Genomic DNA, 56,383 nt, shown 5'->3' on the forward strand with positions numbered 1-56,383 from the left:
CAGGATGGCGTAATCGATCCAGTGGGCTTGCACGAGACAATCTCCAGATGAAGGGCGCAGCGTCATGATGAAGAGAGGGCCACCCACATGGCCAGCGCACGCTTGTTCGTGTCTGTGCGCCCGACAAGCGTCTTGGGAGGCGCTTCTTGGCGATCAGCTGCGCCATTTGCCCCCCGCTTATATAACCATTGCTTAATTTATTCTTAGGCTTTTCTTTCTCTCGGACCCTTTGCTGCCCCCCCCCGTCTCGCCGAGGACCCTGGCTTCAGGTATGATGAAGCTGTCATCATTGTTTCGAGGTTCCTTTTCCCGATGCCCTCTCATAGCCTGACTTCTGCCTCACGCCCGCCGCTGGTCAGCATGGTCGACCTGGGTCTGCTCTGCGTCCGGCTTGGCCTGGCCGCCGTGTTTATGTTTCACGGTGCGCAGAAGCTGTTCGGCTGGTTCGATGGTGCGGGCATGGCCCAGCTGATCGGCGGCTTTGGGCCCGTGCTGGGCTACCTGATCGCGATCGGGGAGTTTTTCGGCGGGCTCGGTCTGCTGGTCGGATTCCTGAGCCGTTTCTCCGCGGGGAGCCTGGTGGTCATCATGGGCGGGGCGATCGCCCTGGTCCACGGCCAGAATGGCTTTTCGATGGCCAACAAGGGCTATGAATACAACTTCACCTTGCTGATGATGGCCCTGGCGATTCTGCTGGCGGGACCGGGGCGCCTGGCGCTCACGGAACTGCTGCCGCCCGGCCTGCGCAAGTACCTGACCTGAACGCCCGGGTGCGGCTCGCAGGCCTCTGCGAGCTGCTGGGTATCCGGCGGGAGAGGTCAGGCGGGTCGCAGGTCTGGTTGCAGCAGCAGGCCTGACCAGGCTTCCTGTAATTCCTCGCGCGTGGTGACGCTCGTCCCGAAACGGCGCACCACGATGCTGGCGGCCACGTTCGCCATCACGATCGCCTCCTTGAAGCTGGCCCCGGCGGCCAAGGCCAGCGTCAGGGTGCCCACCACCGTGTCGCCCGCGCCGGTCACGTCGAACACCTCCGAGCGGTTGAAGGCCGGAATGGTCGTCACCGAGCCGTCGGCCTCGAACAGGGCCATGCCGTTGCCGCCGCGCGTGATCAGCATGCTGCGGGAGGCGGCCGCCGCCAGCAGGTCACGGCCGGCCCGCATCAGGCTGTCGGCATCGGTGATCGGAAAGCCGACCACGTTCTCGGCTTCGGGTTGATTGGGCGTCAGGATCCAGGAGCCCGGGAAGCGCGCCAGGTCGCCCTGAGAGTCGACCGTGACGATCGTGCCGTGCTGCTCGGCCAGGGCCAGCACGCCCGCGATCACGCGCGGCGTGAGGACGCCGTTGCCGTAATCCGAAAGCAGCAAGGCATCCAGCTGCGGCAGGCGAGCTTCGATCGCCGCCAGCAAGGCCGATTCCAGTTCCGGGGTCATCGGGCCCCGTTCCTCGCGGTCGATGCGCACGATCTGCTGCGTCACGCTTTGCTGGGAGGAGGCCGAGATGCGGGTCTTGGTGGTGGTCGGGCGGGCCGGGTCAACCAGGGTCGCCACCGTGCCGACGCCTCGTCCTTCCAGCACGGCGCGTAACTTCGGCCCCATGGTGTCGTCGCCGACCAGTCCGGCCATCTGCACCTGGCCGTCGAGGCTCGCGATGTTGGCCGCGGCATTGGCCGCACCTCCGGGATAGACCACGCTCTCCCGGTGTTTCAGGATCAGGACCGGGGCCTCGCGGGAGATGCGCGCCACCTCGCCGCTGAGGTATTCGTCGGCGAACAGGTCGCCCACCACCATGACCCGCGCGCGTGGGAAGGCCGAGAGCAAGGCATCGAAGCGGGCGGTGGAAAGGTTGAAAAGCATGACCGGATTCTCGTGGCGAGGCCTCGTCGAGGTCGGCGGGGCAGGGAACACCTCCGCACCATAGCAAGGCGCCTTTGGCGCTGGCAAGGGGGTCGTGCGCGTCGGCCACCTCGTCCGGCTCACTTCGGCACTCCGTGCGTTGGCTGGCCGTGCAGGCCGCTGACTTTAGATGCCTTCCGTGTCACGGGAGCGAATGGCTCGGGTATGAAGCGTCTCGTGGCGGCAAGCGCCCGTCACGTGGCTTCGACATGGTATCGGGTTCTGTGCAGAAGGGGCTGTTGGATGTCGCTTTCCCGCGCGTGGCTTCCTAGAGGGCTGTATCGGGGGGGGGCCGCACTGGCCCTGATGCTGCTCCTGGCTGGGGGGGTATTGCCCCCTGCTCGGGCGGCTGACCTGCCCACGGCCGCCACCCAACCGACGCCGGAGGTCCCGGCGTTCGACCCCAACGCGATGGCGATTCGCGGGCAACAGCTGCAGTTACACCAGGGCCTGGCGCTTGGCACGCTGGGCGCCATGGCGGCCACCGCTGGCCTGGGGTGGTGGCGCGCGCGTGGTGGCGCCGCCGGCGAATGGCGGGATGTACATCTGGCCATGGCGGGTCTGACCACGGGGCTTTACCTGGCCACCGGCACGCTGGCTTTCACCACGCCGCCGCAGACCCTCTACCCGGAAGATAACCCCTGGAGCTCGGCCAATCTTCATCGCAACCTGGCCTGGGTCCACGGCGCCGGGATGCTGACCACCGTGGGGCTGGGCTTGACCAGCGCGATCGTCGGTGGCGACGTGGTGGCGCGCCATGGGGTAGCGGCCTGGTCGACCCTCAGCCTGATGGCCCTGTCGGCTGGGCTGGTGGCGTTCGGTCAGTAACCGGAAGGAGCTCGCTCGTGTTCAAACGCTCGATGGTTTTGTGTGCCCTGTCGGCCTGGTTGGCCGCAGCGACCAGCGTGCAGGCGACCAGTCTGGATGCCAGCTATGCCTTCGGGGCGGACAGCACGATCGACTACCACCTGGTGCATCCACTGCATCGGGTCAAGGGCGTCTCACACGGCCTGAAGGGGCGGATCGTGGTCCTCAAGGACCGTCTGCAGACGCCCATGACCCTGGAGTTGCCGCTGATCAGCTTTCGCAGCGGCAATGCCAACCGGGACGGCAACGCGGCAGCCACCCTTGAGGTGCAGAAGTTTCCCCTGGCGACCCTGCTGGTGCAGCGCTTCGAAGAGAAGGAACGCGCGTCGGTGGGCGATGCCCTGCGCGTGGCCGGCGTCGCCCACGGCCAGCTGAGCTTGCACGGGGTGAGTCTTCCCGTGGCGATTCCGCTCACGGCCCTGGCGCGCCCCGGCGGCGTGACGGTGGAGGCCGAATTCGACGTCTCGCTGACGGCGCACGCCATCCCGCGCCCCTCCTTGCTGTTCAATCCGGTGGAGGACAACGTGAAAGTCGTCGTCCACGGCGTGGCCCATCCGGCCGCGGCCAACCCGTCACCCTGATCCGAGAAGAGGACTTGCCCTTGTTCACCCGCACCTGGCTTCTTTCCGCCGTCGGCCTGTTGACGCTGTGGGCCTGCACCCCCTCCCCCTCGACGCCTGCCGCGTCTGCTGACAAGCCCGCTGCAGCGCCGGTGGCGACGCCCACGGCACCACCCGCCCAGGGAGCGGCCCCGGCCACCCCCTCCGCAGCCTCCGGGACGGCCCCGGTGGCGGTCTCGTTCAAGGCGGATGTGGCCCCGGTGCTCAGCCGCTCATGCGCCGGATGCCACTCGGCTGGTGGCTCCGCTGCCGGCAGCTGGACGGCGTTCGATGCCGCGGGGCAGGCCAGTCACGCGGGGGTCACGGGTCAGCTGGCGCGGGTGATCAGCAACGTCTCGACCGGTCGCATGCCCAAGGGGGCTGCGCCGAAGCTCTCCCCCGCAGAGGTGGACACGCTCAAGCGTTGGGAAGCCGCCGGCGCCCCGAACAATTGAGCGCATCGTGATGAGGTCACGCGGTCTGGCGATCGCCGGCTGGACGGCGGCCCTGCTGGCGGCCGGGCTGCACGGCGTCAGCCTGTCTCGCCGCATGCCGCTGGATGGGCTCCAGCTGGGCCTGCTCGCGCTGGCGTTCGCGCTGACGGCGCTGGCTTTTGTCGGGCTGGTGCTGGCCTTGCAGCGCGAGGTGCTGGCGGGCGAGGCCCTGAGCGTGGCGATCGGCGATCGCCTGCCGCGCTGGGGCCGCTGGCTGCTCGGGCTGGGCTTCGTCTACGTGGCGCTGCACCTGCTGGATGGCGTGCGCGGCAGTGGCGAGGGCTTCTCGTTCGACCGCACCTTCACGGCCGTGCTGGCCTGGCAGGCCCTGGCCACGGCGCTCTTCCACACCGGCGTGCGGGGTCGCTAGCGCGCGCTCCAGAGGTACTTGCCCATCCGCAGCGGCAGGCTCCAGGCGCGCGGCAGGCGGTCGAGGCGCTGCTGCAGCGCCTGCCGCAGGCGCAGCCCGGGCGCGGCCGCCAGTCGCTCTCGTTCGGCCTCGGCATAGGCTTGCCAGGCCTGGTCCGACCATTCGGTCAGTGCCGCGCGATCCGGGCTCGGCTGGTGCGCCAGCCGGCTGAACAGCCCCTGCCAGAAGGTCTGCGAGGCCTCGGGCCAATCCGGCCAGCGCGCGGCCGTTTCCAGCGCCCCCTGTTGCAGGCGGCCCAGCAGGGCGGGGTCTTCCTGCAGGCGCCGCACGGCGGCCACCACGCCCGCCTCGTCGTGGCAGGGCAGCACCAGGGCGTTGTGCTCGGGCACGATGTATTCCTCGTGGCCGGTCACCTGGTAGACGACGGCCGTGCCGCCGCAGTGGAACATCTCCAGCGGCGGGCCGAACATGCCCTCCACCAGGCTCAGTTTCACGAGCACGTCGCAGGCCCGGTAAATGGGCGCGACCGCCGCGATCGGCACGCGCGAAAACAGGCGCGCCACGCCCGGGAAGGCGGGCAGGTCGCTGGCGGTGAGCAGCCAGGTTTCCGCGACCCTGGCCTGGCGCATGAGCGCCAGCGTGCGCCCGACGTTCTTGAAGGGCACGCCGAAGGGGCCTTCCACCAGCACGCGCAGCCGGCCGGGCGGCAGGCGCGGCGCGGCGCTCGGCCCCTCGGGCCGGTACAGGTCCTTGCGCACCCCGTTCGGCGCCAGGGCCAGCGGCTGGTTGTGCTGCCTGGCCAGGTGGGCTTGGATCCAGCTGGCTTCGGTGATGCCGGGCAGGCCCCAGTCGTAAGTGGCCTCCACCAGCCGGCGCAGCGGCCGCTCCTCCGGGGGGTAGAAGCGCGACTCGATCGACTGGACGAAATAGGCATAGCGCTTGGCCGGGATGCGATGCAGCTCCAGCGCGGTCTTCCACCAGGTGGCGATCGCCAGGTCGAACTGGGTCTCGGCCAGCGCCGCGAGCGGGAACAGCGGCAATTGCCGCAAGGCCGGGTGCCAGTCGCGCATGGCCGGCGTGTAGGGCAGCAGCGCCACCAGCGTCACGCTGTGGCCCTCCGCCACGGCGGCCAGCGCGTGCTGCAGGATCACGTAGGTGCCGCCACTGATATCGATGGAGCCGATGAAAAAGGCGATCCTCACCGGCGCAGGACCTCCGGGCGCAGGCGGTACCAGCGATAGAGGGTTGCCAGCCAGGCCCCGCCGCGCTCCCGACAGCGCAGCCAGGGCCAGAAGCCCAGCTCGCCGCGGGGGCGTGTCCGCAGCAGCTGCCAGGCGAATCGCGCTTGCGCGAGCAGCGTGTGGCCCGTTTCGCCCTGATCGAAATGGCTCCGTTCGAAGACGCCGAAATTTTCGAGGTGAAAGATCGTCTGGAACCAGTGACGCTCCGCGGGCGTGGCCGCAAACACCATGCGGGCGTGGTGGCGCGTGGTTTCGGCGTACAACCAGTCCGGGGCGTAGATCTGGCGTTGCAGGTCCTCGTCCAGCCGGTTGAAACGGCTCACGAGCTGCGCTTGCAGGGGGGCTACCCGTTGCTGGTACAGTGCGGCCTCCTCGAAGGGGCTGCGCCGCACCAGGCCACGACCGTCCTCGCCCCGCGCGTAGCCGCTGGCTGCACCGTGATCGGCGCCGAGCGCCACCTCGAAGAGGGCACGATTCTCATTGAACACGGCCGCTTGGGGCGCGCTCCCCTGGTTCAGATCGAACAGCAAGCCGTGCTTCTCGTTGCCCGGGCCGGCCGCGCCCGGGGCCACCAGGCCGAGGTAGTAGCCCGTGACCTGGCGGAAACCCAGCTCGGGTGCCTGGGCCAGGAAGCGGCTCAGATGATCCTGGATCGTGCCCTTCCAGCCGACGTCCACCAGCACCAGCCGCTCGTCGGCTTGCTGCCGGGCAAAGCCGGCCAGGTAGGCGCTCAGGCCGGCCTGGCTGGCTGCCCGGGCCCGGGCATAGGCCGCCTGGAAGGCCGGCAGCGCCCGCAGGCGCGCCCAGGCCTCGCTGCTGGGGAAATCCGCCTCGCGCCGCGTCCAGTCCAGGCCTGGCGGGTCGCCCCAGTCGGGCCATTCCGCCTCCAGCCCCAGGCTCTGCAGAAATTCCAGCGGGGAGATGCGGCGATACTGGCGGAACAGGGTCTCGAAGGTCTCGTGTTCGAGCGGCCCGAGCGAGGGCAGGAAGGTGGCGCGCCGCGAGGCCTCCAGGTAGTGGCTGCGGATCGCGAAGGGCGCCTGCGGGTAACGGCGGGCCTGATAGGCGTCGAACAGGCGCTTGAGCAGCTGCCCCTCGCGTGCCAGAAAGAAGACGTCCCGCACGCCGTCGCGCAGCAAGCGGTCCGCGAGCGCCTCGGTGAAGCAGAACAGCGACAGGGCCAGTTCCGGGAAGACCGAGCCCTCGGTCGGGGCCAGCGCCTCGGCGATCAGGGCGGCACCGGCGCGCGGGGCCCGCGCGGCCCGGGACCAGGCGGCGTAGTCGGCCTGGCGCGCGCGCCGATCCAGATGCACGGCCTGCAGGCCGTGGGCGCGGGCGTTCTCGAAATCGGCCTCGGCGTTGTCGCCCACCATCACCAGCTGCGCCGGGGGGGCTTGCAAGGCCGCGATCACCCCCGGCCACTGGCGTCCGCTGCGCTTGGTCAAGCCGGTATCGGCGGAGACGATGACGTGGTGGAAATGCCGCTCGAGGTCGTGGAAGCCCAGCAGCTGCCGCAGCCAGGGGGCCGGCATGTAAAAGTCGCTGACCAGGCAGCAGGGCAGCCCTTCCTGGCGGGCCTGCTGCAGCAGCGCCAGGCCTTCCGGGTCGGGGATGGTCAGGGCGCACTCCGTCGTCACTTCCAGCGCCTCGCCCCAGGCCAGAAACTGCGCCTGCGACACGCCGGCCCCCGGCGGCAGGGCCTCCCAGAGCGCCCGCAGCGCCTCCGGCAGGCTGAACTCCAAGTCGAGCCCGCGTGCCTGGTTGGCCTCGCACAGCCGGCGCTCCAGCGCGGCGCGCCGGGCATAGAGGGCCCCCCCATCGAGGCCCAGCGGCAGGATCCGGCTCAACCGCTCGCACACGAGCCGCTTCACGTCCTCCGGATGGACCCGGCGCGCCAGCAGCGTGTCGAACAGGTCCAGGCAGAGCCACTCCGGGCGCGCCTCGGGCAGCTGGGTCGCCAGGGGCTGCCCTGCTGGCTGGTCGGCCGACCGGTTCACGCGTGCCCCCCCGGGGAAGGCCCCAGGCGCCGCGCAGCCAGGGCCGCGTCGCGCTCCTGGATCAGGGCCTCCAGCTGCTGCATGATGGCCCAGCGTTCCTCCAGCAGGCGTGCCTGGCTGGCGATCGCCCCGTCGCGGTCCTGGATCATGGCCTCCATCCGCTGCATGACCCCCCAGCGCTCCTCCAGCAGGCGCGCCTGGGAGGCGATCGCCGCGTCGCGGTCCTGGATCATGGCCTCCATCCGCTGCATGATCCCCCAGCGCGCCTCCAGCTGGTGTGCCTGATCCTGCACCTGCCGGCCCAGCAGGGCGGCCTCGGCCTGATGCCGGTAGTATTCGAGCCAGTCGGCAGCGCCGGTTTGGATGAAGTCGCGCAGCCGGCGATCGCCCTTGGGGAACAGCAGCCCGAGCCCGTAGCTGTGCTGTAGAAATTCCAGATGCGGATGCTGCGCGCGCAGCTCGGCCCAGTAGCGGGCCGAGCCGTAGCCGCAGTCGGGCGCCACGTCGTGGAACAGGATCACCCCGTCCGGCGCGAGGGCGTCGCGCCAGGCCTCGTCATCCGCCCGCGTGGCCGCGTAGTCGTGGCACCCATCCAGATGCAGCAGGTCCACACTGCCGGGCGGCACGCCGGCCCGAGCCGCGGCGAAGCTTTCGCGGCGTAGCTGCAGCGACAGGTCGGCAAAGTGAGCCTGGCGGGTGCGTTCGACCAGCGCGAAAACGGACGCGTCGTAGGGGCCCGTGTGGGCATCGCCAGCCCAGGTGTCGACGGCCGTGATCGCCAGGTCGAGGCGGTGGTCCTTGGCGGCCTGGGCGAAGGTGAACAGCGAGCAGCCGTAATGGCTGCCCAGTTCCACCAGCGTGCGCGGGCGCATCCAGACGACCCAGTCGTACACGAAGGCGCGATGGCCGGCCCAGGGCGAGACGGCCAGCATGGGGTTGAGCTGGTCGGCCTCGAAGCAGGCGGCGTGGCAGCGCCAGGGACGTTCGCTCATGCGGGGTACTCCGCCTCGGTCAGGGCTTCCAAGGGCACGTTGAACAGGCCGTGAACCGGCACGCCCGGGTCATTCTCCAGCACGACCACATTGTGGGCCCAACATTCGATCTGGTGGTGGAGCGCGTCCTGACCGTCGCCCAGGCCGAAGGTCAGGCCGACCCGATCGGGCGCGATGGTCGGCCAGCGCAGGCTGAAAGCCAGTTCGTGCTGGCCGGCGGGCAGAGGCGCCAGCGGCTGGGGCCATGAGGCCGTGTTGTCGCCGAACAGCACGGTACCGAAGCGGTCTTGCGCCTGGTAGCCGAGGATGGGGGCTGTCAGCGGTGCGTCGAGTTCCAGCCGCACCCGCCAGCTGACGCGCTCGCCCGGGGCCACGCGGCGGCGGGTCGGATCCCCGCCCACCGCACAGGCAAAGGCCGTGATGCGGGCCTGCTGTCGGCCGCTGCGGCGGGACTCGGGAATGGCCTCCCAGCTCTCGCTCAGGGCGGTCGGAGCAGGCGCGGGGGGCATCGCGGGGGAGGCTGGCCGGCTCAGCCCGCGGCACCGTCGCTGGTAGGCCGTGATGGCATCCGAGGGGCCGCCCGCGAACACCACGCGGCCCCCTTCCAGCACCAGCGCCCGGTCGGCCAGGCGCGCCACGGCCGCCATGTCGTGCGTGACCAGCAGCTTGGTGCAGCCGGCCAGGACCGTCTCCAGGTGATGAAAGCATTTCTGCTGGAACAGGAAGTCGCCCACGGCCAGCGCCTCATCGATGATCAGCACCTCGGGACGGGTGTGCACGGCCACCGCGAAGGCCAACCGGACCAGCATGCCGCTGGAGTAGGTGCGCACGGGCTGGTCGAGGAAGTCCCCGATCTCGGCGAAGGCCGCGATCGCCTCGAATTCGGCCGCCAGTTCATCCGGCCCGAGCCCGAGCAGGGCCGCATTCAACTGAACGTTTTCCCGCCCCGTGAAGTCCGGGTTGAAACCGGCACCGAGTTCCAGCAAGGCGGCCACCCGCCCGCCGACCTCGGCGGTGCCTTCCGAGGGCGCCAGCGTGCCCACCAAGAGCTGCAACAGGGTGCTCTTGCCGCTGCCGTTGCGTCCGATCAGCGCCAGCGTCTCGCCCCGCTGCGCCGAAAAACTCACGTCACGCAGGGCCCAGAAATCGTGCGGCGAGGCTCCGCCGTCCCCCCACAGCACCTCCTTGAGCCGCGCGAGGCCGGGCGCTTGCAGGCGGTAACGTTTGCCTAGCCCGTGGACGCGGATCACGGGGGGGCTGGCCGCGCCGGCTGGTTCACAGGACATCCGCGAACCCTCGCCGGGTGCGTTCAAAAAAGGCGTAACCGGCCGCGGCGATCAGGCCGGACCCCAGCCAGAGCGCCCCGACGCTGCCGGGATCCGGCCATTGCTGCCACAGGACGATCGCCCGCGTCTGTTCGATCAGCGCGGTGAGCGGGTTGAGCGCCAGCCAATCGCGATAGGGCACGGGCACGGCCGCGAGCGGATAGAAGACCGGGGAGAGGAACAGCAGCAGGGTGGTCCCCAGCCCCACCACCTGACCCACGTCGCGCAGGTAGATGCCGAGGGCCGAAAGCCCCCAGCCGCAGCCGAGGCACAGGCCCGCCAAGGGCACGAGCAGCAGGGGCAGCGTCAGCAACGCGGGTCCCAGGCCCGCCCGGGTCAGGCTCAGATAGGCGAGCAGCAGCAGCAAGCCAAGCCCCGCGTGGTACAGGGCCGTGCCCAGCGGCACCCAGGCCAGGAGCGCCAGCGGAAAGACCACCTTTTTCACATAGTTCGGATGGTTCAGCACGAGTCCTGGCGCGCGCGCCAGGCACTCGGCCAGCACGCTAAACGGCAGCAGGCCGCAATACAGCGCGGCGGCAAAACCCGCCTGCCCCGGCATGGCCTGGGGCCAGCGGGACGGAAAGACCATCCCGAAGACGAAGGTGTAGACCGCCAGCAGCAGCAGCGGCTGCAGCAGGGACCAGCCCAGCCCCAGCCAGCTGCCGCGATAGCGAGCCGCCACATCGCGGCGAACCAGCTGGGCGAGCAGGGGCAGGTGCCGCCAGGGGGGCGGCGGGCGATCGCGCCGGGCGGTCATGGCCGGGCGCCTGCGCCAGCGGTGGCGCCTGGAGAATCGAAAGCCATCTGCATCGGGCAGCCAGACATGCGACAGGAGGTCCGTGCGGTGCCGAGAAGCTCGGCGGGCGTTTCACGATCCCACGTTTGATCCAGCAGGGCAAGCACCGCTGGCGCCGCGCTTGCGGCCTCTCCCCCCAGCCCGCATCATGGCCGCATGGCGGCGACAGACACGGTGCGGGTGGCGATCATCGGGGGCGGCTTCAGCGGCACGGCGGTGGCGTGGCAGTTGCTCCGCCTTGCCGCGCCCGAGCACGCGCTCGAGCTGACCCTGATCGAACGTCAGCCGGCGGCGCTCGGACGCGGCGTGGCTTATGCCACGCGCGACCCGTTGCATCTGCTGAACACGCCGGCCGGCGAGATGAGCCTGGACCCGCAGGACCCTCAGGACCTGCTTCGCTGGTGGGCAGCCGCCGGCGGGGAGGCTGACGCCCGGGCGTTTCTGCCGCGCGGCACCTACGGCGACTACCTGGTTTCGCGTCTGAACGAAGCGGTCGAGGCCTCGCCGGCCCGCTTCCGAGTCGTACCGGGGGAAGTGGTGGGCCTCTTGCCCGAGCCGGGCGGGTTTCGCCTGCGCCTGGCGGATGGGGCCTGCCTGAATGTCGAGCAGGTGGTGCTCGCGCTGGGCTTGCGACCGCCCGGGTCCGGAGCCTGGGGGCTGACGTGGCCGGAACAGGCGCCCTGGTTCGAGCCGGATCCCTGGGCGCCCTCGGCCACGCGGCCCCTGCCCGCCGGGGAGGAGGCGTTGCTGCTCGGCACGGGCCTGACGGCTATCGACGTGGCGCTCCGCTTGCTGGGTCGTTCGGAGGCGGGACGGGTCACCTTGCTATCTCGGCGCGGTCAGGTGCCGCCCGCCTGGCAGGTGGTGGGGGTGGGGGGCGGCCTGGATGTGGCGGCGTTGCCCACCCGGATGTCGCAGCTGTGTCGCCAGCTGCGCGCCCAGGTGGCCTGGGAGGCGCAGCGCGGAGCCAGCTGGCAGGCCGTGCTGGACAGCTGGCGCCCTGACCTGAACGCGCTCTGGCAGCGCTTGCCGCTGGTCGAGCGGCGGCGCTTCCTGCGCCACGCCAAGGGCTGGTGGGAGCAGCATCGGCAGCGCCTGGCGCCGCCGGTGGCGGCGGCCTTTGAACGCGCCCGCGCCGAGGGGCGCCTGGTGGTGCAACCGGCGCGCGTGCAGCGCTTGCGCCCGAGCGGTGAGGCGGTCACGGTGGAATGGCGATCGCCCCACGGCCTGGAATCCCGGCAGGTCTCGCGGGTGGTGGTCTGCACGGGGCCGGATGGCAACCACCGACGTAACCGTCACCCGCTGGTGCTCGACCTGCTGGGCACCGGCCTGGCGCGCCTCGACCCGTTGCATCTCGGGCTCGACGTGGATGAGGTGGGCTGTCTGCGGGACGAGGACGGCTTACCATCTCGGGGACTGTGGGCCCTGGGCCCGCTGCGCAAGGGGGGCGCGTGGGAGTCGACCGCGGTGCCGGAACTGGCCCGACAGGCCGCGGCGATCGCCCACGCGCTGCTGCCTGGCTAGCCCCTCAGGGGGGCCGGCGTCAGGCCCACCGCTTCCAGCGGGAAGGCCTGCGGCACCAGGCTCCTCAGTTCAGCCAGTTCCAGTTCCCAGAAAAAGGCCGCGCGGGCATCGCGCGGATCGCTGCACGGGGACGGGGCCGCCTGGGCAGGAACGGCATAAGACAGATATTCGTTGGTCATGGCGCATACCTCCTGCAGTGACGCGCGGGGGGACGGTTTTGACGATAGGCGGGCTTCATGGCTTGGCCATCATGCAAACCGACGAAGCTGCCTGGCTGAAATGGCCAAGGGTGCGCGAGTGAATTCTGGGGGGCCGTCCCGAGCGAGTGGATTGAAGCGCGATGTTTCAGGGTAAGCGACCAGCAGAGGGACCTTCGGGCTTGCGAACGAGGCGTTTGCCAGCTGCTTGGCCCGATTGTCGGGAGGAGATGCAATGGACCCCGTGGCTCCGGTTGGCTCCGTGACCGCTCCGTTGATGAATCTTCCACCATCGCCGGTGGGAACGCGCCCGCTCGATCCTGCCGTGTTGGAACGTCTCCCGCCTCCGCCGCCGCGCCCCCGTCCATCCGCCGGGCCGGCCCTTCGCAGGACCCGCCAGGGGATGGTGGCGGTGGATGGCAATTCGATCTGGGACGGCCTGAATGCGGCAGTGGCCGGTGCCGATGAAACCACCGATTGGCGCCGCGGCACCGATTCGCTGTCTGAGACCGATCCCACCGAGTCCGCTGCCCGGGCGGAGCGAGCCCGTGCCGCCTGGCGGCGCAAGAACCGAATTGAGACCTTGAGGCAACTCATCGCCAAGCTGAAAGTCAAGATGGCGACCCTCGGTCTGCGCCTGCAGAAACTGGGCAAGCAATTGGGCGTACTGCAAGGGAAGCTGGCGGTGATGCGGGGCAAGCTGAGCGCAGCGATTAATGCCAAGGCATCGCCTGAACTGATCGCCAGTCTCAAAGCCAGGATCAAGGGGTTGGAAGACCAGGTGGTGCGCATGACCCAGGACATCTCGACGGGGGAATATCAGATGGCGCAGTTCACAGAGGCGATGGGGGCCGCCACCACCGAACTGGACGCCCTTCTCGCCGCTGGTTAGCGACTCGCTTGGCTGCCTCGCATCCGGTATCGCTTGCGCTGCAACAGGCCGCCGCGGAACTGTCCCACGCGGTGCAGGGCTTGTCTTTCGCGCCCCCTGTCACCCACGTCTACAACCCCTTGGAATACGCCCGCTCCTGCCACCTGGCCTACCTTGAACGCTACGGGCAGGGTCGCAAGCGGGTGCTTTTTTGGGGGATGAACCCGGGCCCCTACGGAATGGCACAGACGGGTGTGCCTTTCGGGGAAATCGCCTCCGTGCGAGACTTTCTGGGGCTCGAACAGCCGGTCGGAGCGCCCCTCAGCCCCCATCCGGCGCGTCCGGTGCTGGGCTTTGCCTGTCCCCGCAGCGAGGTCTCGGGGCGGCGCTGGTGGGGGGCGATCGCCCGTGCCTTCGGAGACGCCGATGCCTTCTTCGAGGACCATCTGGTGCTCAACTACTGTCCCCTGATGTTCCTGGAGGCGAGCGGCCGCAACCGTACGCCGGATCAGTTACCGGTTCGCGAACGCGCCCCCTTGCTGGCCGTCTGCGATCGCCATATGCGGCGGGTCGTGGAATTGCTGGAACCGGCCTGGGTGATTGGCGTGGGCCATTTCGCCGAAGCCCGGGCGCGCCATGCCCTGGCGGGCATGGCGCTTGGCATCGGCCGCGTCAGCCATCCGAGCCCGGCCAGTCCGGCCGCCAACCGTGGCTGGGAGGCCTTGTTTCTGGAGGAGCTGGCCGCGCTTGGCCTGAGCCCTGCGGCGGCCGCTCACCAGCCGGTGCGGAAGCTCTCGAGCGGCCCGACCACCTCCTGACCAGCCGGGCTCACGGCGTGGACGCGATACTGGTAGATCGTCCAGGGCTTGAGGCCGGCCAGGCGCACCTGCTGCTGACGCCTCGGTTGGCCCCCCTCCGTGGGGCTGCGTTGCTCCAGCTCTGCGCCTTCGCCGTACCGGACCTCACCTCGGGCGGGCAGGTTGGTGCGCCAGCGAATGCGGGCCCGCGTGCCGGAAGCCATGGCGCGGATCGCTTCGAGCCGAAGATCGGGTTCGGGCGGGGCGGTGGGGCGGACCACGGGGGTGGGCCGAGGGGCCACCGGGCTGGGCGAGGGCGCTGGTTCCTGCGCGGGGGGGGTCGGCCGGGGGCTCTCAGGCGTCGGCAGCGGGCTGGGGGAGGGTTCCGTCGTGGGGAGCGGCGTCGGACTGCCCGAGGCGGCCTGCACGGCGGCCCAGGCGTCGAGGCGGCGCAGCGCGGGGTTGGCTTCGAAACCCCGGACCGGCTGCCCGGTGCTCAGCAGGGTTGAGCGAACCTGTGCCAGGCCCCAGTCTGGTCGCAGGGCGCGCACCTGAGCCGCCACGGCGGCGACGTGCGGGCTGGCCATGCTGGTGCCGCTCAGCGACACGTAACCGCCGCCGAGCTGGGTGCTGAGGATGCGATCGCCGGGGGCGGCGATCTGGACCCAGCGACCGAAATTGGAAAAGCTGGCGCGCGTGTCTTTGGCCGTGCTGGCGCCGACGGACACCACGCCGGGGTAGGCTGCCGGGTAGCTGAGGCTCTCACTGCCCTCGTTGCCGGCCGCCGCCACCACCAGCACACCGGCCTGCTGGGCCCGTTCGATGGCGGCTCGCAGGGTCTGGCCATCGGACGAACCGCCCAGGCTCAGGTTGATGACCCGAGCGCCCGCGTCGACGGCGGCGAGCACGCCATCGGCAATGTCGGACATGGCGCCTGAACCCTGGGCATCCAGCACTCGGATGGCCAGGATCTTGGCCTGTGGCGCGACGCCGGCCACGCCGACGCCATTGTTCAGGCGGGCCGCGATCGTCCCGGCGACGTGGGTGCCGTGCCCCTGCTGGTCTTGCGGGTCGCGGTCACCATCGACGAGGTCGCTGCCGGCCACGATCTGACCCTGCAGGTCGGGATGACGCTGGTCCACCCCGGTATCCAGCACCGCCACGGTGACGCCGCTGGCCTGGGCCTGGGGCCAGGCCTGTTCAGCGCGGATCGTCGGAATGGCCCACTGCTTGGGCAATTGCGGGTCGTTGCTCTCGCTCATGGCAAAGCGGTAGTCGGGTTCGGCCCAGGCCACGGCGGGGTCCTGGCGAAGCGCCCTCAGCAGGGCATCGCGCTGGGTGAGGCTGCCACTGCGCAGGATTTCGGCCCGGGCCAGGCGCAGTTGGCGCACCTGCTGGGCCAGGGCCCGTGCCCGCGCCTGGCGATCGGCCCGGTAACGCACGACCACATCGAGCGGCTCGTCCAACGCTTGCAGGCGATACTGGCCCGCCAGGGGGGGCGTCTTGGTGTCGCTGGCCTGGGCGGGGGGGCGGGCGGCCGGCAGCTGACCGGGGGCCTGGCAGGCCGTCAATGCCAGCGCGAGGAGCACGGGCAGGCGGTCTCGAAGGAGGGAAACGTGTCGTTGCATCGGGGACGGATTTCCTTTGCTCGAATGCCAGATCTGGCAGGTGGTTCGGGTCGAGGTGGGGCAGGCCGGAGAATGACGTGGCCCGCTCAGGACTCGCTAACCCGGCGTGACGTCCTGCCCCACGCGGCAGCCGAGCCTTGGGGCTCTCGCTGGCGCGTCCGGGGAACCTGGTTCTGTACGCTTGAAACCATTGGTTTTGACCGCTTTTCTGGCTTTATCAGGACTTGAGTCCTGTAAAATTTAAACAATTATTAACCATTGCTTACGTGCTTCTTAATAGGGTTCAGGCCAGGGTTGGGCCACATACCCATCGGGTGGGATGGAGCGTGATCGTGGAGGTGGGCGCGATGGTGCGTGCGTTGGATGCTGGGGCTGTTCGCGCGGAGGGGGGCGGACGGGGCCCTGAGGGGCCGAGTCGGCCGGCTGCACCCGAGGCGCCAGCCCAGGCACTCCTTCCCGGCGATGTGCGGGTGCGCACGCGGGAGGAGCGGGACGCCCAGCCGACCTACCGGCCCCCGTCGTTGCGCGAGCAGATCGCGATCGCCGAACGCCTCATGGGCAAGCCGGCCCGCTTCAAGACGGAGGAGGCGCGCCAGGCCTATCTGGCCTCCCTGGAAAATGGCCTTCCCCAGGAGGCTTTCGACCCACAGGGGTTCCTGGCCCAGCTGGGGCTGGTCGGGGTTCGTTCCGGAGGCCGGACTGACCGGGGGTTTCTCCAGACGCTCCAGGCCATGCCCGAGTATCGACCGACCACGACCTATCAGGGCGAAGAGATCTGGGCTCAGCAGCGGGCCTTCGACCTGGCGAGGGCCCAGCCTGATCTGTTCCTGGGGCTGACCAGTCTGACCAATGCCATCGTGGAAGCCCCGGCAGCCTTGCGCGAAGCGTGGCGCCAGCCCCTGCCGGTACGGCAGACCCCGCGTCCCACGGGCGAATCGCCCCAGCAGCGCTATCGCGACGCGCTCAAGCGCGTGGGCGATCTGAAGTGGCGCTTCGGTCCCGACTTTCATTACGGGCTGCCGACGCTGCCTGGTGCCGAGCATCCGCGCTACGGCACCCTCACGATCGCCCGCTCGCTGGGCTTCTCGGAGGACACGGCCAGGCGACTCGCCAGCCACAGTCAGGGCATCGACGACAACACCACCCCGTATAGCAAGACCGGCCCGTCGCCCTTTCAGGGGATGCCACGCCACTTCAATCTCGACCGGGACGCGCAGGACAGCCGGCTGGTGTATGCCTCGCAGCACCTGGCGAGGGCCATCGAGATGGCCCGCCTGGGCGCCTTCGAGGAGGCGGAAATCGAGCTCGGATGCGGATTGCATTCCTTGCAGGACGTCTTCGCCCACGGGCAGATCAGCCCCAGTGTCCACGGCGTGATCGGCGAATTTCCCGATGAGGTGGATCTGCACCCGGTCGCGCTGTACGAGGCCACCCTCGGGACGGCCGCCTACCTGGCCGCCTACCTCGAGGGCATCACCCGGCCGGCGCCCGAGACCCCTCGCTGAGGGGGCGGGACGGTCTCACTCGGCGCGGCTGAAAGAATAATTGTAAACTTTTGTTAAGCATTTGGGCGCCTCTCGTGGGTCCAAGCCGCTTGACGCCTCAGCGTTCTGGAGACAAGCGTCTGAAACCCAGATGCCGGCTTCCCTGGCGTGTGTTTCGGGCGTGGCCGCGGCCCCTCCTCATGTCACCAAAGGTCGGCGCGGCGCGCCCTGCCCCCAGGGAAGCGGCGGACGCTCGTCACTCCTTTTTCGACCTTTTTTGTCCATGATTGCCCGACTGGAAAATTCGAGCCTATACTCGTCGGGTCCGTCGGCGAGCCCAGGTCGCCTCCCTCAGGAGGGTCGGCCGCTGCCCTGCCCAAGGTGTGTGTTTGATGACTTCCCTGACTCCGGTGAGCGTCTCCCTGTCCCCGTCGCCGCGGGCGTGCGACCCGCCACTCGGCGGGCCTTCCCCAAGCGCCGCCCGCCCTTGTCGCCATCCAGGCAGACACAAGGCTCCGAGTCGGCACGATGAGGTCAAGGCCCAGGTGCTGGCCTTACTCGCCCACGAGCTGCGCACGCCGCTGCAGCTGGTCACGGGCTTGCAGGACACGCTGGAACTGGCCTTGGAGGCTCAGGAAGAGAGCCACACCGTGGCCGGGGTCTTGCAGAGCCTGCGCGAAGCCCAGGCGCAGCTGAGCGCGGTGATCGGTGATGTGCTGACGGCCGCGGCGCTGGCCACCGGGCAGACCTCGCTTCAGCGGGAGCGCTTCTGCCTGGCGATGATGGGACGCGATGTGCTGACGCTGCTGGCACCGCGGGCGCAAGCCAAGGGCCTGCAGCTGACCCTGCGCCTGCCGTCCGAATTGCCCCTGCTGCAGGGGGATGAGCCGCGCCTCGGCGATGCGCTCTCGCGGCTGCTCGGTCACGTGATCGATCTGGCCCCGCCTGATTCCGTCGTGAGCCTGCGCGGCTTTCTCATGCCGGGGCGGCTGGGCGTCTCGGTGGACGATCGCAGTGAATGTTTGCTGACGCACGTGCAGCCGCCTTTACCGGTTTGCTGGCACGAGGTGGAATCCCTGGATGTGCGGAAAGGTCCGGGCCTCGGGTTGGGGCTGTTCATTGCCCGACGGATCATCGAGGCCCACGGGGGCCGGATCGGCCTGCGGGCCGTGGCGGGGGCGGGCAACTCCTTCTGGTTCACCTTGCCCTTGCCGGCCTGATCGCACGGCGGTGACCCCCACGTGTCGCCTGCCGCACCTGGATGAGGGGCCCATGCCCGTCTGGTTCCTTTGCGCGTGTCTGCTGGGGATGCCGCTGCCGGTCGAGGCGGCGCCCTTGGCCCTGGAAGCCCTCGTGGATGTGGCGGTGGCGCGTCACCCCGCCATCACGGCCGCTCGGGCCCACGCCGCGGCGGCCGCCGCGCAGGCAGCCGCCGCGCGGGCGCCCTACTGGCCCCAGGTTTCGGGTGAGGCCGCGACCGCGCTGACCACCAATGTGTCGCCCTCTCAGACGGCGGCGCAGCCATTTCAGCTCTCGGCCGCTGGCGTTCAGCTCCGACAACAGCTGTTTGACTTTGGCCGGACCGCCCAGCGCGCGGCGGAGGCCGATGCGCAGGCCGCGGCCTGGCAGGGCGAGGTGGAGATCGCCATGGTGGAGGCCGCCTGCGCCACCCGGCGAGCCTATTTCGACTGGGCCCGCGCGCGGGCCGAGGCGCGTGCGGCCGAGGACGGTTTTCAGGCTGCCAGCGTGGTCTATCGTCAGGCCCTGGCCTTCTGGGAGGCGGGCCGCCGGCCCAAGATCGAGGCCGTGCGGATCGAGGCCGATCGCGAGGCGGCCCGGGGGGATCTGGCCCTTGCCAGGTCCGCGGCCGAGGGTGCCCGGCGGGCCCTGGCGGCGTCCCTGGCGCTCGATGAAATACCGGCTGGCGAGCCGGTTTTTTCGGGGTTGCCGGCGCTGGTTAACCAGCCGCTGGTCGACCTGGTGGCGCGGGCCATGACGCGTCATCCTGCGCTGGTGGCTGCCGCTTGGCAGGCCGAGGCCGGGACCGCGCGGGCGCACGCCGCAGCGCGTTCCGGCTGGCCGGAACTGGTGGCCGATGCCTCTTATGGGGTGCGGGTGCGGGACGCGTCGCCCGCCCCCCTCTGGTCCAGCGGCGTGAGTCTGTCGCTGCCGTTGTTCACGGGGTATGCCCTGACCCGTCGCTGGGAGGCTGCTCGGGCCGAAGCGGAGGCGGCCGCGGCGCTGCAGGCGGAGCGCGCCCGCCGCGTGCGGCTGGAGGTGGAGCAGGCCTACTGGGGGTTGCGCGGGGCACGCGATCGGCGACCGGCGGCCGCGGCGCGCTTCCGCGCCGCACGAGAAACCTGGCGCCTGGCGCTGAGGCGCTATCGGGATGGGGTGGGCCAGGCGGTCGAGCTCACGGACGCGCGCGCCCTGTGGGGGGTGGCCGAAGTGGCCGAGGTGCGCGCGGAGGCCGAGCTCCATCGGGCCGTGGCCGAGCTCTGGCGTGCCTTGGGGGAAACTGGTCGCGAACGTTCCCTGTCACCGCCGTAAGCGTCGCGACCAGCGCGAGCGGGAGAGGACGGCAGCCGCCCTTGCGGTCCGGGGGCGCAGGCTGCCCGCAGGGCGCTCGGGCCGCATCCGATTCGCCACGGGATGAGGCTCGGGAGGCAAGTTCTCGCCCGTTCGGGCGGATAACCGGTTCATGACGAGGCCTTACCATCGGCGCATGCGCCAGCACGTGCTTTCCTGTCTTTGCCTGACCACCCTGCTGACGGCCTGTGGTCAGGGGCGTGTCCTGGTGCCACCGGCCAGGCCGGCGACCAGTCAGACCGGGATCTGGCGCGCTCAGGAAGAGCCTTTGGCGGCTGGGCGACGCCTGCCGGAGCTGCGTTTGCCGCTCACGGAGGCTGGCTTCCGGCGCCTCCAGTCGGCCTTGCCCTGGCGCGCGGAAACGTCACGCCTGGATTACAGTTACGACTGCTGGGACGGGGAGCGATTCCGGCGCATGCAACAGCCCGAGGCGCCCAGACTACGCTTGAAACTCAAGGGCGAGAAGACCGAGTGGCAGGTTTCGCGGGGGGTGGAGCGGGTCACGATTGCGCCGGTCGGCTTGCCGGTCACCCTCTCGATCGTGGAGACCTGGGAGGGACGCCTCGCGGATGACGCCGCGGGGGCGCTCCGGCTCGCCACCCAGGCTTTCTTTTTGCGACTCGATCTCGGGGGCCCGCCGCTGCTGGCCAGCGCCCGCGACGTGGATCGCCAGTGGCGTGCCCTGCCCGCCTGGGCAGGCCAGCAGCCCTTTGGGGGGCCGGCCCAGGCGGCTTTGTTCCCCAGCGCCATGAAACGTCGCAACGGCTGGACGGTCACCCTGCCGCGAGAAGAGGTGGGTGGCGGCCTGAAGCTGGGCCTGCACTTTGACGAGAGTCGCGATGACGCGGGGCGTTGGCGGGAGCGTTTCGAGATCGAGGCCGAGCCGGAGGAACGGTCCTCCCGGGAACAGCTGGTGGCGGCCGCCGCGGACTTTGGCAAGTTGCTGGCGGCATCGGGGCTGACCACCGACGAGGTCGGTGGCGAGACGCCAGATGCCACCCTCTTCACGGCCCAGCAGTTGCGTCAGAGTGACGCCTTGAACCCGTTTTTGCCGGCCCACCTGGGCCTCCAAGGTTCGACGGGGACGGCGCGGGGGACTTACCAGCCGGCGTCGCGCAAGATGTTGTCCGCTTCGATGATGTAGCGGGAAAACAGGCTCTCTCCCCGCGCATCCTGGACGTTCTTGGCCCGACCGAGGTCGCGGCGCGCCCGGGAGAGGTCTCGCCCCTTCATCAGATTGGCATACATGGCATTCAGGTACTTGCCGACTTCCACGTCGGGGTCGTTCAGCGTGCCCATGGCGTCCCAGCCGATGTGCGTGGCGGTGGCGGCCACGTAACTGGAGTAGTCGGCGCGGAAACGATAGCTCTCATCGGCCAGACGGCTGACGGCCCAGGATTTCTTGGCCACCACCGCGCCGTGGTTCTTGTCGAGCGGTTTCGACCGATAGCTGTCATAGATCGGCGGCAAGACAGGCGTTTGCGAAAACTCGCCGACCATCCCGGCCTGGCCGTCCCAGCCTGGCGCCGCCGGTGCCGCCAAGCTGCCCGGCGGCCTCACGGCCCCGGCCCCCCAGCTGCCCGGGCCGCCTGTCGTGGTCCAGCTGGGCGGTGCCACGGGATACACGGCCCCCATGCCTGGCGAAGCCGGGCGCGCGGCCAGCGGATTCGGTTGATTCATGGCTTCCCGCAGAATGGCGTAGACCCGATCGTTGCCTCCGGCCCGGGCGAGCGTCAGCGCATTGGCCCCGCGGGGGTCCGTGACGTAGGGGTTGGCCCCGCGCCGTAGCAGCAGTTCCACCACCCCGGCATGACCTTCCTGGGCCGCCCACATGAGCGGCGTGTAGCCCGTCCGGTCGGCCGGGTTGACGGCTGCATAGCGGCCGATCAGAAACTCCACCACGTGCAGGTGTCCGTGTTGCGCCGCCCACGTCATGGGCGTGTAGCCCTCCTCGTCGCGCCAGTTGACGTTCCCGCCCGCCTCGACGAGGTCGCGCACACGCCACAGTTGCCCGTGGGCCGCTGCCGCCATCAGTTCGCGATTCACGTCACCGGCCGCGTTGACGTGCGCGACGGCCGGCGCAGCGACGCCAGCCACACTCAGGATCACCGCGATCGCCAGCACGTGTTGGAAGACCATCTTGCAAACTCCTCAGGTCGCCGGCGATGCGGCCGGTTGGCCACACCTCCGCCCGGCCTTTGCATACCCCCCGGCGGGGCCTGTATCACAAGTGTTATGTGTCTTCAAGCCGCTCGTCACGCGGGTTTGCGCAACGTGCCACTGGCTGGCATCAACGGGCACTCAGCAAACGCACCAGACGGGCCAGCTGACGCCGCTGTTCCGAGGAACCGGTGGCCTGAAGGCCCCGCGCCATGCTGTGCAGGGCCGGTTTGCCGGCCTGCCGCAAGACCTCGTCGTCCAGGCGCCCGAGCAGCTCCAGCGTGACGCGCTCTCGTTGCGCGTGCGGAAATCGATCCAACACGTCTGGCAAGGACGCGGGTGTCAGGCGCACCGCCGCCGTGGCGGCGGCGGTGGCCAGGGCCGCTCGGGCAGGCTGCCCCGCCTCTCCTGGGGCGACGGTCTCTGCCAGGGCCAGGCAGGCCTCCCGTACGGACGGTGAGACCCGGGCCAGGCGGTCCTCCTCCAGACTCAGGGCGAAGCGGCCATAATCATCCAGGTGCGCGATCCATTCCGGCAAGACGAGCTCGGCGTGCGTTCGGATCAGCGAGGCCACCAATCGTGGCAGCAGGGGGTCCTGGGGATCGTGGCGGTGGGTGTCCCTCAGCATGGTGGCGCGACGTTCCGGTCCGAGAATGTCCAGCTCGCGGCCGTGGCGTTCGCGTTCGGGATCGCGCAGGAAGCCGGGCTCGACCGGTTCGACAGGCTCGCTGGTGGGTGGCTGGGCTGGGGGGACGGGGGGCGTCGCCCGGGTGGGCGTCGGACGCGGCGCTGGTGGGCGCCGCGGAGGCGCCCCGCCGGCCCCCAGCGCTGCCAGCAGGCCGCTGCGGTATTCAGCCAGCTGCCGGGCGGCCCCCTCTTGGAGGTGGCTCGCGTCGGCCTCTTCCATGACGTGTGCTTCCGCTTGCTGCAGGCGAGCAAGACACGCTTGCAGCTCGGCGTAGCGAAAGCGACCATCGGGCTGCAGCAACCCCCCCGGGGGGGGGAGCGGGCCCAGGGTTCGTGCGAGCTGGTCTTCCAGGTCGGGACGTGCGGCCCACTTCCGCGCGAGCGCCTGCGCCAGGGCCGCCAATCGATCGAGCGAGATTTGCTTGGGGTTCGCTTGTCCGGGCGGGCCATCCGGAATGTGGGTCAGTTCCGTGCGCAGGCTTTCCAGCCAGGCTTCATCTTGCTGGCGCGCGGCCTCTCGGGCCGCGGCGTCGGCCGGAACCACAGGGTCGAGGGCGGCCAGGGCGATCGCGTCGTGCGCCTCCTGTTCGCGTTGCTTGGCCCGTGTGGCCTCATCCAGTCGGCCCGTTTCCGCCAGCAAGGGCCCGGACAGCGTGCCGGCGCGCACGCGGGCGTTCAGCTCGCGCTGGAGGGCCAGGACTTCCCATTCCGGCACCCTGGCTCGTTCGATCGGATCTTCCGCCATGATTGCCTCGGTTCCTCTCGCTCCTCGCTTACCCGCGCGGGCCGGGCCTGCATCCCGCCCCGGTGCGTTTGACGAGCCTCCTCATGCGGGGCAAGATGGCGGAGGTCTTGCCCCAATCGAACGAGGGGAGCAACAGCGCGGTGTGGGATCCACGTCGAATTGCCATGGCCGCCAGCATCGCCGCGGCAGGGATCATGCTGGTCGGGAAACTGGGAGCCTGGTGGCTGACTGGTTCGGCGGCCATCTTTTCGGACGCGATCGAATCCGTCATTCATCTGGTTGCCACCGGGGTGGCCACGTTCGGCCTGTGGTGGACGACCCAGCCCGCGGATGAGGACCATCCCTACGGCCACGGCAAGTTTGCCTACTTCTCGGCCGGATTTGAGGGGGCCCTGATCCTGGTGGCGGCCCTCTCGATCATCGCGACCGGGGTGCGGGCGCTGATCGTGGGACCGGCCCTGCAGGAACTGGGGTTGGGCCTGCTGATCACGGCCGCCCTGGCGCTGCTCAATTTGTTTCTGGGGCTGTACCTGGTCCAGGCCGGTAAGCGCCATCAGTCGCTGGTGCTGGTGGCCAATGGCCAGCATGTGCTGACCGACAGCTGGACCAGTGCCGGCGTGGTGGTCGGCGTGGGCCTGGTCTGGCTGACGGGGGTGCTGTGGCTCGACCCGTTGGTGGCGATCGCCGTGGGGCTGAACATCGTCTGGACCGCCTGGCGCTTGCTGAAGGCGAGCTTCGAGGGACTGATGGACCGCACCCATCCGGATGAGAGCAACCGCCTGGATGCCTGCTTGCGGCAGGCGCAGGCGGAGGGTCTGATTGTGGGGTATCACCAGGTGCGCCACCGGCGCGTGGGGCATGAGGTCCTGATCGAGGCCCATCTGCTCTTTCAGGACGAGGCCAGCCTGCAAGCCGCCCATCGCGTGGCGGGGGTGGTGGAGCGTCGCATCGGTGCCCTGTTCCCGGGTGAGAACGTCACGGTGACGACCCACCTGGAGCCGGCCTGTCACGACGACGAGCATCCCGAGAGCCATGCAGACTACGGGCCGCCGACGGTCGACTCGCTGGCCTGAAACCCGCACAGATCGGCAGATCTGGCCCTGTTATCGTCATACGCAAAGACGTTCAGAGCGGTGCTTCCTTGATGAGGGGCGAGGACCGTGAGCGGCCTCACGCCTGGGTTGTCGCGATCATCACCGCTGAAAGCGGCACCAGATCTTACACTGGCGAAGTCGCCCTCGGAGTTCTTTGTATCGCCGCGCCATGCCAATGACCGATCATCCTCACTATCGCCAGGGTCGCACTTGCCTCGAACGGGAACGTTACGAGGACGCGCTGGAGATCTTCACCGAATTGCTGGAGGCAAGCCCCGGCGAGCCTGACCTGCACCTGCAGCGTGGCAAGGCGCGCGGCGCCCTCGGCGATCTGGTCGGAGCGACCGAGGATTACGGGGCCACCTTGCTGGCCGGTGATCTGGAACAGTGCTATGAAGCCCGCTTGCGGCGCGGCCTGATCTTCACCGAGCAACTGGCGCTGGCCGACGCCCACCGCGATTTTTCGGCGGCCGCCACGCTCTGCGGCAAACGGTTGGCTCCTTACCACCATCGTGGCTGGGCGCGCTACCTCGACGGCGACCTGCAAGGTGCGGTGGAGGATTACACCGAGGTCTTGCGGCGTCGCCCCGACCACGTGCCGACCTGGTACCTGCGGGGGCGGGCCCGCTTTGACCAGGAGGATTTCGACGGCGCGATGGCCGACTTCCTGGTGGCCATGGTGCTCAAGCCGGAACATCCGGAAGCGGGCTTCCAGTTTCAGATCGCCGCCGAGGTGGCGGCTCGTCATGAGCGGGGCCCCCTGTACGCGGGCGACGCTGGAGATCCCACCTGCGCGCCGCCCGATGACTGGCAAGGGTTCATGGCGCGGGCGGAGGCGCGCCGGCACGCCGGCGACTGGCTGGGTGCCATGGCCGATTATTTCGGGGCCTTGCGTTGCCGGATCAACTGCCCGGAGGCTCGTCTGGGCGTCGCCATGGCCCGCGAGGGCCTGTTGCAGGAGGCGTCCGCACGGGTGGCCGCTGAGCGCATCGAGGCCGTCCCGAGTGACATTCGGGCCTTTGTGCGACGGGCGGATGCCCTGCGTCGCCTGGGGCGCCCCGAAGACGCCTGTGCGGTCCTGCTGGCGGCGCGTCGCGTCGACAGTCGCGATCCGGAAGTCCACGCTGAACTGGGCCTGACGCTGGCCTGCTGGCTGGGCGATCTGGCCGGTGCGTTACCACATTTCGACGAGGCCCTGCGGCACGAACCCAACCACGTAGAAGCCCGGCGCCATCGCGCGATCGCCCGGCGGGAGCTCGGACGGCTGGCCGACGCCATCCAGGATTTCGACATGCTGGAGCAACTGATTCCCGGCGACCGGACGCTGTATCTCAACCGGGGGCTGACGCACGAGGCTTCTGGTGATTGGTCGGCGGCGGAGCGGGACTACGGCTTGGGGCTGCGCGTGGTCGCGGACCACGTCGGTCTGCTCTGGCGCAGGGCCTGTGCGCGGCTGGCGTTGGGTCATCAGGAACTGGCCCGACTGGACCTCGAACGCGTCCTGGCGCTGCGGCCTGAGGTGTCCGGCCTGCTGGCCAGGGACGCCCAGAGTGGTGGGGCCGGCAGTGCACGGGCCGATCTCGAGGCGGCCCTGGTGGCGTTCGCCCGCTTGCGCCCTGAGGTGGTGGCTGACCAGATGGCGGACTATCGGGCCTTGCTGAGTAGTCGCCGGCCGCGCGCCTGCTAGGCGGGTGAGGCTCAGGCCTGCTGTTGATACATCAGGAGCACATCCAGCTGGGGCCGTTTGAGCTTGCCGGAGCGGACCATCAGTTCGCCCAGGCGTTGCCGGGAATGGCGCTGCTCGTCGAGCAGGCTGACCAGCTCGGCGGGCTTGAGCACCCCACGCTCCAGCGCCACCAGGCCCAGCGGCTTGCGCGCAGACGGCACGGCCGCCAGCTTGCGCTGCAGCGACACGTAGCGGGCCAGCGAGGCGACCGGCAACAGGCCCTGCTCCAGCACCACCTGTCCGAAGGCGCGGGGGTAGCCGCCCTGGCGATGCCAGTTCCACGCGCGCAGGGCCTGATCGAGTCGGTCTCCCGTCAGCACCCCTTCGAGATACAGGATGTGGGCCAGCAGGGGTTTCTTGCGGGGCAGTTCGGCAGTTCCGGCCATGATGGTCTTCCAGCTCGTTCGGTGGGGCTGCGGGGGTTATCGCGCGGTCTTCGCGCCACGGTGCGAGAATTAATCAACCTTTAACAGCGTGATGTTGGATCAGGGCCATCTGGGTGATCGCGGTCAGGCCGGCGAGCGCAGAGGCGTAGCGGAAGTGAGTGACGGCGTGCTGGTAACCCCATCGGCGGACGAGGAATTTGCAGCGCTGGCGCAGCGCTACCACGAGGCGCAGATGAAGCGTCACCCCACCTGGGCCACGGCCCTGGGGGTGCATGCGCATGATGGCGTGCTGGAGGATTTCACCCTGGCGGGCCAGGCCGACGCCGTGCAAGCGTGGCGCGAATTTCGCTTCGCCTTCGAGGCCTTCGATCCGTGCGATCTCAGCCCGGTTCACGCCCATGACCGGGAGTGGCTGCTGGCCCATATCAGCGGCGCGATCGAAACGGCCACCGTCGTGCGTCCCCTGGAACGTAACCCGGACGCTTACGCCAGTGCCTTGACCGAGAGCGCCTTCAGTCTGGTGAATCGACAGTTCGCACCGCCTGAGGAGCGTTTGGAGGCCCTGCTGGGCCGGATGAGCGCCATGCCCGGGGTGCTGCGGGAGGCGGAGGTCAACCTGGCCCAGCCCCCCCGGGTGTACACCGAGATCACCCTCGCGCAGCTTCCGGGCAATCGCGCTTTTTTCGAGACCACGGTGTCGGAGGCTTTTGCGGGCCTGCTCTCGGAGGCGCAGACGCGCAGGCTGGAGGCCGCTTGTCAGGACGTCGTGGCCGCCTTCGAGCGCTTCGAGGGCTTCCTGCGGGAGACCCTGTTGCCTCGCTCGAACGGCTCGTTCGCGCTGGGGGCAGATGCCTTCGCGCGCAAGCTGTACCACGACGAGCTCGTGGAGATCCCCCTGGCCCGGTTGAAGGCGGTGGGCGAGGCGGACCTTCGGCGCAATCAGGCGGAATTGCGGCAGCTGGCGGAAACGTTGCAGCCCGGCACGCCACCGGCGCAGACGCTGGTCTTGCTCGGGCGCGACCACGTGCCGGCCGCGTCGCTGCTGGACACCACCCAGGCCATGCTGGAAGAGATCCGGGGCTTCATCGCCGCGCGTGACCTGCTGAGCTTGCCTGCCGACAAGCCGCTGCGGGTGGTGGAAACCCCGCCCTTCATGCGGGCGACGGTGGCCGCCGCCATGGACACGCCCGGGCCGTTCGAAGGCGTCTCCACCGAGGCTTTCTACTACATGACCTTGCCCAATCCGACCTGGCCGCTCGCCGAGCAGGAGGCTTACATGGCGCAGTGGACCGAGGCGGGGCTGAGCAATCTGTCGGTGCATGAGGCCTATCCAGGCCATTACGTGCAATTTCTGTTGATGGGCGCGTTTCCTTCCTTGACCCGGCGCGTCCTGTGGGCGCCCTCCAATGCGGAGGGCTGGGCGCACTACTGCGAGGCCATGATGCTGGAGCAGGGCTTTCGCGACGATCTGCCGCGCTACCGCATCGCCATGTTGCAGGATGCCCTGCTGCGCAATGCGCGCCTGATCGTCGGCCTCGGTCTCCACACCGAGGGCATGACACTGGACGAGGCGCAGGCCTTTTTCGAGCGAGAGGCCTTTCTGGCCCGTCCGGTCGCGCAGGCCGAGGCTTGGCGGGGGACGCTCGATCCGACCTACGGTTACTACACGCTGGGCAAGCTCATGCTTGCCAAATTGCGGGAGGACTATGCGGCCCTGCAGGGTGCTCGCTTCTCCTTGCGGGCCTTTCACGACGCCTTTCTGGCTCAGGGGCCGCTGCCGATCCCCCTGATCCGGGAAGCGCTGCTGGGCACCCGTGATGGCTTGCTCTAGAGGGCGTTGCTCCCGGCGTCCAGCTTCCGCGCTCAGGCAATGGGCAGGATCTGCCCTGCGACGTACCAGGCGCCGCCGGCCACGTGCAGCACGCCCGGGCCTGATTGCTCCAGCACCTGGGCCAGGCGTTCGGCCAGCCGCCAGGCTGCCTCGTTGCCAGCCACCCGTGGAACCACCAAGGTGAGAATAAGACGCGTCTCGGCCAGCTGGCGCAGGGCCAGCGCCCGGGGCGGGCTGACTGGCAGGCGCTGCAGGGCGGTCCGGGCGCGCTCCAGTTCGAGATCGGGCAGGCGCCACGCTTCGCGGGTCACGTGCTCCAGCTCAAGCACCACCGGGGGCGCGCCGTCGCGCCAGGCCCAGCTCAGCGTGTCCCAGTGGATGTCGTCGGCCGGAATGTCGAGGTGATCCGGATGCAGGCTGCCCCAGCCGTCGCTGCTTCCCAGCCCTTCGCGCAGCTGCTTGGGCGTCGGCGGAGCCGGGGCGTTCAAAAAGATCGTGTAATCATGCGGCATGGCGGCCCTTGCTGGGGGAATTGCCAGTTTCACTGGCGCGCGGGGAAGCCTTCCAGTATGCTAATCGCTCGCTGGCTTGGTGCCAATCCACTCCACCACTGCGGACGCCGTCCCGCTTCACCAGGAGGAAAGATGTCCAAGAAATCGTTGCCGACGCTGGCCCTCGCGCTGGCCACCGTGTTTGTGACCGCCCTGCCCGCTCAGGCGTATCTGAACCCGACGCCGGTACGTGACACGGAAGCGGACGCGGTCCATGGGGAGGCCCTCAAGCACGGTCATCATCTCAAACTCGACGGGAAGTATGGCCCGCTCACGGAAGCGGCCGTTCGTCGGTTTCAGACGACACACAAGCTGAAGGTGGACGGCATCATCGGCACGGAGACGCGCAAGGCGCTGGGGTTGCCTGCGGGCGAAGCCCTGCGCCCGGGCCTGATGAACAATGATGAGGTCCGCACTGCCCAGCGCTTGCTCAGCCATCACGAGCACATCTGGCACGAAGCGGCCAAGGCCAAGCCGGCTGAAGCCAAGCCCGCACCGGTGGCGGCCAAGCCTGCGGCACCGGTGGCCCGTCCCGCGGCTCCGGTTGCGGCCCCCAAGGAAGCTGCGGCACCGGTGGTGATTCCCGCCGCCCCGACCCCCGAGCCGTGGACGCCCGCGCCGGTGGTGGTCGCGCCCTCGGCCGATGCGGCCGCGGCGATCGCCCGCTCGTCGTTCTTCGTCTACGGTGGAAACTGGTTCCTGCCCAAGTTCTCCAGCGCCTATGACTTCGACTGGACCATGACCAAGCCGGCCTACATGGCAGGCCTGTCGCTGTGGGCCGACGACTACGGTCTGGCGGGCGACTACACCGCGTTGCCGGCCTTCTTCGTGGGGCCGACCCAGGTGCTGGCCGCTGGGGCCATGTATGACGGTCAGGTGCGCTGGCGTGACGCCGCAGACCAGCAGCGGCTGGGGCTCGGCTACCGCAACCTGTCCGGCAATCACCTGGGCACCGTCAGTTACGCCTTCGACCTGCCGCTGGTCGGCAACGCACTGACCGTGCGGGGCACGGCGCTGGGCGGCACGAACTTCGGCGCCGGCTGGATGGCCGATGGCCGTCTGGGTCTCGGGCTGGGTTTCGGTCCCTTCCTGCTGGATGGCGGCTGGCGCGCGATCGGCCTCAGCGGTTTTGCGGGCACCAACCAGCTGGTCTGGACCCAGGCTCCTTACGCCAACCTGGGCCTGAAGTTCTAGGCTTCGGTTGTTGGATCTGACCAAGGCTCCGAGGTCCCTGAGTCGGGACTTAGGAGCCTTGTCACTGGTCAAACGGCGAAAATTTCCGCTATGCTGTTGCCGCCGCGAATCCGGGCGGTATTGGATTGCCTGCTGGGCCGCGATGGGTGGTGCTTGATGCGCGCATTTTCCTCCTGTTTTTTGGCTGTCTCGATCTGGCTGGCCGCCTGGGGCGCCCCTGAGCCGGTGGAGGCTTATGCCCAGGGCCATCAGTCCCGGTATGGCAGCGTGCGCCAGGCCCCACGGGCTTACCATCGCTTGCGGCGCAAGCGTCAGGCCCTTCGGCTGGCGCCACGTCAACCTTCGCTGCGGGTCGATGGTCATTTTGCGCTGAACACCGACCGCGCCGTCCGGCAGTTTCAGGCCCGTCACGGCATCGCGGTGACGGGGCAGGTGGGGACCATCACGCAGCGGGCGCTCGGGCTGCCACCGGGGCCGGTGCTGCGCTTGGGGCAGCGGGGCCGACGGGTCTCGGCGCTGCAGATCGCACTCATCCGCAGCGCCTACTGGCGTTTGCCGCTGCGCGCGCTGCCGCTCGCGCCGACGGTGGCCCCGCTGGCCAAGGCGCCCGCGCTGCTGCTTCAGCCGCCGCCTGTGCCGGCTCGCCCGAGTGCGCCCGAGTTGCCGGCCTCGACGGCGGGCAAGCCGCTCTCCCAGTGGGCCGCTCAGGCCCCTGCGCCGCCCTCGTTTCCGCCCTTCGTTGCCCCGCCGCCGCCCCGCCCGAACCCGCGGCCGGCCGAGTACAACGAGACGGTGCCCCTGCCCGTTCCGGCTCGCCCGATCGAGGTGCCGGTACGTGCCGAAATGCCGTCCGACCGTCAGGAGATTCGCCAGGCGACCGGCAGCCAGTTCGAATTGCGCGCCGCCGACTGGCTCGTGGCGACGGGTGACAGCCGCACGATCGTCGATTTGGCCCGACCCGGCTGGAACGGGGGATTCTCCTACTGGCGGGGGAACTGGGGGCTCGGTGGGGGGTATGGATTGCTGTCGGACGGTTTGCAACTGATCGACGCCAATCTGCGCTGGCGCGATGACGCAGAGCGCTTGAATCTGGGGGTGGGCTGGCGCGGCGTCACGCAGGGGAACGTCGGTTCCAGCCTGCTGGCGGCCGATGTGGGGTCGCTCTTGCCGCTCTACGCCGATGGCCCCGCGCTGGATGTCTCGGCCGGATGGGGGCTCGGCATTCCGGGCGGTCTCTTCGCCGAGGGGTATCTGGGGCTTCTCGGTCGGCTGGGCCCGCTTCGTTTGCGTGGTGGCTATCGGGGCCTCTTGACCACCGGCGTGACCACGCCCAACCTGTCCGTTTGGCAGGGGCCGCAACTGGGCCTGACGCTGCCCCTTTGAGCGCGGCGCGCGCATACGTTCGAACTCGCCGCGCGGGCGATGGCGTGGGAGAAGGGCGCGCCTTGGCCTTTGCCCCGCCAACAGGGGCACGCGGCCCCGAGGCAGGGGCGCTCTCCCCAGGGTCTTTTAAACAGTTATTTCCGCGATATTAAATCCTTTTTAAACTACCGGCGGCAAAAGGGGCGCAACATGAGGGCCCGGCAGCGTGACAATGGCTGCATGGCTTCTCCCGATTTTGTTTGCCGCGGCCCCTTGGAGGGGGCGTCTTCATGACCAGGTGGTTTTCCTCTCGTGGGGTTGGGCGCGCGCTGGCAGGTCTGTCGGTTTGCTTGTCGTTGCTCGCCTGTGGGCGCGCTGGCTTGTTGCCTGCCGCCTCGTCCGCCGGTTCCCAGCGGCTGGCCGTGCGGCAGGTCAGCGATCCGGCGGCGCCGTTTCCGGGCGACTTCTTGTGGGGGGTTGCCACCTCGGGCCACCAGAGCGAGGGGGGCGATCAGACCAGCAACTGGGCGGCTTGGGGACGTGCTGGCAAGGTGGCGCAGCCGATCGGGCCCGCCATCGATTTCTGGAATCGCTACGAGGAAGACCTTGACCTGGCGGCCGGCTTGGGCCTCAAGGCCTTTCGCTTCAGCCTAGAGTGGGCGCGTATCGAGCCGGAACCGGGCGTCTTCGACCCACAGGCCGTCCAGCACTATCACGACCTGCTGACCGCCGTGCGGGCTCGGGGCATGACCCCGATCGTGACCCTGGTCCATTTTTCTTATCCCGCCTGGCTGGATCAGGCCGATCCCCAGGGGCGGCGGGGCTGGGAGTCAGACCGCATGCCCGAGCAGTTTGCTCGCTTTGCCGGCTGGGCCGCCCAGGAATACGGCTCGGCTGTGGACTGGTGGTTGACGATCAATGAGCCGAATACGTATGCGCTGGTGGGCTACATGGCCGGCATGATGCCCCCGGGCAAGGTCAATCCGTGGGCCTACGCGGCCGTGATGGCGAACATCTCGAAAGCTCACAAGGCTGGCTACGAGGCCATTCATGCCCACGATACCGTGGCCCGGGTGAGCATCAATCCGATCGTGATTCACGCGCGCAACGCGGATCCGGATTACCCGGGCGAGCGCGAAGAGAAGCTGGATGGGCCCCTCAACAAGGGTTTTTACGTCGACGTTCTGAGCTTTTTCGACCAGTTTGCGCCGCGCCGCACCGGGACGAGCGGTACCCCCGCGGCTCCGCAGGCCAAACGCCATCTCGACTTCATGGCGTTCAACTATTTCTATGCCGTGAAGGCCCACGAATTGCCCCTGATTGGCAATTACGAGCGCTGGCCCCTGTATCCGGAGGGTCTCTACGAGGTCGCCAAGAAACTGCACGGCCGCTATCAGTTGCCCTTGATGGTGACGGAGAACGGCATGCCGACCCCCTCGGACAACCCTCGCCCCGATGGCTGGACTCGGGAAGCCTACATCGTGAACCACCTGCTGCACCTGCGCCGGGCCATGGCCGAGGGGGTGCCGGTACTCGGCTACATGCACTGGACCTTGGTCGACAACTACGAGTGGGGCTCCTATGAGCCGAAGTTCGGCCTGTTCGGGGTCGATCGCCGGGACCCCCAGCTGCGCCGCTTTCCCACCGCCTCCGCCGCCGTGTACGAGGCGATCGTCAAGCAGAACCGCATTCCCCCCTACCTGCTGGAACGCTATCAGGGGCGTCGACGCTAGCCGTCTGGCGCGTCCGCCGACGGCACCGCGGAGTGTGGTGAGGCCGGGTCGCTTGACCGCGGTGTGGCGCTCGGCTGTTGCAGGGCGTGGTTCACCCTCGTGGCACGCGCCTGGTTCTGGTGTATCATGGCCCCGCCTGCTGGCGCGGGTCTTCGGTCTCGCGCTCGCTCTCGACCCGGAAGGAGGCTGCCTGAATGAACGCCGTGGTGGTCAAGGATCTTCGCAAGGACTATCCCCGCAGCCCCTATGAGACGCTCGGGGGGATCCCCTGGCTCGCGCGTCTGATCGACAAGGTGCGCGCGGCGCAGGCCGGACAGCTCGGCGAGTACATGGCCTATCCCTGTGGCGGCGATCGCCACTTTCTGGCCACGGCGGGGGTGGAGCCAGAGGCCCTCAAGGCCGTGATTGAGAGCGGCCAGAGCGATGAGGCCATTGCCGCGTGGCTGAAATCCCAGATGTCGGCCGGCTGGGAAACGCGCTTCGAGGCGTATCAGCTGCAGGCCCGCGGGCCCGTCTCCGGTGATTATGCGACGTGGCTGGCCGAGGCCAAGGCCAAGCTGGCGGCCGAGCGGCCCGAACTCGACCTGCGTGCGGCCGACAACTTCAACCGCCTGATCTGTCTGGAGGAAGGGCATCCGCTGCCGGATGTATGAAGGGGCGCCATGAGCGAGTCTGGTGAGTCGAAATCCCGCCGCAAGCCCTGGCTGGCCAGCCTGCTGTGCTTGGTCTGGCCGGGTGTGGGCCAGCTGTACAACGGATCACCCCTCAAGGGGGTCGGGTTGGCGGGGGTCTCCTTGCTGTGTCTCTGGGGCATGGGTGAGGCCCTCAACGCCACGGTGCCGGTGCTGAGCCAGTCGGGCCGCCTCGACGATGCCACCCTGATCGCGGCGGGCGAGGCGCTCAAGCCGGCGCTGGTCTGGTCCTTGCTGTTTCTCGGGGTACTGGTGTTCAGCCTGCTGGATGCGTATCGGGGAGCCCGGCCAGATGCGCGGAGGCGCTGAGGCCGGGCCTCGCGCTCGCTGGGGTCAACGCCTTGCGCTGATGGCCCTGCTCGGGCTGGGGGTCGCCTGCACGCGTGCCAAGGAGACCACGGCGCTCCAGGCCCCGATCACGCCCCGCGCGACGGAGACCCCCTTCGCGCTCCTGCCCACGTTCCGTCCGACCGCTACCCCAATGCCGGCGCCGCCGCTCGCCCCCGCCCCCTTGCCGGTCAACCCGCCTGTCGCGACGCTGCCGCCCGGCGACCCATTGACGGCCTTGCCGGTTCCCGTCATCCCCTGGATCGTGGCCAGTCAGCCCAACCGGGTGGCCAGCCCGACGGTGGTGGCCACCAGCCCCGCACTGAGCGGTTTGCTGGCTGCTCAGGTGGCGGCGCATCCGCGACTCAGCACCTTGACCGGCCTGCTCCAGCGGGCCGGGCTCGACACCACCCTGAGCAGTGCCGGCCCCTTCACCCTGTTCGCGCCCACGGACCAGGCCTTTGCGGCGCTGCCGCCGGCGGAACTCGGTGACCTGCAGCGAGATGAGAACCGCGCGCTGCTGACCCGGATCCTGCGTTATCACGTGGCGCTCGGCAGCTTGCCGCGGGCGGCCCTGACGTCGCCGCAGCTGCAGACGGCCGAGGGCTGGATGTTGACCCTGCAGAACACCGCGGGCACGCCCACGATCAGCGGGGCGGACCTGGTGGCCGTCGACCAGCGCGCCAGCAACGGGGTGCTGCACCTGGTGGATCGGGTGCTCCGGCCCCCCGATGTGCTGCCGGTCGCCACCAGCGTGGTGGCGCTGGTGGATGCCCGGCCGGAGCTCTCGACCCTGCGTCTGCTGCTGACCGAATCCGGCGTGGTGGCGACCTTGCAGACGGCCACCTCGCACACCTTGTTTGCGCCGACCAATGCGGCCTTTGCCGCCCTGCCGGCGGCCGGTCTGGCCGCGCTGCGCCAGCCGGCGAATGCGGCCAGCCTGACCTTTCTGCTCCAGTATCACGTGGTGGCGGGCGCCCAGCGTTCCGGCAACCTGCCCGGGCGGACCTTTCCGACGCTGGCCGTCGCGGCCCCCGGGCTGCCCGCCCAGACGGTCACGATCGCCTCGGGGGCCGTTTCCAACCAGCCGATCGCTCGCTATGACCAGGTGGCCAGCAACGGTGTAATGCACGTGATCGACGGGGTGCTGTTGCCCCCGGGCTTCACGCTACCCTGAGCGCCGCCACCACTCGATTCCTGCGGCGTTGAGGCCGATCAGCACGGAGCCGCCAATCAACCCGCCGGCGGGGCCCATGATGGCGCTGGCAATTCCCCCGATGATGACGGCCAGCGCTCCGTTGATCGCCCCGTTGAAGGTGGCCCGCAGCGTGCGTTGGGCCAGGGGTTCTTCGGGCGTGGGCGGCGTCGCGGGAAGGGGCGGGGCAGCCGTCGTCACCGGGGCGGTCGGGGGGACGGTTTGAGGCGATGTGGCGTCACAGGGCGGCGGAGCCGCCTGCCCGCGTGCGCGAGTGGGCTTCGGCCGGACCGGGGCCAATTCCGGGCACTCCTCCGGCTCATCGGGGCGGGGGGAAGCGTCAGCTCCTTCTACCTCAAGCCCGCCGTCCGCCTCCTCGCCTGCCTCGTCCGCGACCAGACCCGTCTCGGCGATCGCCTCCAGCAGGTCGGCCAGTTGCCGCTCCCGCGCCTGGATGCGCTTCAGGGCCTCCGATAGGCGAATTTCGTCCTCCAGGCGTGGCGGCTTGGGGCGCGCGTCGCGCGGCTGGGCCAGGCCGCCGCGGATGTCTCGCGCAGGGGCGAGGGGAAGGCGGCGATCCGGGGAGAGGCGATGCGAGGTCATGACAGGCTCCTTCCAATTCCAGGCAGGCAGCGCATGGCGCCGCCGGTGAGGGGCGATGAGATCCAGCCTGAACCAGGCACCCTGCGGGGCTCAGGCGCATCCAGAGCGGGTACGTTCAGCGGGCTGTGACGTGCGCCTGGCGCAGAGATTCCAGACAGATCAGTCCCAGGGCCCACAGGCTACGGGCCGAACTGCCCGGGTCCACCCAGGGCAACCAGCGCGAGACGAGCGCCTTCCAGCGGGGGGCTCTCGGCGCACGGGTACGGAGCCGGCGCCCTGCGTCGGGGCGCGCGGTGACGGGCCGGCGCGCCGCTGCGGGTGGCTGATCGAGACGGCGCAGCAAGGCGGCTCCGCCCGCCATCAAGGCGGAACTCAGGCTCAGCAGGGCCTGACGGGCACGCGGGTTCGGCCCCGGCAGGCGCCATTGCAGCTCTGCCATGGCGCGTTGCAACTGGGCCGCCAGGCTGGGTTTCGCGGGCCGATGGCCGCTCTTCCAGCGTTGCAGGCTCTCCGCCAGTTCGCCCAGCGCCCGCAGTTCGTCCCAGCGACGGGGCGCCCAGCTGAGTTGGGCCTCGTCGAGGCAGGCCAGCAGGGTCAGCGCCTCGATCGGAAAATCCGTCGCCTCGGCGGCCTGCGGCCGCGTCACCAGCAAGGTGTCCATTCCACTCCTCCTTCCGCGCGGGCCAACCGTGCCCGCCTGAAAGGGTTGTCGCGGTCCGGCGCGTCAGCCTTTCGACATTTAACACATATTTTATAAAATATATCTAAATCCGATCCGGGCGGCGGGCGGTTTCCGGCATGCGCAGCGCGATCCAGGCCCCAAGCCCTGCCACCAGCACGCCCGCGGCGAAGACCATGGCCAGCGCCGTCCGCAGGCTCGCCTGGATGGCGGCCAGCGCGTCGGGGGGCAGTCCAGCCAGGCCAGCCGGCGTCAAAATCGCGCGCGCATCGGGGCGACCGCCGACCCCGAGCGCGGCCCCTTGGGCCGCCAACCCGGCATCGAACTGGTGGACCAGCAGCGCGCCGAGCACGGCCACGCCGAAGGTGCCGCCGATGCTCCGGAAGAACTGCACCAGGGCCGTCGCGGAGCCCAGCTGGCTGGGCGGGACGGCGCTCTGGGCCGCCAGCAAGAACACCGGAAAGGTTGCCCCCAGGCCGAGTCCCAGCGCAAAGACCGCGGTGGCGATCGCCGCCGCACCGCTGGCCTGCCAGGTGCAGGCGAGCAAGCCGAGGGCCGCGCCGGTGGCCAGCAACAGCCCCCCCAGCGCCAGCGGACGGTGACGATGCCAGCGGGAGGCCCAGTGGCCGCTGGTCGACGAGCCGCCCACCATGCCGAGCATGAAGGGCGTCAGCAGCAAGCCGGCGTGAGTAGGCTGAAGGGCCAGCAAGCCCTGGGCCAGCAGCGGCAGGAACATCGTGTCGCCGAACAGCACGATCCCGCTCATGACCGAAGCCCCGGCGATGCTGCGCATGACCGGGTTGGCGAACAGGGCGGGCGGGATGATCGGTTCAGCGGCGCGCTGTTCGGTTTTCCAGAAGGCCATCGTGGCCGCCAGGCCGCCGATGGCCAGCGCCACCGACAGCGGGCTGTTCCAGGGCAGCTGACTGCCGCCCAAACTGGCCAGCAAGAGCAGCGGCGTCAGGGCCGTCACCAGCAGGAGGGCCCCCAGCCAGTCGAGGCGGATCGGGCCCGGGACGGGCCGCGAGGCGGGCAAGGTGAGCGCCACGGCCACAAAGGCCAGCAGGCCGACCGGCACGCTGAACCAGAAGGACCAGGCCCAGCCGAACGATTCGGTCAGCCAGCCTCCCGCCAGTGGGCCAATCAAGCTGGAGGCCCCGAAGGCCGCACCGATCAGGCCCTGAATCCGCCCCCGTTCGTGCGGCGGATAGAGGTCTCCCACGATCGCGAAGGCCAGCGGAAAGATCGCGCCGGCACCCAGGCCCTGGCAGGCGCGCAGGGCGATCAGCTCAGGCATCCCGTGCGCGAAGCCAGCCGCCAGGGAACTGGCCACGAAGGTCGCAATGCCCGCCAGAAAGAGACCACGGCGCCCATACAGGTCCGACAGTTTGCCCAGGATCGGCACCGACACGGTCGAGGTCAGCATGTAGGCCGTGAAGACCCAGCTGTACAGCGCCATCCCACCCAGGTCCGCCACGATGCTCGGCAGCGCGGTGCTCACCATGGTCTGGTTCACCGAGGCCAGGAACAGGGCCAGAAAGACGCCCACCATGGCCAGGTGGGGAGGGGCGGGACGCATCGCCCTCAGCATACCAGGCGGGCCCTGCCTTTGGGGCGCTCGCAGGTGCCTGTTCCCTGCTACCATGGCGACCACCATGACGAAGCCCGAGCCTGCTGCTGCCCCCCACGAACTGACCCTGAGTGTGCGTGGCATGACCTGCGCGGCGTGCGCCAACCGGGTCGAACGGGTGCTGAGCCGGGCACCTGGGGTGGCCCAGGCCCACGTCAATCTGGCCACCGAACGGGCCACCGTCCATTATGATCCGGCCGGCACGGACCCCGGGCAGCTGGCGGCGGCCGTCGCGGCGGCGGGCTATCCGGCCGAGCCGTGGGAGGTGGCGGACCCATGGTCGGCGGCGACGGCCGCGCGGGACGCCGAGGCGGCGGCCCACGCGGTGAGCGAGCGTCAACGGGAGCGTCGTCGGCTGTGGTGGGCCTGGGCCCTGGCCACCCCGGTGGTGCTGGGGGCCATGGGCCTGCATGGCCCCTGGGGCCATCTCCTGCCGAGCGCGTTTCACAGCCCGCTCTGGCAGCTCGCGCTGACGGCCCCCCTGGTGTTTGGCGTGGGGGCTCCTTTTTTCCAGCAAGCCTGGAAGGGCCTGCGTCACGGCAGCTGGAGCATGGACACCCTGGTGGCGCTTGGTACCGGGGTGGCCTTCGCCTACAGCCTGATGGCCACCTTGTGGCCCAGCTGGCTGACCAGTCGTGGATTTGCGGCCGACGTCTACTATGAATCCGCCGCCGCCATCGTGGCCTTCATCCTGACCGGGCGCCACGCCGAGTCGCGGGCGCGTCAGCAGGCCAGCGGGGCGATTCAGGGCCTGCTGGCGCTGGCCCCGCAGCAGGCCTGTCGCCTGGGCCCCGCCGGGGAGGTGGCCCTGCCCGTCCACGAGGTGCGGGTGGGCGATCGCCTGCGGGTGCGTCCGGGCGAACGCATTCCGGTCGATGGGCTCCTGCTGGAAGGCGATGCGCACGTCGACCAGGCCATGCTGACGGGGGAAAGTGAACCGGTTCACAAGCGCGTGGGCGATGAGCTGGTGGGGGGCACCCTGAACCAGCGCGGCACGCTGGTCATGGAAGTCCGCCGCGTCGGTGGGGACACCGCCTTGGCCCAGATCGTGCGCCTGGTCGAGCAGGCGCAGGGCTCGAAGGCGCCGATCCAGCGCCTGGCGGATCGCGTGGTGGCCGTGTTCGTGCCGGCTGTGGTGGCCATCGCCGGTGTGACGGCCCTGGCCTGGCTGGTGCTGGCAGGCCCGGCTCAGGCGGTGCTGGCGGCCGTTTCCGTGCTGATCATCGCCTGTCCCTGCGCCATGGGGCTGGCCACGCCCACCTCGGTCATGGTCGGTGCGGGCAAGGGGGCGGAGCTCGGCGTGCTGTTCAAGACGGCTGGCGCCCTGGAGGCGCTGAGCCAGGCCCAGGTCGTGCTGTTCGACAAGACCGGCACGCTCACGCTCGGGCGCCCCGTCGTGACGGACGTCCTGCCCGAACCTGGCTGGCAGGCGGAGGAACTGCTCAGGGTCGTGGCGGCGGTCGAGGTGGGCTCGGAGCATCCGCTGGGACAGGCCCTGGTGGCGCACGCGCGCGCACTCGGCCTCGCGCTGCCTGAGGTCCAGGCCTTCGACAATCGGACAGGTCGTGGCGTGAGCGGCGTGGTCGATGGTCGGCCCGTGCTGGTGGGCAATGCCGCCTGGATGCAGGAGGCCGGTGTCGAGCTGACAGGTCTGGAGGTGACCCTGGCGGCCCTGGCCGACACCGGCAAGACCCCCTTGCTGGCGGCGGTGGCAGGTCGCCTGGCCGGGCTGGTGGCGTTGGCCGATGCGCCCAAACCGGGGGCGGCCGAGGCGGTGGCCGCGCTGCAGGCGGCGGGCCTCGAGGTCGCCATGTTGACGGGGGATCACGCCCGCACGGCCGCAGCCGTGGCGCGCACGCTTGGCATCGCGCGCGTGGTGGCGGAGGTGCGCCCGGGGGATAAGGCCGCCGAGGTGCAACGGTTGCAGGCGGAGGGGCACCGCGTCGTCATGGTAGGAGATGGCCTCAACGATGCCCCGGCCCTGGCGGCGGCCCATGTGGGAGTGGCGCTCGGCAGCGGCACCGAGGTGGCGATCGAGGCCGCCGACGTGACCCTGGTGGGGGCGGATGTCGGGGCGGTGGTGACGGCCTGGCGACTGGCGCGGGCCGTGATGGCCAACATCCGACAGAACCTGTTCTGGGCCTTTGCCTACAACGTGGCCGGCATTCCGCTTGCCGCCGGCTTGCTGTATCCCTGGACCGGTCAGCTGCTGTCGCCGGCGATCGCCGGCGGTGCGATGGCCGCAAGCTCCGTGTGCGTGGTGCTCAATGCCCTGCGCCTGAGGCGCTTTCGCTGAGCCTTGCCTGATTGTTCGGGCGGGCGCGGCTTGCGGCTACGCTGAACCGGGTTGGGGAAGCGAGAAAAGGAGCCCGAGGCATGCGTCTGCTGATCGGTATGGATGGGTCTGCCACGGCCTGGCACGCCCTGGAAGAGTCGATGCGATTGCTGCCGCTGGGCCAATCCGACGTGACCGTGGCGACGGTGGCGCCCCTGATTGCGGTCGTCGACGATCCGTTGGCCTACGGGGGACCGCATCCCGGGATTTACCGGGACATGCGGGAGGCGGCGCAACGTGATCTGGATGCCGCGCTGGCGGCCCTCAAGAGTGCCGGCATCGAGGCGCAGGGGGTCCTGCGAGAGGGCGACCCGGCGGCTGAACTGCTGAGCCTGGCCGAGGAACTCAAGCCGGACCTGATCATTGTCGGCAGCCACGGCCGGGGCCCATTGGGCCGCCTGTTTCTGGGCAGCGTGTCGGATGCCCTGGTGCATCGCCACGGCGGGGCGGTCTTCGTCGTGCGCCATCCGCAAGACGTCTTCGCCACGGACGGAGAAGCCCCGGTGCTCGGTTACATGCAGCCCCAGCCCCTCTGTGTCACGACCGAGACGCCGGTGTCGGAGGTGGCTCGCCTCATGCGCGACCGCCAAATCGGCTTCTTGCCCGTGCTCTCGGAAGGGCGCCTGGTGGGGGTGTTGACCGATCGGGATCTGGTGCTGCGCGTGCTGGCCGAGCCGCGCGAGGGGGTATCGCCGCAGGCTGGGGATGTCTGCAGCCGGGAGCCGGTCTGGGTGACGCCCCGCATGCCGATCGAGGAGGCCGCTCGCTTGATGACGCAGCACCACGTGCGTCGCGTGGTCGTGATGGACGGGACCGCCGTGGTGGGGGTGCTCTCACTCGATGACATGGCGCGGCAGCTGGCCCCTGCCGCGGTGCACACCCTGAATCGCCTCGCTCAGCCAAGCCCGCTCGGGCGTTGAGCGCTCGTTCAGGCCGTGGCGGTGGCCACGTAGCCTTCCTCCTCCACGGCCGCCAGCAGGCGCGGCAGGTCTGCCTGGCCCTCCACCTGCGCCCGCCCGTCGGTCAGCGACACCGTGACGCGTTCCACGCCCGGAACGGCGCTCAGGGCCGCCGTCACGGCGCGGACGCAGTGATCGCAGCTCATCCCCGTGATGGTCAATTCGAGTGTCATGGTGGCATCCTCCCGCTCCCCATGGTAGCGCATCGGGCGCTGGCGCACCCGGCGGCGTCACGGGAGGAGCCGGCGGCAGGTCCCGACGGGTGGGTACAATGGGGGCGATGCCCGACCGACCCACACGCCGCTGGCCTGCTGCCTTTCCCGTTGGGAGAGGGGGGCTGTGAACGCGCGGCAAACGCTGCTCGACTGGCTGGTGCCCGACACCATTCGCGCGACCCTGCCGACCATGCTGGCCTTGCCGCCGTTGCCGCCAGCCGAGGCGCTCTGGGCGCTGGTCTGGCTGCTGGGGGTCGCCGGGCTGCTGATGCAGAGCCTGGCGCTCTTCAAGAGCGCCCTCGGTCGCTTGGTCAGCCGTCACCTGCCCAGCTGGTGGCTGGACACGATCGTGGCCCACCGCGTGGTGCAGCGCCTGGTCTGGATTTTTCCCGTGTTGCTGGTCAATCGCGGCGTGTTGCTGGTCCCGACCCTGACCCCGCCGGTGATCGACTGGCTGCAACGCTTCACGCTGGCCTGGCTGGCGATCGTGACGGCCCGGACGCTGGGGGCCGCCACCGACGCGGCGCACGCGATCTATCAGCACCATCCGATGGGGCGCGGCACCCCGATCAAGGGCTACGTCCAGATCAGCAAGCTGCTGCTGTACCTGTCGGCGGTGTACCTGGCCGTCTCGGCGCTGGCAGACCGCAGCCCCTGGTACTTCCTGAGCGGCCTGGGGGCCCTGACGGCGCTGTTCCTGCTGATCTTCCGGGACACCCTGCTGTCGTTCGTGGCGGGCGTGCAGATGGTCAACAACGACCTGGTGCGCGTGGGGGATTGGATCCAGATGCCGCAATTCAACGCCGATGGCGAGGTGATCGACATCGCCCTGAACGCGGTGCGGGTGCAAAACTGGGACCGCACCATCACGGCCATTCCGGCCCATAAATTCCTTGATCACGCCTTCACCAACTGGCGCGGCATGTTCGACAGTGGCCATCGCCAGATCCTGCGCACGATCTACCTCGACATGGGCACGGTGCGTTTCCTGCAGCCCGAGGAAATCGAGCGCTTCGGACGCTTCTTCCTGCTGGAGGACTACATCCGGGAGAAGCAGCAGGAGATCGAGACCTGGAACGCCGCCAACTGGCCCGAGGACCATGCCGACATTCTGGCCAATGGTCGCCATCTCACCAACATCGGCACCCTGCGGGCTTACATCCGGGAATACCTCAAGCGCCACCCGCAGATTGACGCCAGCGCGACCCTGGTGGTGCGACAGATGGAGCCCACTCCCCACGGGGTGGGGCTGCAAATTTACGCTTACGCCAACGAGACGGCCCTGAAGGATTTCGAACGCGTGCAGTCGGACATCTTCGACCACATTCTGGCGATCGTCCCCGAATTCGAATTGCGTCTGTTCCAGCAGCCCAGCGGCTCAGACCTCCAGGCCCCACGCCGGGATGCGGCGTTGTGAAGCTGGCCTCACCTGGCCTGGATGCGCATCGTCCCGTCGGCGGGAAGCCGTGCCGGCGATGGCTGGCCATCGGGGGCGCGCCACGCCGCGGTTCGTTCGTGTCGACTCAACCGGCGCCGGATAGCGCCAGGGCGTCCTTGTAGGCCTGCTCCACGTCGCCGGAGGGGGTCAGGCTCAGACGGCGATTCAGTTCCTTGCGGTGGTCCCAGTAGGTCGTGCGCACGCGCTCCGGCGCCCGTCGCAGGGCATGGTATTTCAGGGCCAGCATCACAACGTCGTCATCGCAAGGCGCGATCGCGATCGCGCGCTCCAGACACTGACGGGCCTCGCTCTCATCGCCGGTGTAGACGAGACGCTCATGCATCCATTGCAGCGCCTGGATGGCCTGGCGCCGATAGCCCTCGCGTTCGGCCTCGAAGTACGGTTCGAAGAAAGGCTCATCCAGCAGGCCGCCGCGGTACAGCGTCAACGCCTCTTGCAGGCTCACGACCGCATCGTCCGGCTGGCTGTCTCGGGCTCGCAGCCCCGCCTGCAAGGCGAGGCTGAAGGCATGCACGTCGCAGTGCTGGAGCTGCGCAGGCGGCAATACATAGCGGTCGTCTTCGAATTTCACGAAGGCAGAGCGGGCTCCGTCTTCGAGGTCCGCTTCGAGACTCCGGCGCAGGGCGGTGATGCACATCTGCACCCCCGCGAGGCGCGGATTCTGGTCTTCGATCAGGCTGGCTAGGCTGGCCGCGGGCAGCCCCCGTGGCGTCAAGGCCAGCGCCGCCAGCACGACCTTGGCCTTCCGGCGGGGCCAGCTCTGCAGCAAGATGTCGTCGAGCCGCACCTCGAAGCCACCGAACAGCATCACCTTCAGGCGCCCGGCGGCGGGCGTGACCGCCACGTGGGTGGGCGCAGGCGGGTTCAGATCCCGCCACAGCAGGGCGTCCTGGCGTCGCAAGAATTCAAAGCCGTGGCGGTCGATCAGGGCTTGTGCCGTGGTCAACGCCGTCTGCGCGTCGCTGGTTTGCCCCGCGCGAGACTGGGTGGCGGCCGCGTACAGCAGGGCCTTGACCTGGGGCAAGGGCGCGCGCACCGCTTCCGCATCCCGGGCGATCGCCGTCAGTTCCGTCTGGGCCGCCTGGTGGTCACCGCTCAGGCTCAGCGCCCGGGCCCGCGTCAGGCGCAGGGCCAGATCGTGGACGCTGCTGCGGTCGAGTTCGCCCGGGGCCGGGAGCAAGGCGAGCGCGTCCGCCGGGCGCTCGCGCTGAAGGGCCAGCCAGGCCAGGCGTTCGAGCGGGAGCTTTTTGCCGAGGGGAAATCCAGCCTGTTCGAAACGAAGCGCGGCGCGCTGCAGGTGTTCCTCCGCCAGCCGCCATTCGCCCTGAGCCAGGTAATAACCACCGAGCACGTAAAGCGCCCCGGCCCGGTCGTGCCAGTCGAGGGCGTCCTCCCAGCTTTCAGCCAGCCCGCGCAGGGTGCCACCGGCGGCGTCCATGTCGTCGCCCAGCACGTCGAGGTGGGCCCGCAAGATGCGTCCATAGAGCGCTTCGGGTTGAAAGTTCCAGTCCCCCGCAAGGCCTTGCATGGCCTCCACATGCAGGCGTGCCCGCGGGAAGTTGCCCCGGTTGAGCATCAGGGTGAACAGGTTCATGTGCGCGATGCAGGCGCACTGGGCCATCTCGACGTGGGCCGCCACGGGCATGGCCAGCACCGCCTCGTTGGCCGCCTGCCAGCCGTCGAGATCGCCCCGCTGGTCCGCGGCCAGGGCATCGGCCAGATGCAGGTCGGCCCGATCCTCGGCGGCTGCGCTCAGGGCGATCGCCGCCTCCAGTTCGTCGCGCCAGCGCGCCGCGGCCGGGTCCTCCTGGGTGATGGCGGCGGTGTAGAGCCGCACCAGCGCCTTGGTGGCTCCCGCCTGCGCGCCCTCGGCGCGAAAACCCGCCAGGGCGTCTTGCCAGTGCGCCACCGCGCGGCCACTCTCGCCCGCCCGCCAGGCCAATCTTCCCCAGTAAAACGCGACCCAGGCGGCTTGGGGGAGCTGAGCCGGAAAGGCGGTCAGCCAGCGTTGCAGGGTGGCCTGGGCACCCCGCGCCAGCAGCGCGGGGGCCTCCCGGCAAAGCACTTCGATCGCCTCCTGCCAGGCGTGTCCCTCGATCAGGTGCGGAAAGGCCAGCTCGGCCTTGTGGCGTGCCAGGTAGTGGCGCCCGGCCCGCGCGTGCAGGCCGCGCAGATCTTCCGGCGACAGGCGACGCACGGCCTCGCCGGTCAGGAAGTCGCGCAGGTAACTGGGGAAGCGATACAGCGCATCTGCCTGGCGTTCGAGCAGGTGGGCATCGACCAGTTCTTCCAGGCTCGCGAGCACGTCGGGAAGCTCGCAGGCCGCCTCGCAGGCCGCGGGGGTGATCGCGAGCAGCAGGGCCGCCCGCAGCATGAACGCCTGCAGCCGCGCCGGCTGCGCCCCGAGCATCTCCTCGGCGATGTAGCGCAGCAACTGGGCGCTGCTCACGCGGGGGCCCTCGCCGGCGGCCAGCTTCAGCGGGCCGGTTCCGCGCACGGTGCCAGGCGTGGGCGTGGCGCGTGAAACCACGTAGCTCACGCCGGCCGGCCAGCCCTCGTACATCCGGACACTGTCGGCAAAGTCGTCGGGTAGCGGCTCCCGGCGAAGCGCATGCCAGATTTTGGTGGCTTCTCGCTCGGAAAAACGCAGCTCGTTAGGTCCGAGTTCGCGCAGATGGCCCTGGCCGATCAGGCGCTCCAGCGGGGCGCTGAAGCGGACCCGCGAGGCGATCATCACGTGTACGCCCGCCGGCAGCTTGTCGAAATGGAAGGCCAAGCCGCGCAGCAGTTCAGGGGCGTGGTTGTGCAGGTGGTGGGCGTCGTCGATGAACAGGATCACGCCCGGTTGGGCATTGTAGGCGGCCCATTCCCGCAACGCGACCTGCCAGAGGACGCGCGGGTCGAGCTGGGGGTTGCCCAGCAGGGCTTGCGTTTCCTGGCCGAAGCTTGGCACGTGCTGTCGCACGGCCGCCAGCAGGTGCAGAAACACGTTGCGCGGATCCGCATCCAGGGCGTCGGCCGTCAACCAGGCACAGGTGTAGCCCAGGGCTTCGGCCAGCTCGGCTTGGGAGATCAGGGCCTGGCTCTTGCCGTGGCCCGGCCCGGCCAGCAAGAGGGTGACGGGGGGCAGCCCCTGCTCCGGCCACAAGGCGCGGGACAGAAAGCCAGGCGCTCGGGCGGGCCGGGTGATCTTGCCCTGTAGAATCCAGTCGACCATGACGCCATGGTTGTACCCAGGCAGCCTGGGCGCGCCCCCTGGACTGGACAGGCAGGTCCAGGAGCCTTCGCCCCGTCAGGCGTCAGCGGCAGGGCGACAGCGTGCCACTGGCGGTCGGGCGCGGACACGGGCTGCGGAAGGTGAGGGGCAGTTCGAAGACGGGGGCGGGTGCCGCCGCATCGTAGCCAGCGATCACCTGCCTGACGGCCTCCTTGTTGCCGTTATAGCTGAGCAGCAACCGCATCAAGATCGCGTCCATGGCCCGCGTCAGACGGGAGGAGGCATAAGCATGGCCGAATTCTGCGGTGGGCATGCCGATGGCGGCAAACACCTCGCTGGCGCGCAGCAGCCCGGGGTCGCTGTTGTTGGCGATGTACTCGGCCAGCAGGAAAGCCCCCACGTCGGCTGCCTTGCGGATGCTGTATCGACCCGGTTCGCAGGCGTTGGCCGCACGGAAGAAGGGCAGCTCGTCGAACAGGGTGGGTTGGGCTTCCAGTTTGGAGGTGGCAGCCGTTCGTCCTTCTTTCAAGACCTCGAGCAGGACCGTCAGGGCGGGGCGCCCGCTGGTATTGGGGGAGGTTTTGCCTTCCACGGCCGGGGTCGGAATCACGATGCCAGCCAGGTCGATCGGCGCCAGGACCGTATCGGCCATCCGATGCGCCAGCACCGCCACCGCGGTGGCGCGGGCCGGGTCTGCCGTGACGCCGGCTGCCTGGCCGGCGCCGTGGATCTCCTCGATCATCTGGGTCAGGGGCGTCACCAGGGGCGCAGGCAGGCCGTCTCCCGTCTGGAACAGGCAGGTGATCTGGGCGGGCGGTGTGGTCAGCACGGCGGCCAGCCGCGCGGCGAAGACCTCGCGGACGAAGCGGGTCATCAGGGCGGTGTCCTCGTCCACCACCGCCGCGTCCTGGGCCTGCACCGGCGTCAGCAGGCCATACCGGGTGCGCGCGTCCGCCACCTGGGGCACTTCGGCCAGCACCATGACATTGCCGGCTTCCTCCGGGGGCAGATGGAACTCGTAACCGCCCGACAGGTTGGTGTAGATCGAATAGACTGGTTTGCCGCTGGGATCTTGCCCGATGGGCAATAGCTGGCCCGTCCGCAGCGAGCGCACGGCGACGCGCATGCCCGCGGCCGGCAGCAAGGTGCCGAAGCCAGGTCCCCGCTCGCCGCTGAGCACCTGGACGCCCCCTTCCGAGGCGTCGGCCAGGCGATATTTCACCTTGCCGGTCAGGCCGCCCCCCGCGTTGCTGATCAGGCCCGCGCCCCCGTTGCTGATCAACCCGGCGCCGCCATTGCTGATCAACGATCCACCCTGGTCGCCGATCAGGGCCCCGCCCTGGTCGCCGATCAGGTTGCCTTGCGCCAGCGCGATCGGTTGCCCGGCCTGGTCCAGCAGGTGGGCCTCGGCGCGAATCTCCTCGCCATTCGGGCCGAGAATTCGCGTCTTGCTGACCACGGGGGTGCCGTCCGGGTTCAGCAGGCGGGTCTTGCTGACCACGGTGCTGCCATCGGCCTGGGTGAAGCGGGTTTTGCTGACCACGCCGTTGCTGTCCACGATCGCCAGGTCGCGGCCGGCGGCGAGGACCGAACGAGCCCCGAGGGCGATCGCCGTGCCGGCCTCGGTCGCGGCCATGTAGCTGGCGTCCAGCACCACCGAGCCGGCCAGGCGCGTGCTGGCCCCCGGCAGCGGAGCCAGCAAGGCCGCCGCCGTGCTCGGCGTCTGAGCAGGGGCCTGGCTGGCCGCGACGGGCTTGACGGCTCCGCCCGCGAGCGGCGTCCCGTTCGTCGCAGGCTGGGGGGGCCGCGACGCTGGCGGGCGCGTCGGCGTCAGCGCCGGCCCGTGACAGGCGCTGGCGGTGAGCGGCAACAGCAGGGCCAGACAGAGACGGCTCGCTTGGGTCATGGGTGAAGGTTCCCCGTTGAACGGAGAGCGCAAGGGGCTCCCTACAGAACTATCTTCCCGGGTGGCTCCAACAACGCGGCGTGTGAGGGTTAAAAGCAAGCAAAATCGTGTCAGGAAATCTTGAGGGCGATCGTCCGGCTCCCCGGCAGCACCGCCGGCCGCTCAGACGAGCGAATCTCGCGGTGAACGCGCCTGCTCATCCGTGCCCGGCGGGGCGGCCTTAAGCCAGGTTTTGGCAATTCAACCACTTTCTGTTGGGCCGGTGTTGGCACGGGGCCCCACAACCCGATCCAGGACCCCGCCGCGGGGTTGCGTGTTGAGAGGAGCCAGCCCCATGCCCGTCCCGTCGATTTCTCCCGCCAGCCCGATTCAGCGTCCGGCGCCTCAGCAGGCCTGGGCCGCCTCGTCGCCGGGCGGCGGCGGCACGCCGGCGAGCGGCGACCACCTGGCCCTCTCGGATGCGGCGCTGGGAAGCGTGGTCGGCACCGTCGCGGGCACCTCGGCCTCGGTGCTGTTGCGCGTTCACCCCGGACTCGCCGTGGTGGCCGGCACGGTCGCTGGCGCGGCGGCCCTCGTGATGGCCGGGCCCGCGCTGCGAGAAACGGTGATCGGGCGTCACACCTTGGCCGCGAGTTTTGGTTCCATGGCGGGCGGCGGGGCGCTGGCCATCGGCGCCCTGACGCTGGGCGCCACCAGTGGGGCCGTGGTGGCGGGGGCAGGTCTGGCCGGTGCCGCTCTGGGGGCTTATGGGCTGGCCAGGCTGGTGTCGCTGGTGACCGACTGATTTCTGGCCCTTGCTTCGGACGCGCAGGTCCTCCACTACGCGAAAATGCCTACGGCGCATTGCGAGAACTGGCGCATCTTGGCGCTCGTTGGTGGGATATAAGATGAGAGGGTCGCCGCAGGAAAGGTTCTGCCCGAGGCGGCTACCCCCAGCGACGGTTCACCCGCGCGACCGAGACGAGGAGCACCTTCATGACGACCCGCTTGTGCAAGGCCATCGGTTTGGCCCTTACCCTCAGCGTGTTGCCCGGTTGTGGCAGCACGGCCCTGTTCGATGCCTCGACGCTGGGCCTGGATGCGGTGCTCCAGGTGCGCCGGGCCACTGTCTCCACGGACGCGGCCCAGGTGGTCGGTCAGGAATTTGCTGGTGATCGGATGCTCAAGGGCGCCCCGGGCGAGGCCGCGAAGAACGGGATGCGCGGCGCTGGACCGCGTGGGGCCAAGGGTCCTGGAGGACGGGACGGTTTCGCGCGGGAAGGTCACGGTCCTGAGGGCCCACGCGGCGGTGAACACGGGCCGAAGGGCTTCTTCCCCGGGTTCGAAGCGATGAACCTGACGGAATCCCAGCAAGCGCAGTTGAAGGCGATCGCCGAGAGCGAGCGGGCCGCCCATCCCACCCCCGATCCTGCCAAGCGGCCGGAACATCCGGGCCAGCAAGTGCAGGCCCTGCTGACCGCGCAGACCTTGGATGTCGAGGCCCTCAAGGCAGCCCTGAACCAGGCGCCCCCGGCCCCGCCCGACCACGCAGACCAGCACGAGAAGACCTTGACGGCTGTGCGAGCGGTGCTGACGGCTGAGCAGATCAACACCCTGGTGGCCCGGCTTGAAGCGGCGCCGCCTCAAGGCGATCGCCCCGCCCCCCCGCAGGGGAAGGCGCCCGAGCGCCCAGACCCGGCTCAGCGGGTGGATGCGCTGGCGCAGACACTCAACCTGAACGCCGAGCAAAAGGCGGCCCTGCTAGCGTTCGAGACGGCCAAAGCCGCCGCGCACCCGGCGCCTGACTTCGACAAGCGGAAGGCCGACCACGAGGCGCATCGTGCCGCCCTGATCACCTTCTGGAAGACCGGCGACGCCAGCGGGCTCGCGGCCGCTCGTCCAGCACCCCGGACGCCTCCCGCCTTCCCGGTGGACGCATTGGTCAAGCTGGCCACCAGCCTGTCGGCCGAGCAGCGGGGACAGCTGTTCGCCGCCCCCGCGATGGGCCCTGGCGGCCCGAAGATGCCTGGTATGAGGGGTCCGGGTGGTCCGAAACCGCATGGCATGAAGATGCCCGGCGGTCCTGACGTGATGGGCCCTGCCGGGATGAAGGCGCATGGCAAGGGTGGTGCCAGGGGACCTCACCACGACGGTCGCCGGATGCCGCCCGCCGCGCCGGCTGAGTCCACCGCTACGCAAGGCTGATCGTCCGCGTTTCCTGAACGCATGCCAGGCTCGCTCCCGCCACCGCGGGGGCGAGCCTTTGCGGGCTGGGGACCTGCCTTGAGAGATCGGCAAGGGGCCCGTTCTGCACGCCCTTAACGCATCAAACGCCCAACCCGTCAGGGAAGGGCGTTTGGAGAGAGTGGCCAGAGGCAGAATCGAACTGCCGACACTGCAATTTTCAGTCGCATGCTCTACCAACTGAGCTATCTGGCCTCAGCTGAGTCACGATTGTAGCAGCAGGTTCCGGTTACCGGCAAGGGTCAGCGCGCGTCCGCGCGTCACCCTCCGGCGACCGCTCTCGCCGGCGGAGCAGCAGGGGCTTCTCGCCCTTGCTGGGTCCGGACCCGGAGTGCCCGGCGAAGCGGACAGCCCCGAGTCTCCGCTCAGCTGGCCAGCCGCGGTGCTGCTGCCGGCAGGGTGTCCCAGCCGTGTTGATCGAGGTGGTTCTTCAGACGTTCGATGGCCGTTTCGGCCCGCATGGCGCGGAACTGGATGGCCGGGTTTTCCGATAGGGCCGCCACGAAGATCGGGCGATCGCCGAACACGTCGATCGACAGGTCGAATACGATCAGCTTGTCGCGCAAAAAATAGAACCCGAAGCGGATCAAGGGCCGGCCCTCCGGACAACGGCGGGCACCGGCCTCCTTGCCGGCGCACCCTCGCCTGGGGCAATTTTCGGCATCACGCGGGCGCAACTTGAGGCGCCCGCTTGGTGCGATGGTGACGCTCGTCCTTCGACGGGCGGGATAGGTCAGGCCGTGGGGCTACTTGCCCGAGGTCGTCAGGCTGAACTGGTGGACCGTCCGGCTGCTGCCATCCAGCACCAGCAGGTTGCCCTGATTCCCCAGGGCGATCGCCCTGGCCTGGTTGACGTTCTCGAGTTCCAGGTTGACGTCCAGACCGTCGCCTTCCAGCTTGACCTTGTTGGCCGCGCTAATCGTGTAGCGCAGGTCCCGGCTTTCGTCCTTGATACGTTCAGGGAGCGCGAAGGAACTGCCGGGCGCCTTTTTCACGAAGGTCCCGTTTTCATTGAAGGTGTAGCGGTTCGTGCCATCGGCCACGACCACCTGCCCCGCTTCGATCGCCAGGCTGGAGGCTGCTTTCGGCATTTTGCTGAAGACCGAATCGCCGATCCGACTCAGCTCGTCCCCGGTGGCGGCGTTGTACACCACCACGGCCGCGCGGTCGAACCAGAATTTCTTGTCGATCACGCCCAGCACATAGACGCGATTGCCGTAGACCGTCAGGGATGCCACCGACTTGAAGGCCGGGCCCCCGAAGGTCCCCTCGTGGCGCAGCCGCGGGCCGCTGCCGCTCTCGCCAGTGCCGCCAGCCGTCTCCCGGCTGAGCTTGAATTCCTTGTCGGCCAGTGGCTTCTCGCTGGAGAACACCACGTTGTGGCGCGAGATGGCCTTGAAGCCGTCCGCCGTGACGTCAACCCAGATCTGCGAATCCATGATGCCCGTGAACTCAAACGTGCCTTCAGCATTGGTGAGCGTCGTCTGAGGGCCGATCGAGACCTTGGCCTTGGCGAGGGGGCGTCCTTCCAGATCACTCACCAGCCCGCGCAGGGTGAAGCCTTGGGCGTTCGGTTGCGGGGTCATGGTGCCGGTACCCGGGATGGCGCCGCTGGCCACGGGGGGCGTGCTCGGCAGCCCGATCGGGTCGCTGGGACTCGGGTTGAGCGCGGAACCGGGCGCGAAGTCCTGAGTGCCGTCATTCGCCGGCAGGATGGTGTCATCGTAGGTGCCATCGCCTGGCAGGGCCGCCTGATTGGCTGCTCCGCCGCCGCACCCCGCGATCACGGCGCTGACCAGAAGGGCTGCAAGCGACTGTTTGCTCAACATGCGGAGAACCTCATTCACACAGAACACTCCATTGACACCTGCAGAAGTTATCGCCGCTCGCGGGCAAAACCGACTTAAAAACAGACAGAATTTAGGTTAAAAAATCAAAAATCAGGCCTGCCGCCCACCGACGGCGCTCGCCGTGGATGATTCGGAGGCGTGGAAGCTCCGTGAATGGCCCAGCCGAGGGTCGTCAGGGCCGGCGACGCTGCTTGCGATCAGCGTTGCGACGAGACAGAGGCCGACGCTCGGAACTGCGTCAGCGGCCGTTCCAGGCAATTTCGAGCTGGCTGCGCTGTCCGACTTCCATCTCGTCCGTCCGGCTCTGGGCGCGCCCCGCCACCACGACGCCATCCAGGATCGCGATGCCGGACGTGCAAGCCCCCTTGCTGCCGATGTCGAGCGCCACCACCGTGATCACGTTGTTGCCGGGTTGCAAGCGCAGTTTGGCGATCGTGCCTTCATTGGTCAGGCGGACGTTTTCCAGGCCTGGAACCGGCTGGCCATTCAGCAGGATCTGGATGCGATCGCCGTCTTCCTCGATCTCGTCCCAGAAGCGGATGCGGATCTCCTGCGCGGCCACTGTGGCATCGGCCTTGGGGGGGGCGGGGGCCGGGGCCGGTGGTGCTGCCGGGATGAGGCTGACAGGCTGCACCACCGGCCTGAAGGGCGGGATCACGACCGGCGCGGGCGGCGCCGGAGGCAAGGGCGGCGGCGCTGGGTTGAGCGGGCGAATCGGTGGCGGCGGCGGTGGCGGTGGTGGCAGCGGCGCGGCAGGCGCCACGATGGCCAGGGGCGCGGGCGGCGGTGGCGGTGGGGTGTAAGCCCGGGAGGGCCAGTCCGAGGTGGAGGGGTAGCCAGCGCTTGGCCGCGACGCCGTCAGGCCTGGCGAAAGCTGAAGCATGTCCCTCTGGGATTGGGTGACCGCTGCACCAGCAGGCACGAGCGACACGGCCAAGGGGGGGACCGCCTGAGGTATGCCGCCGCGCGCAGTCAACCAGGACAGCCTGCCCTGATTGGAAAGGTTGGCGATGGTGGTGACCAACGGGGTCATGCGGCGACGATCCTTTCGCGAAGATTATCGCGCGTCTGGCGTCGGGTCTTTCTTAATTCGAGGCAAAATAAACAGTAAGAATGTCGAGACAGCGTCAGGCCCGACGTTCGCGAAGGGCCTCGTGCGAGCGTTCCTGGACGAGCTTGGCGTGTTGATTCGCCTGATGATGCGCAGCCGCTTGGCGCGCCTCCAGGGCCACTTTGGCGTCTCGCCGGCGTCGTCCCTTCTCGTGCTCGCGCATCTGTTCCAAGCAGGCCGCAACACCAAAACACTGCAGCAGGCCTTCCACCAGTTCGCTCACGGCCCGCAGGGTGGCTGAATACCACGGGATTGGCGCTTCTTCGGCCACGTTCTGCTTTGCTTGAGCCGTCCAGGCGTCCGTGAAGCGCTTCGTTGCCCTCGAAACCGGGCCTTGCGCCAGGGGGGCGTCCACCTCGATCGCGCCGGATGGGGCATTTTTGGCCGCTGGGTTGAGGGGTAAGAGTGCCATTCCGTCTTCCTCCGGCGAACCATTCGGCCCTGGGATGATCGAATTGTCCCGCGGGAGCGCAAAAACTGACGTGTCTTTACGAAAACATCACGTTTTCTTCAATCTTGGCTGGTGAGGTCTCGTGGCTGATGCCTTGAGACCAGATTTCAGCGGGGTTTAGCCACAAAATGAGCAGGGAACAAGGCAAACGCCCCCCACGTCTGCAACAAAATGAGGCGGCCCTTGGCACTTCTGTCCGACGATCTGGCTGCTCGCTTCGAGACGCTCTTTCAGGCGTTTCTCGGCTTCGCTTATCACAACCGCGGCGGCCTGGCGACCTTGGCGTTGTATCACCCGCGCGCCATGCTCTCCTGGGGGGGCAAGGTGGTTCCGGCCTGTGAGATGGACGCGGATTCCTACGGTCTGGCGCTCGCTCAGCAAGCCGACGATCGGGAGCTGGCCGGGGAGGGCCGCTTCGCGCCGATTTTTGAGCAGGTGCGCCTGGCGGGGGGTGTCCAGGATGGCGAGGAGCGAGCGGTCACCTGGTTCGACGCCCAGGAAATCACCAGCGGGCGTTCGCTGGCGATTGGAGTGGGGTTCGAATCTCACGAGGGACTCTGGGGGCTGGCGTGGTTGACGCTGGCCGATCATCCTCAGACTTGGAATTTCGAAGCGGGTCGTGCCCAGGCGATCGCCGATTACCCTTATGCCTTGTCACGCGGCCTGGGTGCTCCGCGCACCTGGTTGGACCTGTCCTGGCACCGCCTGTATGGCCATCCCACGCCCGCATTGATGGCTCTGCCAGAGGCCCAGTTCAGCTGTCACGGCTCGGGGACTTGTTGTGACATCCTGTTCGGCGTGGAAGTCGAGGCAGGGGGCCAGGCCCTGATCGATGCGATTCCCTGGGAGCACGTGCATCCTCCCCTCAAAGGTACGCTGCTGCCCGTGCGGGAGGATGGTCGCCTCCAACTCAAGCCCGTGGGAGAGACCTGCCGATTCCTCGATGAGAATCGCCACTGTCGTATCCATGCTTACCTGGGGCGCGCCGCATTTCCCGTCTGTTCGCAATATCCCGTCCGCTGGACCTTCACCCCTGAGGGGGCTGCCATCACGGCTTCCATGATCTGTGGGAGCGCACGAACGCGTCTGGGGCCGCCCCTCGCTTCGCGAGTGGATGACATCCACGGCCGGATGGCGCTCTTCCCGGAGGCCTTAAGCCCCCCCTTTCGGCTGGAAGAAGGAGGAAAGGACGACTGGGACGCCTATCGCGAGGCAGAGGCATTCGTGCTCGAGGTGTTGGCCCGTCGCGATCTGAAGATTGAGCGGCGCCTGTGGCTCGCGTGTCTTTACCTCAGTGCGCTGGATGTGGGGAAGCAGGCAGATTGGTCGGAACTGGAGTCCGTGGCAGACCCCACCCATCCAGTCGCCCTCTCCACGCGTCTTGGCGTGGTCGAACTGATTGCGTCGCTCATGATGGACCTGAGGGAGGGGCCACTGGAACTGGCGCCGGATGACCCCGAAACGGAGGACGTCCTTACTTACCTGTGCAGAAGCATCGTCTTCTCCAAACAGTTTCTGGAACGATACAGTCTGCGAATGGCCCTGAACGTGGCCGCCTTCACGGTCGTACTGGTTCGCCTGATCCGTCGCCGATATCCGGAGGCAGCCTGGAGTGATGCCTCGATCCTCGTTCAAGCCATCGGAAAAATCTCCCATGGACCGTTGCTCAACGTGTTGAAACACGCTTCAGAACTCGAGTCGATGCTCGTAGCCCGCGATTTCACGGCGTGGTGCATCGGAGGGGAGGAACCGCAGCCGGCGGAAACAGCTTCTGCGGAAGGTGAAGCAGGAAGGCTTTGATGGAAACACCCTTGCCCCATCCCCCGGATCCGCGATTGGCCTTGCTGCAAGACTTGGGTTGGCGAAGCGTTGAGACGGGTGATGCGCCTCGGCTGGCGCGCTGGTTGAAACGTCAGCCTCGCTGCGCCCCGCAGGTTCTGCAATCACGCCTGAGCCTCTTGTTCGAGAGCAGATTGCAGGATGCCATGGAAATGGGGCAGGATGCCGCTTCGTTGGGGTTCTGGGTGCTTGAGGATCAACGGGAGGAACCCTTGGCCATCTTGCTCGCACGCGGCGCGGTGGAGGTTTTTGCGCCCGACATGGCGGCCTGGCCGCAGGTGCTTGGCTTTCTGGATTGCGCACTGCCCGAGGTACCGGCCCTGTTTGGAGAAACCCCATTTGTGGCCTATGCGCTGTCCACCTTGCGGCAACTGCCGGGGCGTGTGACGCGAGATGAGCCCATGCAGGTGTTGACCTTGGGGCGTGACGGGGGGCGGTCGGGTGCCATCGATCCCGCCTTCAGGCCGGCGCAGCCGGGTGAACTGGCCGAGGTGTTTGACCGGGGGGCTGCGATGCGGGAAGAGGAACACGGCTTGCCTGCTGGCAGTATGCGGACCGAT

50 protein-coding genes and 1 tRNA gene (1 of these 51 cut by a window edge) are annotated in these 56,383 nt (G+C 69.0%); 28 read left to right on the plus strand and 23 right to left on the minus strand.

The window, feature by feature from the left end; translation table 11 throughout:
* Positions 1–312 precede the first annotated feature (312 nt).
* Entirely contained in the window at positions 313–762 is a 450-nt protein-coding gene (locus VKP62_09420) for a DoxX family protein (protein ID MEB3197408.1), read from the plus strand.
* 56 nt (positions 763–818) lie between these two features.
* On the opposite strand, the gene VKP62_09425 is transcribed toward VKP62_09420, so the two are convergent.
* Positions 819–1,853 (minus strand): PfkB family carbohydrate kinase, encoded by a 1,035-nt coding sequence (locus tag VKP62_09425; protein MEB3197409.1) that lies wholly within the window; start codon positions 1,851–1,853, stop codon positions 819–821.
* A 282-nt stretch (positions 1,854–2,135) separates the two neighbouring features.
* On the opposite strand from VKP62_09425, the gene VKP62_09430 reads away from it, so the two are divergent.
* Genes VKP62_09430 through VKP62_09445 form a run of 4 tightly spaced genes read left to right on the plus strand, consistent with a single transcriptional unit; the run spans position 2,136 to position 4,222 of the window.
* On the plus strand, positions 2,136–2,720 hold the full coding sequence (locus VKP62_09430) for a hypothetical protein (GenBank protein ID MEB3197410.1): 585 nt from the start codon (positions 2,136–2,138) through the stop codon (positions 2,718–2,720).
* 17 nt (positions 2,721–2,737) lie between these two features.
* Positions 2,738–3,340, plus strand: coding sequence for a YceI family protein (locus tag VKP62_09435; GenBank protein ID MEB3197411.1), 603 nt, complete (start codon positions 2,738–2,740; stop codon positions 3,338–3,340).
* A 14-nt stretch (positions 3,341–3,354) separates the two neighbouring features.
* A complete protein-coding gene (locus tag VKP62_09440; protein MEB3197412.1) occupies positions 3,355–3,813 on the plus strand; it encodes a hypothetical protein in 459 nt (152 codons plus the stop codon).
* Between the two features lie 10 nt (positions 3,814–3,823).
* Entirely contained in the window at positions 3,824–4,222 is a 399-nt protein-coding gene (locus VKP62_09445; protein MEB3197413.1) for a hypothetical protein, read from the plus strand.
* On the opposite strand, the gene VKP62_09450 is transcribed toward VKP62_09445, so the two are convergent.
* Genes VKP62_09450 through VKP62_09470 form a run of 5 tightly spaced genes read right to left on the minus strand, consistent with a single transcriptional unit; the run spans position 4,219 to position 10,534 of the window.
* Positions 4,219–5,424 carry a glycosyltransferase gene (locus VKP62_09450; GenBank protein ID MEB3197414.1) on the minus strand — a complete coding sequence of 402 codons (1,206 nt, stop codon included), beginning with the start codon at positions 5,422–5,424 and terminating at the stop codon, positions 4,219–4,221. The two genes, VKP62_09445 and VKP62_09450, sit on opposite strands and share 4 nt — an antisense overlap.
* Positions 5,421–7,460 (minus strand): HAD family hydrolase, encoded by a 2,040-nt coding sequence (locus tag VKP62_09455; protein ID MEB3197415.1) that lies wholly within the window; start codon positions 7,458–7,460, stop codon positions 5,421–5,423. Before VKP62_09455 ends, VKP62_09450 begins: the two co-directional genes overlap by 4 nt.
* Entirely contained in the window at positions 7,457–8,452 is a 996-nt protein-coding gene (locus VKP62_09460; protein MEB3197416.1) for a class I SAM-dependent methyltransferase, read from the minus strand. The genes VKP62_09455 and VKP62_09460 overlap by 4 nt, the downstream gene beginning before the upstream one ends.
* Positions 8,449–9,738: an ABC transporter ATP-binding protein gene (locus VKP62_09465; protein MEB3197417.1), complete on the minus strand. Its 1,290-nt coding sequence runs from the start codon at positions 9,736–9,738 to the stop codon at positions 8,449–8,451. The genes VKP62_09460 and VKP62_09465 overlap by 4 nt, the downstream gene beginning before the upstream one ends.
* The gene (locus VKP62_09470) at positions 9,728–10,534 is read right to left on the minus strand and encodes an ABC transporter permease (GenBank protein ID MEB3197418.1); all 807 of its coding nucleotides are present in this window, start codon (positions 10,532–10,534) and stop codon (positions 9,728–9,730) included. The genes VKP62_09465 and VKP62_09470 overlap by 11 nt, the downstream gene beginning before the upstream one ends.
* A gap of 195 nt (positions 10,535–10,729) precedes the next feature.
* On the opposite strand from VKP62_09470, the gene VKP62_09475 reads away from it, so the two are divergent.
* On the plus strand, positions 10,730–12,097 hold the full coding sequence (locus tag VKP62_09475) for an FAD/NAD(P)-binding protein (GenBank protein MEB3197419.1): 1,368 nt from the start codon (positions 10,730–10,732) through the stop codon (positions 12,095–12,097).
* Here VKP62_09475 and VKP62_09480 read toward each other — a convergent pair.
* The gene (locus tag VKP62_09480; protein MEB3197420.1) at positions 12,094–12,276 is read right to left on the minus strand and encodes a hypothetical protein; all 183 of its coding nucleotides are present in this window, start codon (positions 12,274–12,276) and stop codon (positions 12,094–12,096) included. The two genes, VKP62_09475 and VKP62_09480, sit on opposite strands and share 4 nt — an antisense overlap.
* 253 nt (positions 12,277–12,529) lie before the next feature.
* Between VKP62_09480 and VKP62_09485 the strand changes: the two genes are divergently transcribed.
* Entirely contained in the window at positions 12,530–13,186 is a 657-nt protein-coding gene (locus tag VKP62_09485; protein ID MEB3197421.1) for a hypothetical protein, read from the plus strand.
* A gap of 8 nt (positions 13,187–13,194) precedes the next feature.
* On the plus strand, positions 13,195–13,983 hold the full coding sequence (locus tag VKP62_09490) for a single-stranded DNA-binding protein (protein ID MEB3197422.1): 789 nt from the start codon (positions 13,195–13,197) through the stop codon (positions 13,981–13,983).
* On the opposite strand, the gene VKP62_09495 is transcribed toward VKP62_09490, so the two are convergent.
* Positions 13,938–15,590 (minus strand): S8 family serine peptidase, encoded by a 1,653-nt coding sequence (locus VKP62_09495; protein MEB3197423.1) that lies wholly within the window; start codon positions 15,588–15,590, stop codon positions 13,938–13,940. The two genes, VKP62_09490 and VKP62_09495, sit on opposite strands and share 46 nt — an antisense overlap.
* Before the next feature lie 347 nt (positions 15,591–15,937).
* Between VKP62_09495 and VKP62_09500 the strand changes: the two genes are divergently transcribed.
* The 4 genes from VKP62_09500 (at position 15,938) to VKP62_09515 (ending at position 20,807) form a co-directional block, all read left to right on the plus strand.
* Entirely contained in the window at positions 15,938–17,095 is a 1,158-nt protein-coding gene (locus tag VKP62_09500) for a hypothetical protein (protein MEB3197424.1), read from the plus strand.
* A 524-nt stretch (positions 17,096–17,619) separates the two neighbouring features.
* On the plus strand, positions 17,620–18,294 hold the full coding sequence (locus VKP62_09505; GenBank protein ID MEB3197425.1) for a HAMP domain-containing sensor histidine kinase: 675 nt from the start codon (positions 17,620–17,622) through the stop codon (positions 18,292–18,294).
* A gap of 52 nt (positions 18,295–18,346) precedes the next feature.
* Entirely contained in the window at positions 18,347–19,624 is a 1,278-nt protein-coding gene (locus VKP62_09510; GenBank protein MEB3197426.1) for a TolC family protein, read from the plus strand.
* A 151-nt stretch (positions 19,625–19,775) separates the two neighbouring features.
* Positions 19,776–20,807: a hypothetical protein gene (locus VKP62_09515; GenBank protein ID MEB3197427.1), complete on the plus strand. Its 1,032-nt coding sequence runs from the start codon at positions 19,776–19,778 to the stop codon at positions 20,805–20,807.
* Here VKP62_09515 and VKP62_09520 read toward each other — a convergent pair.
* Together VKP62_09520 and VKP62_09525 are read right to left on the minus strand one after the other, a co-directional pair.
* Positions 20,762–21,802 carry an ankyrin repeat domain-containing protein gene (locus VKP62_09520; protein ID MEB3197428.1) on the minus strand — a complete coding sequence of 347 codons (1,041 nt, stop codon included), beginning with the start codon at positions 21,800–21,802 and terminating at the stop codon, positions 20,762–20,764. The genes VKP62_09515 and VKP62_09520 overlap by 46 nt on opposite strands.
* Positions 21,803–21,953: 151 nt before the next feature.
* Entirely contained in the window at positions 21,954–23,255 is a 1,302-nt protein-coding gene (locus VKP62_09525; protein ID MEB3197429.1) for a hypothetical protein, read from the minus strand.
* Positions 23,256–23,338: 83 nt separating this feature from the next.
* On the opposite strand from VKP62_09525, the gene VKP62_09530 reads away from it, so the two are divergent.
* Both VKP62_09530 and VKP62_09535 read left to right on the plus strand, forming a co-directional pair.
* Positions 23,339–24,328, plus strand: a complete 990-nt coding sequence (locus VKP62_09530; protein MEB3197430.1) for a cation diffusion facilitator family transporter — start codon at positions 23,339–23,341, stop codon at positions 24,326–24,328.
* A 190-nt stretch (positions 24,329–24,518) separates the two neighbouring features.
* Complete coding sequence (locus VKP62_09535) at positions 24,519–26,036, plus strand: tetratricopeptide repeat protein (GenBank protein MEB3197431.1); 1,518 nt, start codon at positions 24,519–24,521, stop codon at positions 26,034–26,036.
* A gap of 11 nt (positions 26,037–26,047) precedes the next feature.
* On the opposite strand, the gene VKP62_09540 is transcribed toward VKP62_09535, so the two are convergent.
* Positions 26,048–26,461 (minus strand): hypothetical protein, encoded by a 414-nt coding sequence (locus VKP62_09540; protein ID MEB3197432.1) that lies wholly within the window; start codon positions 26,459–26,461, stop codon positions 26,048–26,050.
* A 166-nt stretch (positions 26,462–26,627) separates the two neighbouring features.
* Between VKP62_09540 and VKP62_09545 the strand changes: the two genes are divergently transcribed.
* Positions 26,628–28,292, plus strand: coding sequence for a DUF885 domain-containing protein (locus VKP62_09545; GenBank protein ID MEB3197433.1), 1,665 nt, complete (start codon positions 26,628–26,630; stop codon positions 28,290–28,292).
* Positions 28,293–28,324: 32 nt separating this feature from the next.
* Here VKP62_09545 and VKP62_09550 read toward each other — a convergent pair whose 3' ends face one another.
* Positions 28,325–28,804 carry a hypothetical protein gene (locus VKP62_09550; GenBank protein MEB3197434.1) on the minus strand — a complete coding sequence of 160 codons (480 nt, stop codon included), beginning with the start codon at positions 28,802–28,804 and terminating at the stop codon, positions 28,325–28,327.
* A gap of 132 nt (positions 28,805–28,936) precedes the next feature.
* Between VKP62_09550 and VKP62_09555 the strand changes: the two genes are divergently transcribed.
* The 6 genes from VKP62_09555 (at position 28,937) to VKP62_09580 (ending at position 35,328) form a co-directional block, all read left to right on the plus strand.
* Positions 28,937–30,037, plus strand: a complete 1,101-nt coding sequence (locus VKP62_09555) for a peptidoglycan-binding domain-containing protein (GenBank protein MEB3197435.1) — start codon at positions 28,937–28,939, stop codon at positions 30,035–30,037.
* 156 nt (positions 30,038–30,193) lie between these two features.
* Complete coding sequence (locus tag VKP62_09560; protein ID MEB3197436.1) at positions 30,194–31,420, plus strand: peptidoglycan-binding domain-containing protein; 1,227 nt, start codon at positions 30,194–30,196, stop codon at positions 31,418–31,420.
* A gap of 269 nt (positions 31,421–31,689) precedes the next feature.
* Positions 31,690–33,132 (plus strand): family 1 glycosylhydrolase, encoded by a 1,443-nt coding sequence (locus VKP62_09565; GenBank protein MEB3197437.1) that lies wholly within the window; start codon positions 31,690–31,692, stop codon positions 33,130–33,132.
* A 194-nt stretch (positions 33,133–33,326) separates the two neighbouring features.
* Positions 33,327–33,785 (plus strand): DUF5069 domain-containing protein, encoded by a 459-nt coding sequence (locus VKP62_09570; protein MEB3197438.1) that lies wholly within the window; start codon positions 33,327–33,329, stop codon positions 33,783–33,785.
* A gap of 9 nt (positions 33,786–33,794) precedes the next feature.
* Positions 33,795–34,133 carry a hypothetical protein gene (locus VKP62_09575; protein ID MEB3197439.1) on the plus strand — a complete coding sequence of 113 codons (339 nt, stop codon included), beginning with the start codon at positions 33,795–33,797 and terminating at the stop codon, positions 34,131–34,133.
* Positions 34,117–35,328 (plus strand): fasciclin domain-containing protein, encoded by a 1,212-nt coding sequence (locus VKP62_09580; GenBank protein ID MEB3197440.1) that lies wholly within the window; start codon positions 34,117–34,119, stop codon positions 35,326–35,328. Before VKP62_09575 ends, VKP62_09580 begins: the two co-directional genes overlap by 17 nt.
* On the opposite strand, the gene VKP62_09585 is transcribed toward VKP62_09580, so the two are convergent.
* The 3 genes from VKP62_09585 to VKP62_09595 form a co-directional block, all read right to left on the minus strand.
* On the minus strand, positions 35,320–35,949 hold the full coding sequence (locus VKP62_09585) for a hypothetical protein (protein MEB3197441.1): 630 nt from the start codon (positions 35,947–35,949) through the stop codon (positions 35,320–35,322). The two genes, VKP62_09580 and VKP62_09585, sit on opposite strands and share 9 nt — an antisense overlap.
* Positions 35,950–36,064: 115 nt before the next feature.
* Entirely contained in the window at positions 36,065–36,610 is a 546-nt protein-coding gene (locus VKP62_09590; protein ID MEB3197442.1) for a hypothetical protein, read from the minus strand.
* 103 nt (positions 36,611–36,713) lie between these two features.
* Complete coding sequence (locus VKP62_09595) at positions 36,714–38,207, minus strand: MFS transporter (GenBank protein ID MEB3197443.1); 1,494 nt, start codon at positions 38,205–38,207, stop codon at positions 36,714–36,716.
* Positions 38,208–38,283: 76 nt separating this feature from the next.
* Between VKP62_09595 and VKP62_09600 the strand changes: the two genes are divergently transcribed.
* Positions 38,284–40,554: a heavy metal translocating P-type ATPase gene (locus tag VKP62_09600; protein MEB3197444.1), complete on the plus strand. Its 2,271-nt coding sequence runs from the start codon at positions 38,284–38,286 to the stop codon at positions 40,552–40,554.
* Positions 40,555–40,634: 80 nt separating this feature from the next.
* A complete protein-coding gene (locus VKP62_09605; protein MEB3197445.1) occupies positions 40,635–41,513 on the plus strand; it encodes a CBS domain-containing protein in 879 nt (292 codons plus the stop codon).
* Positions 41,514–41,521: 8 nt separating this feature from the next.
* Here the strand turns inward: VKP62_09605 and VKP62_09610 are convergent, their stop codons facing one another.
* Positions 41,522–41,725: a heavy metal-associated domain-containing protein gene (locus VKP62_09610; protein ID MEB3197446.1), complete on the minus strand. Its 204-nt coding sequence runs from the start codon at positions 41,723–41,725 to the stop codon at positions 41,522–41,524.
* 166 nt (positions 41,726–41,891) lie between these two features.
* Here VKP62_09610 and VKP62_09615 point away from each other — a divergent pair, with 166 nt between their 5' ends.
* Positions 41,892–43,184, plus strand: a complete 1,293-nt coding sequence (locus VKP62_09615; GenBank protein MEB3197447.1) for a mechanosensitive ion channel family protein — start codon at positions 41,892–41,894, stop codon at positions 43,182–43,184.
* 106 nt (positions 43,185–43,290) lie between these two features.
* On the opposite strand, the gene VKP62_09620 is transcribed toward VKP62_09615, so the two are convergent.
* Positions 43,291–46,443, minus strand: coding sequence for a BTAD domain-containing putative transcriptional regulator (locus tag VKP62_09620; GenBank protein ID MEB3197448.1), 3,153 nt, complete (start codon positions 46,441–46,443; stop codon positions 43,291–43,293).
* An 82-nt stretch (positions 46,444–46,525) separates the two neighbouring features.
* Positions 46,526–48,349, minus strand: a complete 1,824-nt coding sequence (locus VKP62_09625) for a hypothetical protein (protein MEB3197449.1) — start codon at positions 48,347–48,349, stop codon at positions 46,526–46,528.
* Positions 48,350–48,683: 334 nt separating this feature from the next.
* Here VKP62_09625 and VKP62_09630 point away from each other — a divergent pair, with 334 nt between their 5' ends.
* Both VKP62_09630 and VKP62_09635 read left to right on the plus strand, forming a co-directional pair.
* Positions 48,684–49,133 (plus strand): hypothetical protein, encoded by a 450-nt coding sequence (locus tag VKP62_09630; GenBank protein MEB3197450.1) that lies wholly within the window; start codon positions 48,684–48,686, stop codon positions 49,131–49,133.
* Positions 49,134–49,324: 191 nt separating this feature from the next.
* Positions 49,325–50,533 (plus strand): Spy/CpxP family protein refolding chaperone, encoded by a 1,209-nt coding sequence (locus VKP62_09635; GenBank protein ID MEB3197451.1) that lies wholly within the window; start codon positions 49,325–49,327, stop codon positions 50,531–50,533.
* A gap of 161 nt (positions 50,534–50,694) precedes the next feature.
* Here VKP62_09635 and VKP62_09640 read toward each other — a convergent pair.
* From VKP62_09640 to VKP62_09660, 5 genes are all read right to left on the minus strand, one after another.
* Positions 50,695–50,767 (minus strand) — tRNA-Phe (locus VKP62_09640).
* 170 nt (positions 50,768–50,937) lie between these two features.
* Positions 50,938–51,162 carry a hypothetical protein gene (locus VKP62_09645; GenBank protein MEB3197452.1) on the minus strand — a complete coding sequence of 75 codons (225 nt, stop codon included), beginning with the start codon at positions 51,160–51,162 and terminating at the stop codon, positions 50,938–50,940.
* 156 nt (positions 51,163–51,318) lie between these two features.
* A complete protein-coding gene (locus VKP62_09650) occupies positions 51,319–52,401 on the minus strand; it encodes a carboxypeptidase-like regulatory domain-containing protein (GenBank protein ID MEB3197453.1) in 1,083 nt (360 codons plus the stop codon).
* 259 nt (positions 52,402–52,660) lie between these two features.
* The gene (locus VKP62_09655; GenBank protein ID MEB3197454.1) at positions 52,661–53,455 is read right to left on the minus strand and encodes a hypothetical protein; all 795 of its coding nucleotides are present in this window, start codon (positions 53,453–53,455) and stop codon (positions 52,661–52,663) included.
* A 94-nt stretch (positions 53,456–53,549) separates the two neighbouring features.
* The gene (locus VKP62_09660) at positions 53,550–53,945 is read right to left on the minus strand and encodes a hypothetical protein (GenBank protein MEB3197455.1); all 396 of its coding nucleotides are present in this window, start codon (positions 53,943–53,945) and stop codon (positions 53,550–53,552) included.
* 222 nt (positions 53,946–54,167) lie between these two features.
* Here VKP62_09660 and VKP62_09665 point away from each other — a divergent pair, with 222 nt between their 5' ends.
* Positions 54,168–55,784, plus strand: a complete 1,617-nt coding sequence (locus VKP62_09665; protein ID MEB3197456.1) for a hypothetical protein — start codon at positions 54,168–54,170, stop codon at positions 55,782–55,784.
* Positions 55,784–56,383, plus strand: the 5' portion of a protein-coding gene (locus VKP62_09670) for a GNAT family N-acetyltransferase (GenBank protein ID MEB3197457.1). It continues 330 nt past the right edge of the window; 600 of the gene's 930 nt are visible here — the first part of the coding sequence; it begins with the start codon at positions 55,784–55,786; its stop codon lies beyond the right edge, outside the window. The genes VKP62_09665 and VKP62_09670 overlap by 1 nt, the downstream gene beginning before the upstream one ends.

This window comes from Candidatus Sericytochromatia bacterium (assembly GCA_035285325.1).
Classification (GTDB): Bacteria; Cyanobacteriota; Sericytochromatia; order S15B-MN24; family JAQBPE01; genus JAYKJB01.

Bases quoted from the DNA above. Each gene is read 5' to 3' on its own strand.
- VKP62_09420 (MEB3197408.1), top strand. From the start codon at position 313: ATGCCCTCTCATAGCCTGACTTCTGCCTCACGCCCGCCGCTGGTCAGC.
- VKP62_09425 (MEB3197409.1), bottom strand. From the start codon at position 1,853: ATGCTTTTCAACCTTTCCACCGCCCGCTTCGATGCCTTGCTCTCGGCC.
- VKP62_09430 (MEB3197410.1), top strand. From the start codon at position 2,136: ATGTCGCTTTCCCGCGCGTGGCTTCCTAGAGGGCTGTATCGGGGGGGG.
- VKP62_09445 (MEB3197413.1), top strand. From the start codon at position 3,824: ATGAGGTCACGCGGTCTGGCGATCGCCGGCTGGACGGCGGCCCTGCTG.
- VKP62_09460 (MEB3197416.1), bottom strand. From the start codon at position 8,452: ATGAGCGAACGTCCCTGGCGCTGCCACGCCGCCTGCTTCGAGGCCGAC.
- VKP62_09465 (MEB3197417.1), bottom strand. From the start codon at position 9,738: ATGTCCTGTGAACCAGCCGGCGCGGCCAGCCCCCCCGTGATCCGCGTC.
- VKP62_09470 (MEB3197418.1), bottom strand. From the start codon at position 10,534: ATGACCGCCCGGCGCGATCGCCCGCCGCCCCCCTGGCGGCACCTGCCC.
- VKP62_09475 (MEB3197419.1), top strand. From the start codon at position 10,730: ATGGCGGCGACAGACACGGTGCGGGTGGCGATCATCGGGGGCGGCTTC.
- VKP62_09480 (MEB3197420.1), bottom strand. From the start codon at position 12,276: ATGACCAACGAATATCTGTCTTATGCCGTTCCTGCCCAGGCGGCCCCG.
- VKP62_09485 (MEB3197421.1), top strand. From the start codon at position 12,530: ATGGACCCCGTGGCTCCGGTTGGCTCCGTGACCGCTCCGTTGATGAAT.
- VKP62_09495 (MEB3197423.1), bottom strand. From the start codon at position 15,590: ATGCAACGACACGTTTCCCTCCTTCGAGACCGCCTGCCCGTGCTCCTC.
- VKP62_09500 (MEB3197424.1), top strand. From the start codon at position 15,938: ATGGTGCGTGCGTTGGATGCTGGGGCTGTTCGCGCGGAGGGGGGCGGA.
- VKP62_09510 (MEB3197426.1), top strand. From the start codon at position 18,347: ATGCCCGTCTGGTTCCTTTGCGCGTGTCTGCTGGGGATGCCGCTGCCG.
- VKP62_09515 (MEB3197427.1), top strand. From the start codon at position 19,776: ATGACGAGGCCTTACCATCGGCGCATGCGCCAGCACGTGCTTTCCTGT.
- VKP62_09520 (MEB3197428.1), bottom strand. From the start codon at position 21,802: ATGGTCTTCCAACACGTGCTGGCGATCGCGGTGATCCTGAGTGTGGCT.
- VKP62_09525 (MEB3197429.1), bottom strand. From the start codon at position 23,255: ATGGCGGAAGATCCGATCGAACGAGCCAGGGTGCCGGAATGGGAAGTC.
- VKP62_09530 (MEB3197430.1), top strand. From the start codon at position 23,339: ATGCGGGGCAAGATGGCGGAGGTCTTGCCCCAATCGAACGAGGGGAGC.
- VKP62_09535 (MEB3197431.1), top strand. From the start codon at position 24,519: ATGCCAATGACCGATCATCCTCACTATCGCCAGGGTCGCACTTGCCTC.
- VKP62_09540 (MEB3197432.1), bottom strand. From the start codon at position 26,461: ATGGCCGGAACTGCCGAACTGCCCCGCAAGAAACCCCTGCTGGCCCAC.
- VKP62_09550 (MEB3197434.1), bottom strand. From the start codon at position 28,804: ATGCCGCATGATTACACGATCTTTTTGAACGCCCCGGCTCCGCCGACG.
- VKP62_09555 (MEB3197435.1), top strand. From the start codon at position 28,937: ATGTCCAAGAAATCGTTGCCGACGCTGGCCCTCGCGCTGGCCACCGTG.
- VKP62_09560 (MEB3197436.1), top strand. From the start codon at position 30,194: ATGCGCGCATTTTCCTCCTGTTTTTTGGCTGTCTCGATCTGGCTGGCC.
- VKP62_09565 (MEB3197437.1), top strand. From the start codon at position 31,690: ATGACCAGGTGGTTTTCCTCTCGTGGGGTTGGGCGCGCGCTGGCAGGT.
- VKP62_09570 (MEB3197438.1), top strand. From the start codon at position 33,327: ATGAACGCCGTGGTGGTCAAGGATCTTCGCAAGGACTATCCCCGCAGC.
- VKP62_09575 (MEB3197439.1), top strand. From the start codon at position 33,795: ATGAGCGAGTCTGGTGAGTCGAAATCCCGCCGCAAGCCCTGGCTGGCC.
- VKP62_09580 (MEB3197440.1), top strand. From the start codon at position 34,117: ATGCGCGGAGGCGCTGAGGCCGGGCCTCGCGCTCGCTGGGGTCAACGC.
- VKP62_09585 (MEB3197441.1), bottom strand. From the start codon at position 35,949: ATGACCTCGCATCGCCTCTCCCCGGATCGCCGCCTTCCCCTCGCCCCT.
- VKP62_09590 (MEB3197442.1), bottom strand. From the start codon at position 36,610: ATGGACACCTTGCTGGTGACGCGGCCGCAGGCCGCCGAGGCGACGGAT.
- VKP62_09595 (MEB3197443.1), bottom strand. From the start codon at position 38,207: ATGCGTCCCGCCCCTCCCCACCTGGCCATGGTGGGCGTCTTTCTGGCC.
- VKP62_09600 (MEB3197444.1), top strand. From the start codon at position 38,284: ATGACGAAGCCCGAGCCTGCTGCTGCCCCCCACGAACTGACCCTGAGT.
- VKP62_09605 (MEB3197445.1), top strand. From the start codon at position 40,635: ATGCGTCTGCTGATCGGTATGGATGGGTCTGCCACGGCCTGGCACGCC.
- VKP62_09610 (MEB3197446.1), bottom strand. From the start codon at position 41,725: ATGACACTCGAATTGACCATCACGGGGATGAGCTGCGATCACTGCGTC.
- VKP62_09620 (MEB3197448.1), bottom strand. From the start codon at position 46,443: ATGGTCGACTGGATTCTACAGGGCAAGATCACCCGGCCCGCCCGAGCG.
- VKP62_09625 (MEB3197449.1), bottom strand. From the start codon at position 48,349: ATGACCCAAGCGAGCCGTCTCTGTCTGGCCCTGCTGTTGCCGCTCACC.
- VKP62_09630 (MEB3197450.1), top strand. From the start codon at position 48,684: ATGCCCGTCCCGTCGATTTCTCCCGCCAGCCCGATTCAGCGTCCGGCG.
- VKP62_09635 (MEB3197451.1), top strand. From the start codon at position 49,325: ATGACGACCCGCTTGTGCAAGGCCATCGGTTTGGCCCTTACCCTCAGC.
- VKP62_09650 (MEB3197453.1), bottom strand. From the start codon at position 52,401: ATGTTGAGCAAACAGTCGCTTGCAGCCCTTCTGGTCAGCGCCGTGATC.
- VKP62_09655 (MEB3197454.1), bottom strand. From the start codon at position 53,455: ATGACCCCGTTGGTCACCACCATCGCCAACCTTTCCAATCAGGGCAGG.
- VKP62_09660 (MEB3197455.1), bottom strand. From the start codon at position 53,945: ATGGCACTCTTACCCCTCAACCCAGCGGCCAAAAATGCCCCATCCGGC.